The 55,368-nt window shown below is 72.4% G+C and carries 56 protein-coding genes and 2 pseudogenes (1 of these 58 only partly in view); 20 read left to right on the forward strand and 38 right to left on the reverse strand.

What is annotated here, in order from left to right; translation table 11 throughout:
• Positions 1-206: 206 nt before the first annotated feature.
• Positions 207-962, forward strand: a complete 756-nt coding sequence (locus IEY56_RS11620) for a DUF6333 family protein (protein WP_189037084.1) — start codon at positions 207-209, stop codon at positions 960-962.
• Between the two features lie 84 nt (positions 963-1,046).
• Here IEY56_RS11620 and IEY56_RS11625 read toward each other — a convergent pair whose 3' ends face one another.
• Together IEY56_RS11625 and IEY56_RS11630 are read right to left on the reverse strand one after the other, a co-directional pair.
• Positions 1,047-1,427: an MmcQ/YjbR family DNA-binding protein gene (locus IEY56_RS11625; RefSeq protein WP_189037085.1), complete on the reverse strand. Its 381-nt coding sequence runs from the start codon at positions 1,425-1,427 to the stop codon at positions 1,047-1,049.
• Between the two features lie 29 nt (positions 1,428-1,456).
• Complete coding sequence (locus tag IEY56_RS11630; RefSeq protein ID WP_189037086.1) at positions 1,457-1,753, reverse strand: acyltransferase family protein; 297 nt, start codon at positions 1,751-1,753, stop codon at positions 1,457-1,459.
• A gap of 281 nt (positions 1,754-2,034) precedes the next feature.
• Between IEY56_RS11630 and IEY56_RS11635 the strand changes: the two genes are divergently transcribed.
• The gene (locus tag IEY56_RS11635) at positions 2,035-2,280 is read left to right on the forward strand and encodes a hypothetical protein (protein WP_189037087.1); all 246 of its coding nucleotides are present in this window, start codon (positions 2,035-2,037) and stop codon (positions 2,278-2,280) included.
• A 64-nt stretch (positions 2,281-2,344) separates the two neighbouring features.
• Here the strand turns inward: IEY56_RS11635 and IEY56_RS11640 are convergent, their stop codons facing one another.
• From IEY56_RS11640 to IEY56_RS11650, 3 genes are all read right to left on the reverse strand, one after another.
• Positions 2,345-2,821 (reverse strand): nucleoside deaminase, encoded by a 477-nt coding sequence (locus tag IEY56_RS11640; RefSeq protein ID WP_189037088.1) that lies wholly within the window; start codon positions 2,819-2,821, stop codon positions 2,345-2,347.
• Positions 2,822-3,024: 203 nt separating this feature from the next.
• Positions 3,025-3,438 carry a VOC family protein gene (locus IEY56_RS11645; protein ID WP_189037089.1) on the reverse strand — a complete coding sequence of 138 codons (414 nt, stop codon included), beginning with the start codon at positions 3,436-3,438 and terminating at the stop codon, positions 3,025-3,027.
• 148 nt (positions 3,439-3,586) lie between these two features.
• Positions 3,587-4,177: an RICIN domain-containing protein gene (locus IEY56_RS11650; RefSeq protein WP_189037090.1), complete on the reverse strand. Its 591-nt coding sequence runs from the start codon at positions 4,175-4,177 to the stop codon at positions 3,587-3,589.
• Positions 4,178-4,534: 357 nt separating this feature from the next.
• Between IEY56_RS11650 and IEY56_RS11655 the strand changes: the two genes are divergently transcribed.
• Positions 4,535-5,335 (forward strand): hypothetical protein, encoded by an 801-nt coding sequence (locus IEY56_RS11655; protein ID WP_189037091.1) that lies wholly within the window; start codon positions 4,535-4,537, stop codon positions 5,333-5,335.
• Positions 5,332-6,090 (forward strand): hypothetical protein, encoded by a 759-nt coding sequence (locus IEY56_RS11660; protein ID WP_189037092.1) that lies wholly within the window; start codon positions 5,332-5,334, stop codon positions 6,088-6,090. Before IEY56_RS11655 ends, IEY56_RS11660 begins: the two co-directional genes overlap by 4 nt.
• A gap of 65 nt (positions 6,091-6,155) precedes the next feature.
• Here the strand turns inward: IEY56_RS11660 and IEY56_RS11665 are convergent, their stop codons facing one another.
• From IEY56_RS11665 to IEY56_RS11680, 4 genes are all read right to left on the reverse strand, one after another.
• Entirely contained in the window at positions 6,156-6,575 is a 420-nt protein-coding gene (locus IEY56_RS11665) for a hypothetical protein (protein WP_189037093.1), read from the reverse strand.
• Between the two features lie 132 nt (positions 6,576-6,707).
• On the reverse strand, positions 6,708-7,190 hold the full coding sequence (locus tag IEY56_RS11670) for an MSMEG_6728 family protein (protein WP_189037094.1): 483 nt from the start codon (positions 7,188-7,190) through the stop codon (positions 6,708-6,710).
• 108 nt (positions 7,191-7,298) lie between these two features.
• Positions 7,299-7,790 carry a hypothetical protein gene (locus IEY56_RS11675; RefSeq protein ID WP_189037095.1) on the reverse strand — a complete coding sequence of 164 codons (492 nt, stop codon included), beginning with the start codon at positions 7,788-7,790 and terminating at the stop codon, positions 7,299-7,301.
• Between the two features lie 192 nt (positions 7,791-7,982).
• Positions 7,983-8,951: an AraC family transcriptional regulator gene (locus IEY56_RS11680; protein ID WP_189037096.1), complete on the reverse strand. Its 969-nt coding sequence runs from the start codon at positions 8,949-8,951 to the stop codon at positions 7,983-7,985.
• A 252-nt stretch (positions 8,952-9,203) separates the two neighbouring features.
• Between IEY56_RS11680 and IEY56_RS11685 the strand changes: the two genes are divergently transcribed.
• Positions 9,204-9,470 carry a hypothetical protein gene (locus tag IEY56_RS11685; RefSeq protein WP_189037097.1) on the forward strand — a complete coding sequence of 89 codons (267 nt, stop codon included), beginning with the start codon at positions 9,204-9,206 and terminating at the stop codon, positions 9,468-9,470.
• A gap of 46 nt (positions 9,471-9,516) precedes the next feature.
• On the opposite strand, the gene IEY56_RS11690 is transcribed toward IEY56_RS11685, so the two are convergent.
• Positions 9,517-10,815: a hydroxyacid-oxoacid transhydrogenase gene (locus IEY56_RS11690; RefSeq protein WP_189037098.1), complete on the reverse strand. Its 1,299-nt coding sequence runs from the start codon at positions 10,813-10,815 to the stop codon at positions 9,517-9,519.
• Between the two features lie 368 nt (positions 10,816-11,183).
• Between IEY56_RS11690 and IEY56_RS11695 the strand changes: the two genes are divergently transcribed.
• Both IEY56_RS11695 and IEY56_RS11700 read left to right on the forward strand, forming a co-directional pair.
• Positions 11,184-11,549: a PH domain-containing protein gene (locus IEY56_RS11695; protein WP_189037099.1), complete on the forward strand. Its 366-nt coding sequence runs from the start codon at positions 11,184-11,186 to the stop codon at positions 11,547-11,549.
• Positions 11,550-11,669: 120 nt separating this feature from the next.
• Positions 11,670-12,140, forward strand: a complete 471-nt coding sequence (locus IEY56_RS11700; RefSeq protein ID WP_189037100.1) for a pyridoxamine 5'-phosphate oxidase family protein — start codon at positions 11,670-11,672, stop codon at positions 12,138-12,140.
• 73 nt (positions 12,141-12,213) lie between these two features.
• Here IEY56_RS11700 and IEY56_RS11705 read toward each other — a convergent pair whose 3' ends face one another.
• The 12 genes and pseudogenes from IEY56_RS11705 to IEY56_RS11760 form a co-directional block, all read right to left on the reverse strand.
• On the reverse strand, positions 12,214-13,206 hold the full coding sequence (locus IEY56_RS11705; RefSeq protein ID WP_229711813.1) for a DUF3048 domain-containing protein: 993 nt from the start codon (positions 13,204-13,206) through the stop codon (positions 12,214-12,216).
• Between the two features lie 53 nt (positions 13,207-13,259).
• Positions 13,260-13,790 (reverse strand): annotated as a pseudogene (locus IEY56_RS11710) (ABC-2 membrane transporter-related protein); the annotation flags it as partial.
• Positions 13,791-13,866: 76 nt separating this feature from the next.
• Complete coding sequence (locus IEY56_RS11715; protein WP_189037102.1) at positions 13,867-14,985, reverse strand: ABC-2 membrane transporter-related protein; 1,119 nt, start codon at positions 14,983-14,985, stop codon at positions 13,867-13,869.
• Positions 14,982-15,893 (reverse strand): ABC transporter ATP-binding protein, encoded by a 912-nt coding sequence (locus tag IEY56_RS11720; protein WP_189037103.1) that lies wholly within the window; start codon positions 15,891-15,893, stop codon positions 14,982-14,984. Before IEY56_RS11720 ends, IEY56_RS11715 begins: the two co-directional genes overlap by 4 nt.
• Positions 15,890-16,291: a GntR family transcriptional regulator gene (locus tag IEY56_RS11725; RefSeq protein WP_189037104.1), complete on the reverse strand. Its 402-nt coding sequence runs from the start codon at positions 16,289-16,291 to the stop codon at positions 15,890-15,892. The genes IEY56_RS11720 and IEY56_RS11725 overlap by 4 nt, the downstream gene beginning before the upstream one ends.
• A 241-nt stretch (positions 16,292-16,532) precedes the next feature.
• Positions 16,533-17,981 carry a flotillin family protein gene (locus tag IEY56_RS11730; protein WP_189037105.1) on the reverse strand — a complete coding sequence of 483 codons (1,449 nt, stop codon included), beginning with the start codon at positions 17,979-17,981 and terminating at the stop codon, positions 16,533-16,535.
• Positions 17,982-18,126: 145 nt separating this feature from the next.
• Positions 18,127-18,630: an NfeD C-terminal domain-containing protein gene (locus IEY56_RS11735; protein ID WP_189037315.1), complete on the reverse strand. Its 504-nt coding sequence runs from the start codon at positions 18,628-18,630 to the stop codon at positions 18,127-18,129.
• 258 nt (positions 18,631-18,888) lie between these two features.
• Positions 18,889-20,244, reverse strand: a complete 1,356-nt coding sequence (locus tag IEY56_RS11740; protein WP_189037106.1) for an MFS transporter — start codon at positions 20,242-20,244, stop codon at positions 18,889-18,891.
• Between the two features lie 192 nt (positions 20,245-20,436).
• Positions 20,437-21,204, reverse strand: a complete 768-nt coding sequence (locus IEY56_RS11745; RefSeq protein ID WP_189037107.1) for an SDR family NAD(P)-dependent oxidoreductase — start codon at positions 21,202-21,204, stop codon at positions 20,437-20,439.
• A 256-nt stretch (positions 21,205-21,460) separates the two neighbouring features.
• On the reverse strand, positions 21,461-22,417 hold the full coding sequence (locus tag IEY56_RS11750) for a cation diffusion facilitator family transporter (protein WP_189037108.1): 957 nt from the start codon (positions 22,415-22,417) through the stop codon (positions 21,461-21,463).
• A 403-nt stretch (positions 22,418-22,820) separates the two neighbouring features.
• The gene (locus IEY56_RS11755) at positions 22,821-23,303 is read right to left on the reverse strand and encodes a VOC family protein (RefSeq protein WP_189037109.1); all 483 of its coding nucleotides are present in this window, start codon (positions 23,301-23,303) and stop codon (positions 22,821-22,823) included.
• 241 nt (positions 23,304-23,544) lie between these two features.
• Positions 23,545-24,705, reverse strand: a complete 1,161-nt coding sequence (locus tag IEY56_RS11760; protein ID WP_229711814.1) for a fibronectin type III domain-containing protein — start codon at positions 24,703-24,705, stop codon at positions 23,545-23,547.
• A gap of 521 nt (positions 24,706-25,226) precedes the next feature.
• Here IEY56_RS11760 and IEY56_RS11765 point away from each other — a divergent pair.
• A complete protein-coding gene (locus IEY56_RS11765) occupies positions 25,227-25,853 on the forward strand; it encodes a GntR family transcriptional regulator (protein WP_189037111.1) in 627 nt (208 codons plus the stop codon).
• 82 nt (positions 25,854-25,935) lie between these two features.
• On the opposite strand, the gene IEY56_RS11770 is transcribed toward IEY56_RS11765, so the two are convergent.
• A complete protein-coding gene (locus tag IEY56_RS11770) occupies positions 25,936-26,730 on the reverse strand; it encodes a carbon-nitrogen hydrolase family protein (RefSeq protein ID WP_189037316.1) in 795 nt (264 codons plus the stop codon).
• Positions 26,731-26,806: 76 nt separating this feature from the next.
• The gene (locus IEY56_RS11775) at positions 26,807-28,132 is read right to left on the reverse strand and encodes an MFS transporter (RefSeq protein ID WP_189037317.1); all 1,326 of its coding nucleotides are present in this window, start codon (positions 28,130-28,132) and stop codon (positions 26,807-26,809) included.
• Positions 28,133-28,380: 248 nt separating this feature from the next.
• Here IEY56_RS11775 and IEY56_RS11780 point away from each other — a divergent pair, with 248 nt between their 5' ends.
• The 8 genes from IEY56_RS11780 (at position 28,381) to IEY56_RS11815 (ending at position 33,885) form a co-directional block, all read left to right on the forward strand.
• Entirely contained in the window at positions 28,381-29,070 is a 690-nt protein-coding gene (locus IEY56_RS11780) for a DUF2848 domain-containing protein (RefSeq protein WP_189037112.1), read from the forward strand.
• 324 nt (positions 29,071-29,394) lie between these two features.
• Positions 29,395-30,750, forward strand: a complete 1,356-nt coding sequence (locus IEY56_RS11785; protein ID WP_189037113.1) for an MFS transporter — start codon at positions 29,395-29,397, stop codon at positions 30,748-30,750.
• Between the two features lie 177 nt (positions 30,751-30,927).
• A complete protein-coding gene (locus tag IEY56_RS11790) occupies positions 30,928-31,761 on the forward strand; it encodes a putative hydro-lyase (protein ID WP_189037114.1) in 834 nt (277 codons plus the stop codon).
• Between the two features lie 59 nt (positions 31,762-31,820).
• A complete protein-coding gene (locus IEY56_RS11795) occupies positions 31,821-32,099 on the forward strand; it encodes a type II toxin-antitoxin system Phd/YefM family antitoxin (RefSeq protein ID WP_189037115.1) in 279 nt (92 codons plus the stop codon).
• Positions 32,092-32,499: a PIN domain-containing protein gene (locus IEY56_RS11800; RefSeq protein ID WP_229711815.1), complete on the forward strand. Its 408-nt coding sequence runs from the start codon at positions 32,092-32,094 to the stop codon at positions 32,497-32,499. The genes IEY56_RS11795 and IEY56_RS11800 overlap by 8 nt, the downstream gene beginning before the upstream one ends.
• 152 nt (positions 32,500-32,651) lie before the next feature.
• A complete protein-coding gene (locus tag IEY56_RS11805) occupies positions 32,652-32,900 on the forward strand; it encodes a type II toxin-antitoxin system CcdA family antitoxin (RefSeq protein ID WP_045863741.1) in 249 nt (82 codons plus the stop codon).
• Entirely contained in the window at positions 32,897-33,298 is a 402-nt protein-coding gene (locus tag IEY56_RS11810) for a DNA-binding protein (protein ID WP_189037116.1), read from the forward strand. Before IEY56_RS11805 ends, IEY56_RS11810 begins: the two co-directional genes overlap by 4 nt.
• A gap of 128 nt (positions 33,299-33,426) precedes the next feature.
• Positions 33,427-33,885, forward strand: coding sequence for a nuclear transport factor 2 family protein (locus IEY56_RS11815; protein WP_189037117.1), 459 nt, complete (start codon positions 33,427-33,429; stop codon positions 33,883-33,885).
• 94 nt (positions 33,886-33,979) lie between these two features.
• Here the strand turns inward: IEY56_RS11815 and IEY56_RS11820 are convergent, their stop codons facing one another.
• The 3 genes from IEY56_RS11820 to IEY56_RS11830 form a co-directional block, all read right to left on the reverse strand.
• A complete protein-coding gene (locus IEY56_RS11820) occupies positions 33,980-34,999 on the reverse strand; it encodes a DUF3048 domain-containing protein (RefSeq protein WP_189037118.1) in 1,020 nt (339 codons plus the stop codon).
• Positions 35,000-35,129: 130 nt separating this feature from the next.
• Positions 35,130-36,593 (reverse strand): radical SAM protein, encoded by a 1,464-nt coding sequence (locus IEY56_RS11825; protein ID WP_189037119.1) that lies wholly within the window; start codon positions 36,591-36,593, stop codon positions 35,130-35,132.
• On the reverse strand, positions 36,593-39,214 hold the full coding sequence (locus IEY56_RS11830) for a glycosyltransferase (RefSeq protein WP_189037120.1): 2,622 nt from the start codon (positions 39,212-39,214) through the stop codon (positions 36,593-36,595). Before IEY56_RS11830 ends, IEY56_RS11825 begins: the two co-directional genes overlap by 1 nt.
• Positions 39,215-39,416: 202 nt before the next feature.
• Here IEY56_RS11830 and IEY56_RS11835 point away from each other — a divergent pair, with 202 nt between their 5' ends.
• A complete protein-coding gene (locus IEY56_RS11835) occupies positions 39,417-40,601 on the forward strand; it encodes an MFS transporter (protein ID WP_229711816.1) in 1,185 nt (394 codons plus the stop codon).
• Between the two features lie 66 nt (positions 40,602-40,667).
• Here IEY56_RS11835 and IEY56_RS11840 read toward each other — a convergent pair whose 3' ends face one another.
• The 4 genes from IEY56_RS11840 to IEY56_RS11855 form a co-directional block, all read right to left on the reverse strand.
• Positions 40,668-41,441, reverse strand: a complete 774-nt coding sequence (locus IEY56_RS11840; RefSeq protein WP_189037122.1) for an SDR family NAD(P)-dependent oxidoreductase — start codon at positions 41,439-41,441, stop codon at positions 40,668-40,670.
• Positions 41,442-41,443: 2 nt separating this feature from the next.
• Positions 41,444-42,904, reverse strand: coding sequence for an amidohydrolase (locus IEY56_RS11845; protein WP_189037123.1), 1,461 nt, complete (start codon positions 42,902-42,904; stop codon positions 41,444-41,446).
• On the reverse strand, positions 42,901-44,262 hold the full coding sequence (locus tag IEY56_RS11850; protein WP_229711817.1) for an MFS transporter: 1,362 nt from the start codon (positions 44,260-44,262) through the stop codon (positions 42,901-42,903). The genes IEY56_RS11845 and IEY56_RS11850 overlap by 4 nt, the downstream gene beginning before the upstream one ends.
• 115 nt (positions 44,263-44,377) lie before the next feature.
• Entirely contained in the window at positions 44,378-46,225 is a 1,848-nt protein-coding gene (locus tag IEY56_RS11855) for a PucR family transcriptional regulator (protein WP_189037125.1), read from the reverse strand.
• 125 nt (positions 46,226-46,350) lie between these two features.
• Here IEY56_RS11855 and IEY56_RS11860 point away from each other — a divergent pair, with 125 nt between their 5' ends.
• Positions 46,351-47,559 carry a M20 family metallopeptidase gene (locus IEY56_RS11860; RefSeq protein ID WP_229711818.1) on the forward strand — a complete coding sequence of 403 codons (1,209 nt, stop codon included), beginning with the start codon at positions 46,351-46,353 and terminating at the stop codon, positions 47,557-47,559.
• Between the two features lie 113 nt (positions 47,560-47,672).
• Here the strand turns inward: IEY56_RS11860 and IEY56_RS11865 are convergent, their stop codons facing one another.
• The 4 genes and pseudogenes from IEY56_RS11865 to IEY56_RS11880 form a co-directional block, all read right to left on the reverse strand.
• Positions 47,673-48,479, reverse strand: a complete 807-nt coding sequence (locus IEY56_RS11865; protein WP_189037126.1) for a class I SAM-dependent methyltransferase — start codon at positions 48,477-48,479, stop codon at positions 47,673-47,675.
• A gap of 324 nt (positions 48,480-48,803) precedes the next feature.
• A pseudogene (locus tag IEY56_RS11870) lies at positions 48,804-49,426 on the reverse strand (response regulator); the annotation flags it as partial.
• Between the two features lie 37 nt (positions 49,427-49,463).
• Positions 49,464-49,838: an ATP-binding protein gene (locus IEY56_RS29065; protein WP_373292069.1), complete on the reverse strand. Its 375-nt coding sequence runs from the start codon at positions 49,836-49,838 to the stop codon at positions 49,464-49,466.
• A 359-nt stretch (positions 49,839-50,197) separates the two neighbouring features.
• Entirely contained in the window at positions 50,198-50,401 is a 204-nt protein-coding gene (locus IEY56_RS11880) for a hypothetical protein (protein ID WP_189037128.1), read from the reverse strand.
• Between the two features lie 596 nt (positions 50,402-50,997).
• On the opposite strand from IEY56_RS11880, the gene IEY56_RS11885 reads away from it, so the two are divergent.
• Both IEY56_RS11885 and IEY56_RS11890 read left to right on the forward strand, forming a co-directional pair.
• Entirely contained in the window at positions 50,998-51,942 is a 945-nt protein-coding gene (locus tag IEY56_RS11885; protein ID WP_189037129.1) for a D-2-hydroxyacid dehydrogenase family protein, read from the forward strand.
• Positions 51,943-52,081: 139 nt separating this feature from the next.
• Entirely contained in the window at positions 52,082-53,026 is a 945-nt protein-coding gene (locus tag IEY56_RS11890; protein ID WP_189037130.1) for a quinone oxidoreductase family protein, read from the forward strand.
• A gap of 44 nt (positions 53,027-53,070) precedes the next feature.
• On the opposite strand, the gene IEY56_RS11895 is transcribed toward IEY56_RS11890, so the two are convergent.
• The 3 genes from IEY56_RS11895 to IEY56_RS11905 all read right to left on the reverse strand — a co-directional run.
• Positions 53,071-53,775: a dienelactone hydrolase family protein gene (locus tag IEY56_RS11895; protein WP_373292074.1), complete on the reverse strand. Its 705-nt coding sequence runs from the start codon at positions 53,773-53,775 to the stop codon at positions 53,071-53,073.
• A 135-nt stretch (positions 53,776-53,910) separates the two neighbouring features.
• Entirely contained in the window at positions 53,911-54,231 is a 321-nt protein-coding gene (locus tag IEY56_RS11900; protein ID WP_229711820.1) for a DMT family transporter, read from the reverse strand.
• Between the two features lie 604 nt (positions 54,232-54,835).
• Positions 54,836-55,368, reverse strand: partial view of a class I SAM-dependent methyltransferase gene (locus tag IEY56_RS11905; RefSeq protein WP_189037131.1) — the 3' portion only. Its footprint extends 208 nt past the window's final position; 533 of the gene's 741 nt are visible here — the last part of the coding sequence; its start codon lies beyond the right edge, outside the window; it ends in the stop codon at positions 54,836-54,838.

Below are 55,368 nucleotides of genomic sequence, written 5' to 3' on the forward strand. Positions count from 1 at the left end.
TCGCCATGCTCAGAGACGGCACCTTCTACGAACCACGCACCCCAACCACCGCTTGACGAAACACATAGAGGCACCCCTCTGCGCAACCCTGTGGTCGGCTCCGTCGCCGAGCAGTTCGAAGAGGCCGCCAACTCCCGTGCTGCACACAGTCGTTGCCGGTTTCTCCCGGCGTCTCGCTGTCAGACCGGCCCGCCATACTCACCGCCATGAGCTTAGGAACCGCTCCCGTTCCGCCCGGCACGCCGGTGGACCTCCGGCACAGCGGAGAGGCGCACCTGGTGATCGTCCACCCGCCGTTCGCCGCCCCGCTCCGGCCGGGCGAGAGACCGGCGGTCACAGCGCACGATCCCGATGCGGCGCGAGCGGCGGTGCTGTCCCTGTCGATGGTCGCGGCGGTGCGTCGCGAAAAGGCCCCTGCCCGGCTCGCGCTTCCGGGAAGCCCGTCCGTGCGGGAGGACCTGGACGAGGTGAGTGCGGCCGTGTGGGGTTCCACGGTGAAGATCACCGATCCGGCGCTCATGGAGGAGGGGCTGGGGTTCGGCGCTCTGGAGGACGAGTTCGAGGCGCAGCGGATGCGGTTTCCCGACGCGAGGATCGTCGCCGTCTGCGAACGCGACTTCGGTGCCTCGTACTCGAAGGTGCTCGTGGCGGTGCCGGGCGTCCCGGAGCTGCTGATCGAAGAGATCGACGGCCTGCGGATCACCGGCGACCCCAGAGCCACACTTGCCGCCATCGGCGTCGCACTCGACGAGGACGGCTCCGCGTACCTCGAGGAGGACTCCAGCGAAGACGATGAAGAGGGCCCAGGCGGCGTCGGGATCGCGGACTACCACGAACTCCTTCACGTGGTCAGCGACGGCGCCCTGAGCGTCTATGCGGACGAGCAGCGCCACCAGTCGACGTTTCTGGTGGAGCGGACCGAGCGGGGCGAAAGCGAGATCGGCGCGGTCTGGTTCCCGTAGGACGACGGCGCGGAGACCTGGGGCACCCGGCCCGTCGGCCGCTCCCTGTGCCGCTCCCGTCTCCCGTCGCCGCTCCCGCTCCCGTCAACCGTCGCCGTCGCCGGTACCGGAGTCCGGGAGGAGGCCGGAGCTCTCGAAGGACTCCAGCAGACGGGCCGGAGCGGCCTGCTTCCAGGAGTCGACGAGGATGTCGCGCAGTTCGTCGCCGTCGTCGAGCGCGGCGAGACGCACGCGTACCCACGCGCTGCCCGCCTCGTGCGGCGGCACCCAGAACTTCTCCGGCTCCGCCGCGATCAGCTCCGTCCGCTCGTGCCTGGGGCAGCGCACGGCGAACGACGTCTCGTCGTCGGGAACGGTGACGAACATCTTCCCGGCGACGCGGAAAGTGGGCATCTCCCACGCCACCTTCTCCACCGTCTCCGGAAGTGACAGCGCGATGCGGCGGACGTCCTCTGAATCGGGCATGGCACCAACCTAGAACGCCCCGGCCGGACTCACCCGCGGGACGGCGGCCGCCCCGCCCTGTCCGCGAGTCTCCGCCCCCACGCCTGCGCGGACGCCTCGATGCAGCGGTGGGTCAGCACACACAGCGGAAGCAGTACCGCGAGGAAGCCGGACGCCATCAGCGGGCCACCGTGTCGGGGCGAGCCCCAAGCCGCGCCCGCGGCGGCCAGCGGCACCGGATGCAGCAGGCAGACCGAGTAGCTGATCGTCCCCAGCCCGGTCAGCGGACGCGGAAGGCGGCGACGGCGCAGGGCGCGCCCGGCCCAGAAGGTGAGCGCGGCGACCACGAGACCGTCGTGGACGGCGTCCGCGCCGCTACTACCGGCTGACCGACGCGGGCGCCAGCCGGCTCGAGATCGAAGTCGAGCGGATGCGAGCCGACGTCACGATCGCCGCCACGAGGCTCCGTCTCCGGCACGGTCTCGCGGGAGGGACGGCATGAGCACCCTGGAACACCGCTACCGGCGGCGGCTGCGCCTCTACCCGCGTCCCCACCGCCGCGTGCACGGCGAGGAGATGCCGGCCGTCCTGCTGGAGTGCGCCCAAGAACACGAGCAGGTAGTCGCAGATGCGGTTCGCGGCCCTGACGGTGCCTCACGTGGCGGGCGCGGCGACTTTCTTCCCAGGGATAGGGACAGGGCTGTCCACCACGGTCGGGCACGGGGCCATCCTGTACGACGAGGCCTACTACTCGGCCTACGCGGTGTCCGTCCTGTGCCTGCTGATCCTGCTGAAGCGGGTATGTGCCGCCGGCGCGGCCGCTCGCGACACGGGCGGTCCGCAGGAGGACGAGGACACCCTCGCCCCGTGCTGATGGCGGAGGGCGGTCCTGCCCCGGCAGGGCCGCCCTCCGCGCTCGACCGCGAACTACCGTCCGGTCAGGGCGCGTTGTGGAAACGGCGGTGCAGCTCTCGTACCTGCTCCGCGAGTTCGGGAGCCGGGCCCTCGACCGCGACGCCGGGAGCGACCTCCCGGACCGGAAGCGGCCGCACAGGAGGTGCCGGCACCCCCAGCTCCGCCAGCCAGCCGGTCAGTTGCGCGGACGAGCTCACGTAGACGATGCGTCCCAGCCCGACCCAGCCGTGCGCCGCGGCGCACATCGGGCAGTGCTCACCTGAGGTGTAGACCGTCGCGCCCGCACGCTGCGCGGGAGTCATGTTCGCCGCGGCCCAGCGGGCCAGTTCGAACTCCGGATGCCTGGTCCTGTCGCCCCCGGCCACCCGGTTGCGGTCCTCGCGGAGCGCCGTCCCGTCCGCGTCGGCGAGCACGGAGCCGAACGGCTCGTCACCCGCGTCGAGGGCCTCGCCCGCCAGTTCCACGCAACGGCGCAGATGCCGCGACTCGATGTCGTCCAACGCACAGCCTCCAGTCGGGATTTCGAGCGGATGCTAGACCGGGCCGTACCGGCGCGCCCGCATTTCCCCTGTACCGGCGCTGCGAACGCCCCCGGAAACGCGTGCGGAGACGCACGGAGGCCCGGATCGCGGACGATCCGGGCCACGCCGTGAGGACGCTCAGCACCGCCGTGCCGTCGGGCACCGGCGGGTGACCTCTGCGGTCAGCCCTTCCGCTCCACGACGTTGATCATCCAGGGGGTGCCGAAGCTGTCCGTGCACATGCCGAACACGTCCCCCCACATCTGCTTCTCGAAGGGCACCGCCACCGAGCCCTGGGCTGACAACTTCTCCCAGTAACCCCGTAGTTCGGCGTCGTCGTCGCCGCTGACACTCACCGAGAGGTTGTTGCCCGCGGTGTGCTCGGTGCCCGGCGGGGAGTCGGCACCCATCAGGACGAAGCCGCTGGGCGTCTCCAGCATGGCGTGCATGACCTTGTCGGCGTGCGGGGTGCCGCTCTGGCCGTACTCGCCGAACGTGTGCAGGACCAGCGAGCCGCCGAACACCTCTTTGTAGAACTCCATCGCCTGGCGGGCGTCGCCGCCGAAGCTGAGGTACGGGTTGAGCCGCGAGGCCATGGGAACCTCCTGCAAAGCGGGCATAACCGGATTACTCACACTAACCGGAACCGCCTCGGGGAGCACCATCCCTGGAGCGCGCATGGGCACCGTGGCCGGCGGCCCCGGACCAGGGCCGCCGGCCGCGCGGTCATCCGTGTGCCGCCGGCTACGAGCTCGCCGTGCGGCCGTCGATGTGCCAGTAGGCGAGCGCCGGGGGGTGCTGCCGGTCCCAGTTGCGCTTGAGGTGGACCCTGGGGTTGGTACGGGCGTCGACCGGGGCCAGCGAGTGGTGGCGGTGGTCGGCGGGCACGATCCGGAACTCCCCCGTGGGCGGCGCGTCGTACGCCTGCGGCTTGGCGACGATCCTCCAATCCTGCGAGGAGTCCTGGGAGTTGCAGGTGCGGACCCTCGCGTTGCCGGAGGTCGGCCTGTTCTCGTTCGCGGAGAGGCAGACCGGGACGGCCTTGCGGACCGGCGCCGTCTGGATGCGGTAGTGGCCGCCGGACGTGCGCTTGATCCTCCAGACGGCTCCCGACCCGTCGTGGGCCATCGGGTCCCTGTCCCAGACCTCGACGTCCTGGTTCGGGTTCTCGTTCTGGCCGTCCGTGCTCAGGTAGTTGCCGCTCACGGCGTTGCTGATGACGACGTTCTCGTCGACCGGGAACGTCCCCGGAGCCGCCGAGGCGGGAGTCTGGACCGCCGCCAGCGGCACGGTCGCGAACACTGCGGTCAGGACGGCGGACTTGATGCGGCGCATGCGTCTCCTCGCTTGCTGCTTCCTGGACGAGGCAGCCTGCTCACCCGGCCGCCGTTCATCCGGCCCGTCACCCGGTCGGCCGACACGCTCCACACCAACGAAGGGAAAGGTGCCGGATCCGCCCGCGGGGCCGCCCGCCGCGGTATGGGCGCAACGGGGCGCGTCCCCTCCCGGCCGGACCTCCGGGGCCCGCGGAACCGAGCCCGCGCGGGCCATCGCACGCGGTGCTGTACTGGCCGGGTGAAGCGAGAGCACACACCGGCTTCGGCCGCGCGGAGCAGGCGGAGGCGCAAGACACGTTCCGCCGGCGGGCGGGCGCGGCAGGCAGCCGAGGAGCAGCGCCGCAGGGTCCGGCTCATGATCGAGATCACGGCCCGGGCCGGGGCCTACCGGAAGGGGCTGCTGTCGGCGGTCGGCCGCCTCAGCGCCGAGGAGGCCGCGATCCTCGCCGACCTGGAACGGAACGGGCTGCAGGTGCCGCAGCTGCACGACGTGCTGTGCGGCGGGCACGTCCTCGTGGACGATCCGGAGCTGTACGAGGCGTGGCGGTCGGCGAGGGGAAGCCGCGAGCGTCTCTCCAGCCACCACCGGGACATCGACAAGAGCCGCTACCCCGACATCGGGATGCGCGGGCAGGTCGTGAGGGAGAAGCTGCACGGGCGCACCGCGCAGGGAACCTGGGTGCAGCTGGAGAAGACCCCGGCCGCCTTCGGCAAGCGGAAACTGCCCACGCTGAACGACCTGAGGCACCTCGCGGACTACGTGGTGTACCGGATCACCAGCAGCAACGTCGGCCCGTGGGGCCTGTCCCGGATGACCGAGCGGCGTCCCATGTACCTCTCGCCGGCCCTGGCGGTGCCCACCTCCCTGACGCCTCCGGTCGCGCGGTCGCTGACCCGGGCGCTGCGGCGGATCGAGGAGGACGACGACGCGACCGCCGTCTCCCAGGACCTGGCCCCGCGCTTCCCCCCGCCGGACCGGCAGGACCTGACCGGGGAACTCGGCAGCGCCCTGACCGGGAGGGCGGGCCGGGGGCTGTTCGGCAACTCCGAGGTGTGGGTCACGGAGACGCCTTCGCGTATCGCCGCGTCGATCCTGCGGACGCGGCCGGAGCCGCCCCCCGAGGCGGACGAGTGGCTGGGGAGAGGAGCGGCATGAGCGGTGACCGGAACGGTTCCTCGCCCGCTGCGGGCGAGACCGGGGACGCGTCCGTACCGGAGGGGCTGGTGTCGGCCGTGGTGAACCTGGTCGGCACCGGGCCGGTGCTGCTCGGCGCCTACACGGTCGCCGAACTCACCGCCGTCGACGCGATCGTGGACTTCCTCGAGGCCCGGCCGCCGGACGACGTACTCGCCGAGGCCGTCCGCTCCCTGGCGGCGCGCCAGTTGCTGCTTGCGGGGTCGAGCGCCGAACAGGTCGAGGTACGCGGGGACCTGGGCATCGTGGTCGCGTTCCAGCGCAGGGCGCGGAAGGTGCTCGACGCCCGGACGACCGGTACCGGCGCGGGGGAGCCGTGGCGCATCCTGCTGCTCCCGCAGCCGGAGCGGATCTGCCTCATGGTCCGCATCGACGCGCTCGGCGTCCACGAGGTGGGCCTGTACAAGCTCGACGACGCGCTCGGCATGCTCGTCGACTGGCTGCCCCGGGGCCGTCCGTCCGGCGCTGACTCCCCCGCGGACATCGAGGGGGTCCTCGACGGCTCCGAGCGGTCGGCGCTGGTCACCGTCACCCACTACACCGCTCAGGGGTCCGCGGAGGTCGCCGAGGGCAGCACCGACCTCGTACTGGCCCGCAACCACGGGCGCCTGCACGTGCTGTCCCGGGACACCCGCGAGCAGCGGGATCTGACGCCGAGCCGGGCGGACGGCAAGGACGACGTCCACGACAGGCTCGCCGAACTGCTCACGGCCTGACGACGACCGGCCCTGACGAGGGCTCGGGGACGCGGCGGGTCAGCGGGTCACTAAGTCGCCGCGGATCAGAAGGCGTGGTCCATCTCGCAGGACGCCACCTCGCCGGCCTTCCCGCTCTCGGTCATCGGCATCTCGACGTTCTCCGTGATCTCCTCGTCGTCCGGGGAGTCGGGCTGCGGGGTCAGCTTCAGCGAGGCGGTGTCGACGACCTCGCCGTCCGCGTCGAGGAAGTCGAGACCGATGAAGTAACGCCGGTCCGAGGGCGAGGTGTTGGCGGTGACCTTCACGGTCGCCTCGGGGTTCTTCTCGGTGGCGCACTCGACCACCTCGACCCTGATGTCGTCACGGTCGAAGTCGTCGCCCTTCCCCGGGCGACCGGTCGGCACGCCGTCGCCGCCGCCGCATCCGCCGTACAGGACGCCCGCAAGCGCCGTCAGCGCGACGATCCCGACTGCCCGCTGATTTCTCTTCCGCCGCTGAGACACGGTTCCCGCCCACCCGTTCGACTCCTGAGAAGCGCGAGCAGTATCGCAGCCGCCCGTTCGCCCGCCGCCGCGGGACGGTCCGGTCCGCCCGGCGAGGGGTGCCCGGTCCTGCGCGGACGTCGCCCTCGGCCGTCAGCCGCCGGGAAGCGAACCGGGCCTGTCCGACGCGGGCCAGACGTACGGCAGGTCGTCGGGGACGCCCGGGAAGAGCGGGGCGTACGTGTCCGGGTCCTTGCGGATCAGCGCGGACCGGTGGCTGCGGTGGAAGGCCTCGTCGCCCAGCCAGGGCGGAAGTTCACCGGCGTCCCGCAGCTCCGGCTGCCGGCGTACGGGCGTGCCGGGACGCAGTCCGGCGAGCCCGGCGACGAGCGAGGCGGCGCAGCTGTCCTGATGGCCCTGGTCGCGCCACACCCGGCAGACGTCAAGCCCGTAGCGGACGAGCGCCTCCTCGTACCCGGCCCACATCCGCACGGCCGGATGCCTGCGCCAGCCGTACCCCGGCACGGTCAGGCCCCGGAGGACCTGCAGCGCCTCTACGCGCTGCTTGCCGAGCCGGCGGCGGTCCAGGACCAGTGCCGCCTCGACGAAATCGGGACAGGGCAGGAAGGTCTGCATGCGCTCGTCCCTACCAGGACGGGGAGAAGGCGCGAAGGACCGCTGCCGGGCGCCGCCGGGATCCGCGCCGCGGCCCGCTGCCGCGCCGCGTCCGTGTCGCGCGGACGCTCAGGCGCCGGAGCCCGCCGGGCTTCCCGGTGTGAGTCCGCCGCCGAGGCCGCCGCCCCTGGGGCGTGCCAGCCAGATCCCGCGGCCCACGGCCCACAGGACCAGTCCGGCGATCACGGGCGTGCCGAGGACCAGGAACATACCGGCGCCGATGTTGGCTCCGATCACCCCGGCGGTCACCACCTGCCAGCCGGCTCCCGCCAGCACCCCGGCCGCCACGAGCGGCGCCAGCACCTGCCACCAGCGGCGGTCGAACGAACCGCTGCGTGAGGCGCGTACGAGCAGTGCGGCGCTGAGCGCCGCCAGCAGGAGGGCGCCCAGTCCGAGCGCGGTCTCCACACCCGCCGGGACGTCCGGTGGCTGGACGGCGCGGTCGAGCTGCCGGGGCGGTACGCCCGGCTCGTCCTGCCGTCCCACGAGTCCCCAGGTGGCCACGGGTGCCGCGATGGTCAGAACGCCGGCGGCCAGCTGGTGCATCCCCTGTATTCGCATGCGGGTCATCGTGGCACGGCGTGCCAGGGCCGCCATGAGTACGAGTACTCACCCGGCTCTGCGCGGAGCGCGGCACGGGAAGTCCCGGAAGTTACCGCCCAGTTCACGGCGCCGCGGCGCCCGGCCCGCCCCCGTGATGTGGCCTTCCTCACGAGCCACCGGCGAGCGGGCGGACGGACCGTGCGTCCGCTGTCAGGACCGGAGCGTGCTCGCGGGGTGCTGCCCGAAGCGCTCGTAGTAGGAGGCGAAGAACTTGCCGCGGTTCAGGAACCCCCAGCGGGTGGCGACGGAGGCGACGGTCACCCCCGAGCGCGGGTCGGCGGCCTGCAGGTCGCGGCGGACCCGCTCCAGCCTGACGCGGTGCAGGTAGTCCAGCGGGCTCGTGCCGTACTGCCGGAGGAAGCCGTCGTGCAGCGCGCGAGGCGTGACGGACGTGGAACGGGCGATGTCCGTCAGGGTCAGGGGCAGAGCGGCATTGCCGTCGATGAACTCGACCGCGCGGCGGAGCACCGCCGGTGTGACGGTGCCCGGGCCCGGCTGGTAGTCGGCGGTCATGGTGGTGTTGGGAAACGTCTTCACGGCCGCCGCGCCGAGCAGATTGAGCGCCTGGACGTATACGAGCGGCTCGGCGAGAGGGCTTTCCGGCGTCTCCAGCTGGTGGGCGACGAAGCCGACCGTGGAGCGCCAGAACCTGTCCATGGCGGCGGAGACGGGGGTCGTCCCGACGAAGCTCACCCCGTCTCCGGCGCCGGTCTCCGCCGCGGCCTGCTCGGCGGCGCGCAGCGGCACCGAGATGACCTCCTTGCCGAGGCGTTCCCAGCTCATCGAGAGGGGGACGCCTGCGGGGAGGACCGCCGTGTCGCCGATGCGCAGCCGCGTCTCCAGGTCGCCCGCCGTGACGTTCAGCGTCCCGCCCGTCACGAAGACGAACATCAGATAGTCGAGGGGGGCGACGTCGATGCTCATGCTCGAATGCACGAGGTGGTCCAGGCTCATGCTGCCGGCGGTCGTGCGGCGCCCGTCGAACGTGAAGCCGTCCGTGGGGCCGTAACGCGGCTTGAAGGCGCCGTACATCTCGGCGCTCATCACCTCCGCCGCGTTGGGGTCCGACGTGGCGAACTCCGACCGCAGGACCGGTACCCGTTCGACATCCACCGACATGGCCGCCTCCCGGCTCCGAAGCGGGGCTGCGCCTGCGCTGCGGCAGGGCCTTCTCCCTCGACCGTACTCCTCACCGCACCGTGCTGGGCCCGGCCGGCCGCACAGTCCCGAAACACCTCTTGAACTGCACTTACGCCGTCGGCGCGCGGCCCGCCCGGCCGGGCGGGAGGTGCCCGGGGCGGCAGAGACCGCCGTGCGGGCCGTCGTCGTCCGGCGGGCCCTGGTTCGGTCGGGGCCGGGGCGTGCTCCGGGGTGCCCGGGCTCCGCCACGAGGTGCGGCTCTCCGGCGCGGAGACGGAGCGCTGGGGAGCGGTGCTGCTGTGGGAGTCCGACGAGGCAGCGCGGCAGCCGCCGCCCGGCAGAGCGCTCGAACTCACCCGCAGGCGCCCGGCGTTGCGGCGCACTTCCGACGTGGAGGCCACCGTCGAAGGGGAGTCCGGCACGGCCCCCTCCGGCTGCCGCTCCGCGATCCGATCTCCGACGGCGGCGGTGGCGGTGGCGGTGGCGGCTCAACCCTGAGACGGGCAAGCGCGTCCCGCCGACGGCCCGTTCACACGAGCCCGCGTCACCAGTTCTGCACGGAGTTCAGCAGGATCCGCTCGATGTCCTCCTCGTCCACCGGCCGGGGGCACGTCGTCAGCAGCCGCTGCTGCTTCATCGTGCCCGGCACCAGCGCGGGGACGTCGCTCTCGCCGTAGCCGACGGCGCCGATGCCGTTGGGGATGCCGATGTCGCGCATCAGGTCGACGAGGACCTGCGGCAACTGCTCGGCGGGATCGTCGAGTTGCTCCTTGTCAGGGGCCAGGAGCCCGGCCGCGCGGAGGTGCCGCTCCGGGGCCGCCGCGAAGCTGAACCGGAACGCCTCGGGCGCCGTCAGCGAGACGGCCTGGCCGTGCGGCACCATCGGTTCGTCCTGCGGGTATCCGCGCGGCCGGTAGTCGCCGACCATGCCGGCGATGGGGTAGCCGTTGGCGTGCGGAATGTGCACGCCGGCGTTGCCGAAGCCCATGCCCGCGAACGTCGCCGCCATGATCATGTCCGTACGGGCCTCGACGTCCGTCGCTCCGTCGTACACCGCGCGGCGGAAGGACTTCGCGATGAGGCCCATCGCCTTCTCGCACCACAGGTCGGAGACGGGGTTCGCGCCGCAGTAGGTGACCCGCTCCTCGGGGGCGCGCCTGCCGAAGCCGCCGTACCACCGGGCGGTGTACGACTCCACGGCGTGGCACACGATGTCCATGCCGGACGAGGCGGTCACCTCCGGCGGGAGGCTCATCGTCAGCAGCGGGTCGACGACGGCCAGCGACGGGCGCAGCCGCCAGTGGCTGATGCCGGTCTTGACCTTCATCGACAGCACGTCGAGGACGCACATCGCGGTGCTCTCCGCGCCCGTGCCCGCGGTGGTGGGCACCGCGACGAGCGGCTTCAGCGGGCGGTCGGGGGCCTTGCCGCGCCCGACCGGCGCGTTGACGTAGTCGATCAGCTCGCCGGTGCACGAGGTGAGCAGGTTGACGGCCTTCGCGGTGTCGATGGCCGAACCTCCGCCGACGGCCACGAACCCGTCCCAGGGGCCGTGGGACTCCGCGTGCTCGACGGCGGCGGCGAAGCTGGCGTCGGACGGTTCGACGTGCACCCCGTCGAAGACCTCCGCCGCGACACCGTACCGGTGCAGGCTGTCGGCCACCCGGTCCGGGATGCCGAGTTCGCGCACGCCCGGGTCGGTGACGACCAGGACGCGCCCGGCCCCGTACTGCGCCAGTTCGTAGCCGATCTCGTCGCATGCGCCGGCGCCGAACTTCAAGGGCGGCGCGCCCCAGGTGAAGATCGTCTCCTCGGCCGGCTCTCCTGCTTCGTCGCCGCTCATCAGGGTGTGCCTCCGCTTGCTCTCGACGGCGGATTCAGGGGGGCGGCCGGGCCGGTACCCAGCCGGGCGGCCCGCACACTGCCGGCATGGGCCCCTGCGGGCAGTATGACCGCGTTCGCACCGCGCACGCATGGCAGCCGGCCTCGTACGGACTCCGCACCGAAGCCACAAAAACTCCCCGCCCTCAGAGGCGGCCGGGGGCGCACCGGGCACGGGGCGGAGGCGGCCGCGCCCCCGTGCCGCGTCCCCGCGCCCCCGCGCCTCCCTGTCCGCGTCCGTTCCTGCGCCCGACTTCCGCGTCCCACCGGTGGGTTACGGTTCGAAGGGCGGACGTGTGACGCGTCCGCACTCACCGACTGGGGGCTGGCATGGCACTGTTCGGCAACGCGCACACCGTCGACCCGGCGTCCGCGCAGCAGGAGTACGCGCGGCTGATGGGGCAGGGCGAGCAGGTGCACGCCGCGTACCTGCTGATCCGCGACACCATCCTCTTCACCGACCGCCGCCTGATCCTCGTCGACAAGCAGGGCATGACCGGCAAGAAGGTGGAGTACCACTCCGTCCCGTACCGCAGCATCACGCACTTCGCCGTGGAGACGGCCGGGACGTTCGACCTGGACGCGGAGCTCAAGATCTGGGTCTCGGGCAGCACGACGCCCCTGCAGAAGACGTTCACCAAGGGCGTCGACATCTACGAAGTCCAGGCGATCCTCACGGCGTTCGTGGCGCGGTAGGCGCCTTCCCGTCCCGCTGGACCGGTGCCTCCGTGGTGCCGGTGCGGGGCGGTCCTCGGCCTCGCGGCCTACGGCCTCCGCCCGATGTGGCGGTGCGTCACCGCGCCGTAGCCTCGCCCCGTGACGGAGACGAACGTCCCCCCGGACGGACCCCGCAGCCAGGAGCGCCGCAAGCGCGAAGCGCTGGAACGGCTCGCGCGGGACAACGACGTGTGGGTGGCCACCGCCGACGCCGCCGGGGAACCGTGTCTGGTTCCGCTCGCGTTCTGGTGGGACGGCGGGACGGTGTGGCTGGCGACCCGCGACACCAATCCGACGGGGCGGAACCTGCGTGCCTCCGGACGCGCTCGGCTCTGCTTCGGCTCCACCCGGGACGTCGTGCTGATGCACGGCACGGCGCGGATGGTGACCCGCGAGGATCTCGCGCCCGAAGTGGGGGACGCGTTCGCCGCCAAGGACGGCTGGGACCCCCGCCGCTCCCACTCCTCCTACGTCTTCTTCCAGGTCCGTCCCGAGGTGCTGCAGGCGTGGGGAACCGTGGCCGAGATGCCCGGGCGGACCCTCATGCGCGACGGTGAGTGGCTGGTCTGAGACGGTTCCCGCCCCGGCGGACGGTCCCGCTCGTCCGGAGACCCGGCGCCGCCCTCCATCCTGGGGCCCGCCGTCACTCCTCGGGCGCCAGGGCCACCCACACCTGACCGCGTGCGAACCGCACCCGCTTCCCCTTCGAGTCGGTGAACGTGGTGCCGCCGCTCGCGGAGGGGCGGCTCCAGCGCGCCTCGTACTCCTTGCCGTCCCGCAGCACCAGCGCGCGGCCCGAGCCGACGGTCTCGGTGTAGGGCGTGACGGCGCCCGAACTGTCACCCAGTTCGGAGTCGCGGACGTCGACGTACTGGACGACGACGGTGGACGCGCCCAGCGTGCCTCCGCCGGTCGTACGGGCCTGCCGTCCGTCCATGCTCACCAGCCAGCGGCGTCTCTCCGCGGACCACGCGAAGTCGAAGCGGGCGGCCTGGTAGCGGACGCTCCGGGCCCGTGTCCTGCGTCCGCCGTCCGGGGCGGCACCGAAGCGGAAGCCGATGTCCTTGGGCGCGCCCGCGTCCTTGGCGACGGGGGCGGACAGGGCACGGCGTGGCCGCAGGTACAGGTTGTGCGGCGCGGGCCTGTCGGAACCCCGCGTGTACGCCTCGGGCAGCCGGCCCGGCGGTAGGGCGACGAGGGGAGCGGAGTCCACCTTGGCCTGCAGCTTGGACTGGACGCCCGAGTACGCGAGAACGGGGTTGTCGAACTGCCGCAGCAGCTCGAGGTCGGACTCCCGGGCGCTGCGCACGGGCCCGAGCGTGGAGGGGATGCGGGAGGCGAAGACGGCCAGCATCCGGGAGAGGCCGGCCTCGACCTCCTCGATGTAGACGATGTCGGCCTGGTCGAGGCCGGTGTGCGGTCGCGCGGCCTCGACGTTGTCGATCTTCACGGCGAGGACCTTCTCGCCGATCGCGCGTCCGCCCGTGAAGGGCGAGCGCTCGACGTCGTCCTCACCGCCGCCGCCTCCGCCTCCCCCGCCGCCTCCGCCTCCGCGGTCCTCCGAGTCGCAGGCCGCCGCCAGCAGCGAAAGCCCCGCCGTCATCAGCACGGTCCGCCGGGATCCCGTCCACGCCATGGCCGCCCGCCTCCCTCTCTCGCATCCAGAACAACGTTCCCCGCGGAGGGGGGCTACCGACGCGTCGTGGCCGAGATGTGCCCGAAGAGCCGCCCGGACGGACCCTGCCCGCCGTCAGGGTGTACGGCGGCGCACCAGCCAGAAGGCGGCCGCACGAGGGCGCCCGCGGCGGCCAGCATGATGCCCGTCTCGACGAGCTGGGTCGGCCAGAAGTGGGACCCCGAGTGGATCTCGGCGAAGAACTCCCTGGCACCGTTCGCGTCCAGGCACCGTTCCAGTTCGGCGCGCAGCTCCGAGCCGAAGCAGGCGGTCTCGTTCACCCGCTCGCCGCTGTTCAGGATCATGCCGATGCCGGACTGGTAGTCGCTCTCGGAAAGGTTCATCGCCTTCATGCCGGTCAGCGTGGTCGTGGGCCACAGATCGAACCCGAACCTGTACGCCTCACCGAGGACGTACACCAGCCACAGCACCCCGGCGGCGGCCCCGATCGCGGGCAGCGTCCGCCTCAGCAGCGCGCCGGCGAACACGCCGGCGGCCAGGCCCAGCAGGGCGAAGGCGACTCCGGCGGGCCCGGTGGCGTAGAAGGAGCCGGGTCGAGGCCGTCCCGGCCGGCCTCACCGGCCGCCTCTGTCCGGCCGGGGGCGCGAGGTGCGGCGGGGCTCATCGGGAGGTCTCCATGTGGGGGACGGTGGCGGCCTCCGTGCCGCTGACGGTGGGCGTGCCGCCGCCCGTGGCGGACTTCGCCGGGCCGGAGGCGGGCAGCAGCCGGAAGGCGACCACGGTGACGACCGCGGCGAGGGCGAGGACGATGCCGGCCTCGGCGAACTGCAGGGGCCAGAAGTGGGACTCGGGGTGCGCCACCGCGAACACGTCTCGGCCGTCGTACTTGGCAAGGCACTTGTCCAGCGATGCCTGAACCGCTTTCCCGTCGCAGAACGACCCGGCCCGCGTACCGCTGTCCGTGATCATGCCGACGTCGAACTTCTCGCCCGCCCGGTCCGACAGGCCGGAGGCATCCGTGCCGGTAAGCCGTACCTTCGGCCACAGCAAGTGCCAGAAGGAGCCGAGAGCGGAGTAGACCGCCGCGAGGGCCGCCACCGAAATACCGGCCGCGGGCAGGGTCCGGCGCGTCAGCACGGCGGCGAGCGCTCCCGTGGCCAGGCCGAGGGCGGTGAACGCGAGCCCGACAGGACCGCCTGCGTGGAAAGCCTGCTGCTCCCACCAGAAACGGACGGGCCCCTGGGCTCCCGACGTCCAGACCCATCGCTGGAGGAGGATCAGGACCGTGGTCCCGGCCCCCGTCAGGAGCCCCGGTACGGCCAGCTTCGTCGCGAGCCACCTCGCGGGGGTGACGGACTGGGTCCAGGCCAGGCCGGCCGTACCCCTCTCGAAGTCCCGCGCGACGAGCGCGCCGCCCACGTACACGGCGACGGCGAACGGCAGGAACGTGATCGAGGTCTGGGCGAGTTCGAGCATCCAGCTGTAGGCGTAGGGCGCGCTGAAACCGTCCCCGTCCGGGCACTCCGGCACCCCGGGTTCGTGGCCGGACATGATGCAGAACGCGGTGTCCAGCTCCTTCGCCCGCTGCCCGACGGAGTACAGCCAGACGAGCGCGCAGGCGGCGACGGCGAAGAAGGACGTCCAGCCCAGCAGGCCGGCGCGGTGCACCCGGGCCGCCGCGAGGGCCGGACCGAGCGGGCCGCTCCCCGGACCGGGATCTCCGGCGCCGTGACTCGCGGAACGCCGCCCGTCACGGGTGAGTCCGGTCGGGGCGGTCATATCGCGGCCTCCCGGGCCGAAGTCGCGGGCGCGACGCTCCCGGTGACCAGCGCCGGTGCGGCGGGGTTGCGCAGATGGGCGAGGAAGATCTCCTCCAGGCTGGGCTGCTCGACGTCCCAGACACCGGTGTCCGGCTTGCCGTCGGGACGTACCAGCGCGGTACGTCCCCGCCCGGAGCCCTGCTCCTCGACGACCTCGTGCGACCCGAAGTCCTCGCCCGTACCGGTGAGACGGCTGTGCGCCTCGACGATCTCGTCGCAGGTGCCCCCGAGTTGGACCCGCCCCGAAGAGAGCAGCAGCAGGTGGTCGCAGCAGCTCTCGAGCTCGGCGACGACGTGCGAGGACATCACGATGGAGGTGCCGTGCTCGGCCGCCTGCGCCATCAGCGCCCCCGTCAGCTGGTGCCGGGCGAGCGGGTCGAGATCGGCCATCGGCTCGTCCAGCAGCATCAGTTCGGGACGCTTCCCGAACGCGAGGGCGAGGGCGACGCGGGTGCGCTGACCGCCGGAGAGCTTGCGGACCGCGGCCTTGGGCTCGGCCCCGCCTCCGTAGGCGATGTTCTCGGCGGCGTCCTGGTCCCAGCGCCCCGGGTTCAGTTCGGCTCCCAGCCGCAGGGTGCCGGCGACGGTGAGCTGCGGGTAGAGCGGCTTGTTCTGCGCGACGAACGCGACGCGCTCGCGGTTCTCACCCGGGACCCCGCCCAGCAGCCGCACGGTTCCCCCCGTGGGCCGCCTCAGACCGGCGGCGATGGCCAGCAGGGTCGACTTGCCCGCGCCGTTGGGGCCGACGAGCGCGCTGATGCTCCCGGCGGGCAGCCGGAAGGAGCAGCCGTCGAGTACGGTCCCGCTTCTGAAGCCGTACCTCATCCTCAGGTCCACCGCCTCGACTGCGGCTGTCTGATCGGTCATCGCTGCTCCACCTCGGGAAACTCCTTGTCCAGTGCGGCGTGGAAGAGGGCCACCGCTCCTTCGCGGTCGAGCCCGTCGGCACGGACCCGCTCCATCCATTGCGACAGCTCCCTGCCGAGCGCGGAGTCCGTGGACGCACCGCTGAGCGACTTGCGCACGAACGTGCCGAGACCGCGCCGGGCCTCGACCAGCCCTTCGCGTTCCAGCTCGCGGTAGGCCTTCAGGACGGTGTTCGGATTCACGGCGGTCGCCTCCACGACTTCACGTGCGGTTGGGAGCTTGTCGTCGGGCTCCAGCAGCCCCAGACGCATGGCCTGCTTGGTCTGCTTGACGATCTGCAGGTACGTCGCGACACCGCTGTGGCGGTCGATGCGGTACTCGATCACCCGTCCCAGCATCCTTTCACTAATCAAGTAGTGAAAGCGTGGTGTATAGGTGCGCGGATGTCAACGTCCCCTGGTCACCGTGGTGTCCGCCCGCGCCGGGAGGCCGGACAGGACCGTGCGGAGGCTTGCCCGCGGCGTGTGAGGGAGCCGGGAGCCGGCACGTCGAGATGCCCGGCGTGCGGGCACGCGAAGGGCCCGGCGCCGATGCGTGCGCATCGACGCCGGGCCCGCCGCCCGCTGTTCGCTCTGCCTGTCAGTCGCCGACCGGGATCCTGCCGTCGGCGGGGGCACCGGTGCCCCCCTGCGCCGGAGCGGACCCGTTGCCGGCCACGCCCGGCTTGGCCGCCAGCCCCTTCAGCAGTCCGGCGAGGTCCACGCCCGTCGTCGAGTTGAGCAGCTCGACGCCCTGAGCGACGTTGTCGGCGACCGTGCGGGAGAGCTGGCTCGCCCCGTCGGTGGAGATGACCGTCATCTTGTCGACGGCGCCGAGGGGTTCGGACGCCTTGGCGACCACCTGCGGCAGCACCTCGACCAGCATCTGCAGCACGGCGGCGTCGCCGTACTGGGCGAACGCGTCGGCCTTCTTCTGCATGGCCTCCGCCTCGGCCCGCCCCTTGGCGCCGATCGCCGCGGCCTCCGACTCACCCTCGATGCGGACGGCGTCGGCGAGCGCGGCACGCTGGGCCTTCATGCCCTCACCCGTCACCCGGGCACGCTCCGCCTCAGCCTCGGCCTCCTTGACCTGCGCGATGCGGCGCGCCTCCGCCTCCTGCTCGGCCTGGTACCTCGCCGCGTCGGCGGGCTTGCGGACCTTCGTGTCCAGCTCGCGGTCGGTCAGTGCCGCCTGGCGCTGAGCGACCTTCTCCTGCTCGCTGAGGACCTCCTGGCGGCGTGCCGCCTCGGCCAGGGGACCCGCGGCGGCGGCACGGGCGGACGCCTCGTCGGTCTCCGCGGTGATCTCCGCCTGCTTCAGCTGGAACGTCCGCTGCGCGACGGCGATCTCCTCCTCGGCCCGCAGCCGCGCCTGCTCCGCGTTGCGCCGCGCCTCGGCCTCGGCGATGTCGGCCTCCTGCTTGGCGCGGGCCGCCTCGGGACGTCCGAGGTCCTCCAGGTAGGAGCCCTCTGAGGTGATGTCCTGGATCTGGAAGGCGTCCAGCACGAGCCCCTGGCCCGACAGGCTCGCCTCGGCCTCCTCGGCGACCTGGCCCGCGAACGCGGCGCGGTCCCGGATGATGTCCTCGACCGACATCCGTCCGACGATCGAGCGGAGCGCGCCGGAGAGCACTTCCTGCGTGAACCCTACGATCCCGTCCTGCTGCTGCAGGAAGCGCTGGGCGGCCGCACGGATCGAGTCCTCGTTGCCGCCCACCTTGACGATGGCGACACCGTCGAGGTTGACCTTCACACCGCGCAGCGTCACCGCTCCGCGCACGGCCACCGGGATGTGCCTGCTGGAGAGCTCCAGCGTGTACTTCTGCTGCACGAACGGCACCACGAAGACGCCGCCGCCGACGACGACCTTCTGCCCGCTGTTGTCGGTGAAGACGCGGCCCGTGTCCGGGTCGGTGGCCTTCTTGCCGCGGCGACCCGTGACGATGAACGCCTCACTCGGGCCCGCGACCTTGTAACGCGTGACGACGGCGAGCGCGAGAATCACCAGAAGTACGGCGATTCCCACCACTGCGAGCACGACTGGACTCATGACGTGTCCCCCTCAGCCGCCCGCGCGGGGCGGCGGTCGATAGTTCTTGCCGGACGGGACCTGCCGCGGGGCAGGCCCGGTCCGCCGGGCCCTCACCGGGAGGCGGAAACGCCCCCAGGTGCCCGGCCGTTGCTTGTGTGGCCCGTCAGCGCTTGACCGGCCGTACGGAGACGGACGTCGGCGACAGCGACGCGTCGACCCAGACCTCCGTGTCGCGCCCCAGCGGCGTGGCACTGCGCGCCGAGAGCTTCACCGGCTGGCCCGCGACGGACAGCAGCACTTCCCCGTACCCGTCGGCGGGCACCGGTGTGACGACGCTCCCCGTGACGCCGACCATGTCGTCACCCCGGGGTACCGCAGCCGAACCGCCGCTCATCAGCGCCCGGCTGAACCGCCAGGTGCCCCAGCCGGCCAGCCCGCCCGCGCACACGCCCACAGCGCTCGCGGCGCCGGCCCCGAGATCCGTGGCGCCCAGTACCAGCGCTCCGCTGAAACCGAGCATCGAGGTGAAGCCGGCGAGCACGGGAAGCGACAGAAGACCTTCCATGGCCCCCACGCCGTCGAAGAGCCCGTCCAGGACCCCGTCGAAGATCAGCGACAGAGCGAGGACGACGACGCCCGTGATGCCGAGAGCTAGAAAACAGAACACCGTCGACATCCCCCTTGCGTGTCGAACTGCCTGGCCAAGGCCACCTTTCCACGGACCGGGAGACGTGCGCATTGCCTGGTTCCGGCAATGTTCGAGGGCTGCTTGATGCCGACGTGGGGCCGAGGCGCCGGACAGCGGACACCGTGGACGGCGCGGCGCCGCGCACCACGAACCGCGGCTTTCCGGTGACGTCCGGCCCGTCGGGACACCGGACCGTCGGGACGCCGGCCCGGGCGCGGGGCGGTCACGTCCGCCCGGTCACGCCCGCTCGTCCTCCGCCGCGCCAGGTCCCGGCCCGACTTCCTTCGCAGGACGGCGAGATGGGCCCCCTGCGGAGTCCGAGCCGCCGCCGGACGATTCGCCGACGCCGGCGGGGGACGGAGCGTCACGGACACCGGGGTGCAGCACGAGGAACGCGGCGAGCAGGCCGAGTACGGCTGCCCCGCACACGAACGGCAGCGTGGCCCCCGCCTGGTAGAGGGCCGTCGCGGCGAGCGGCCCGAGGACGAGGGTGAAGCCGTTCGTCGCGTTGATCAGCCCGGCCGCGCCTCCCTGTTCGTCCGCGCCAACCCTGAGACTCAGCGCGGAGTTGTAGCCCGGGACTGCGAGGCTGTGGCCCACCCCGGAGAGCGTCGTGGCGGCGAAGAAGACGGGCAGGCTGTCGGCGGAGACCATCAGCGCGAACGCCCCGCACGTCAGCGGCACGCCCACCCGCAGCAGACGCAGCGGACGCCATTCGAGGAACGGGATGAGGAGGCCCTGCACGAGGAGCATGGGCAGTCCGCCCGCCAGCAGCACGTACCCGGAGAACTCCGCCGTCTCCGTGGTGCTCAGGCCCAGCCGGTCCTGAAGGAGGAAACCGAGGCTCATCTGCAGCAGGCTGACGGACAGATAGATACCAACGCCCGCCAGCAGGAACGGCCACACCCGCCCGTCGAGGGGACTGAGCTTCGGCGCCCGGCCCTTGCCGGCCTCCGGCCTCGAGTCGCCGGGGAGCAGGGCCCACACCGCGAACGCGGGCAACAGGATGAGCACCGGCGCCAGGTAGAGGGCGGAGACGAGGCCGAAGTCCGCGAGCAGACCGCCCAGTCCGGGGCCGAGGACGAGTGCCAGACCGATCGCCGCCCCCACCCGGGCCAGGCCCTTGACGCGCGTCTGCTCGTCGGGTGTGACGTCCGCGACGTAGGACTGGGCGGCCACCGGCAGCGCGGCGAGCGCACTGCCGAAGAGGACGCCCCGGGTGAAGAGCAGGAGGGCGAAGGTCAGCACCGGGCCGATCAGGCCGCGGAGGCCGAAGTGGGCCGACAGGGCGAACGCGAGGAGACCGGCCGCCGCCCCGAAGAGGGAGACGACCAGCAGCGGTTTGCGCCCGTGGACGTCGCTGCGCCGGCCCCACCACGGGCTGAGCAAGGCGACCGTCGCCGCGGAAGCGCTCATCACCACGCCGAACTGGAACTCGCTCAGGGAGAGTTCGCGGGCCAGCGGCGGCAGGACCGGCGTGAGGATCTGCTGCCCCGTGTAGCCGCCGAACACGGCGAGGTAGATCAGCGGAAAGCCGCGCCGGGACGGTTCCCGTGAGCCCGGTGGAGTGGCGTGCGCAGACGCAGCGGTCATCTCGTCCCCCAGTTCCGTCTCGTCCGGCACCGGCCGGCCGCCGTATACCTGCCCCGGGCTCATACGGTGCCACTCGGGAGACGCCGACCGGTCAAGTGCCTGGCAAAAGACCACAGTTGGTCAAGTTCGGAAGGGGGAAAGGACGTTGCTCAAGCGCCCTGCGGAGCGCTGCCGTTGGTCATGTGCGGTCGGTCAAGTCCCGTACCGGGCACCGCCGTTGACCTGCACGACCTGCCCCGTCACGTGTCCGGCGTCCGGGGAGCACAGCCAGTGCACCGTCGCGGCGACGTCGTCCGGAGTGCCCGCCCGGCCGTTGTCCGTCTCGGCGATGCGCATCCTGCGCCGCTCCTCCGGCATGCCGTCGCGGAAGAACCCGGTGTCCTCGATGTAGCCCGGAGCCACCACGTTCACAATCGCTCCGTGACCGCCCAGCCGTGCGGCCAGCTCGTAGGCGTACGGGTGCAGCGCCGCCTTGGCCGCCGCGTAGGAGCCGCCGCCCGAGCCGCGGTACGCGGCGATCGAGGAGAGCAGCACCACCCGCCGCCCGGGGGCCTGGAGCCTGTCCCGCAGCGCCTCGGTGAGCAGCACGGCGGTGAGCACGTTCGTCCGGAAGTTGCCCGTCCAGCGCCAGGCGACGCCTTCGAGCCCGTCCGGCACGTCGTCGGGCGTCCCGATCTCCACGTTGCCGCCGGCGTTGTTCACCAGCACGTCGACGCGTCCGTAGCGCCCCTCGACCTCCGCGGCCACCCGTTCGGCCTCCTCGGCGACGCCGAGGTCGGCGGCCACGGTCTGGATCTCCCCTTCGACGCCGTCGTCGGCCGAGAGCTCTTCGGCGGCCTGCCGCAGCACCTCCGGACGGCGTCCGACGAGCAGCACCCGGTCGCCGTCTGCCGCGAACCGGCGGGCCACGGCGCGTCCGATTCCCGTGCCTCCACCGCTGACGATCACGACTCGCGACATGTGAGGTCTCCTCTCGCCCTTCTCCGGCCCGCGGCCCGGGCCTCGCCGCCGGCGCGGCTCTCCGCCGGGCCTGCTCACGTGCGCGCGGGGCGGGACGACGGCCGCCGCACGATTGTCCCCTGAAGGCCATGCCGTTCAGCGGCCCTGGACCGCCGTGCCGCACCGGATCACAGCGCCTGACGGCCGGGCCGGGCGGGCTCGACAGCCGCCCGCCGACGCGCCCGGCCCCCGGAGGCCCCGTCGGCCGCGGCGCGGTTCACTCGTCGACTGACATCGCGGGCTCGCCGGCCGACGCCTCCGCCCTCTCCGGTGGCGCCTCGGTGATGTCGAGGAACACCTGGTCCGCCGACGGCAGTTGCTCCATGACGGAGTTCTTGATGCGCTCGGAGATCAACTCGACCTCCTCGCTGTCGAGGCCGGGCGCGAGGTCGACGCGCGCCGCGACGAGCGTCGATTCCATGCCGAGCTTCATGGTCAGCAGCGTCTCGACGTTGTCGATCTCCGGCTGCGCCTCCAGCACGCGCTGTACGCCGCGCCGCAGTTCGGGGTCGGCGGCCTCGCCGATGAGCTGGTCCCGGTTGGTCTTGCCGAGCCAGAACGCGACCAGCACCAGCAGCACCCCGATCGCGAAGGAAGCGGCGGCCTCGTAGACGGCCTGCCCCGTGACCATGTGCAGCGCCATCCCCGCCATGGCGAGCAGGACACCGATCACCGCCGTGCCGTCCTCCGCGACGACGGTCCGGAGCGCGGGATCGCGCACCCCGTCCGTGTCGGGGTCCTTGTGCGCCTGGTGCAGCGCCCTGACGAGGGACGTCCCCTCAGCGGCGAGGGCGACGCCGAGCACGGCGAGCCCGGCCACGTAGCCGCTGTGGGACTCCTGCGACCCGCTGCGCAGCGCCTCGTAGCCCTGGAAGAACGAGAAGCAGCCGCCCATGACGAAGATGCCGACGGCCGCCAGCAGCGACCAGAAGAAGCGCTCCTTGCCGTAGCCGAACGGGTGCTTCCTGTCGGCCGGTTTGCGGCTGCGGCGCAGCGCGGCCAGCAGGAAGATCTCGTTGAAGCTGTCCGCTACCGAGTGCGCCGCCTCCGAGAGAAGCGCCGGCGAACCGGCGAAGAGCCCGCCTACGGCCTTCGCCACGACGATCAGCACGTTCGCGCCGAGCGCCACGAAGACGGTCGTGCGCGTCTTGCGGTCGGCGGTTTCCTGGCTCACGCGATCCCCACCCTTGTATCCATGCGCCCCGGTTACCCGCCGGCCGTGAAGTCAGACCTGTCCGTTTCGCTCGGCTTGCGCGTCAACACCCGTACGGAGGAAGGGCGCAGCCGGGCCGCGGCGGTAGAGGAAACCGGAGTGTCCACAGGGTGGGGACGGATCGCGGCCGACCCCGGAGAAGGGGCCCGGCGGCCGGTGCGCAAGGACCTGGGCTCAAAAACCTGCGCCCGAGAGCTGCTTCCAAAAGCCTCGTCCAAGCCCTGCGCCCAACAGCCTTTGTGGTCAGACCCGTTCAGGATGGTTCAGGGATGGTCCAGCGCGGGACGGGCCGGGGGAACCGCCTCCGCGGAGCGGTGCTCCGGGGAGAAGTCGGGGCTGTGCGGCCGGCCGTCCCGCGTCCCTTCTACGCTCCGGCGTGCGCCTCGCGGATCGCCGCGATGTCGAGTTTCGTCATCGAGTACAACGCTTCGCTGGCGCGCCTGGCCTTCTCCGCATCGGGGTCCGTGATCATCTCGACCAGCCCGTCCGGGACGACCTGCCACGACAGGCCGTACTTGTCCGTGATCCAGCCGCAGTGGCCTTCCTCTCCGCCGTCTTCGACGAACGTGTTCCAGTAGTGGTCGACCTCGTCCTGGTCCGCGCAGTGGATCTGGAAGGAGACCGCCGCGTCGAATGTGAACTGCGGGCCGCCGTTGACGCCGACGAACCGCTGGCCGTTGATCTCGAACTCGACCGTCAGCACCGTACCGGCGGGCCCCGGACCTGCCTCCGTGTAGCGGGCGACCCTCCCGATCCGGCCGTCCTTGAAGATCGAGGTGTAGTAGTGCGCCGCCTCTTCGGCCTGCCCGTCGAACCACAGGCACGTGGTGAATCCTCGCTGGGGCATCGGTACCTCCCGGAGTGTGGGTGTCGCATGTGAGGACCGCCCCGGCGAGGGGGATTCATCGCTTCGACGGGGATGCCGCGGTCCGCGCGGGACACCCCGGACACGCGGGCGGCCCGGCGGAACGCTGCCCCGACGGGCATCGGTCCACCGGGCCGGGCTCGCGGGACCGGCTCGCGGGACGCAACGCGCGGCAAGCGGACGCCCGCCCCGGGAGCCGCCCGCGGCCGTCCGGTGCGTCAGGTCACCGCGTCGGCCGGACGGGGCGGGACGGATCGGAGCGCAGGCTCGTCGCGCCCGCCGCGTTGGTCGCCGTGACGGTGAACGTGTACGCGTCCCCGGCTCGCAGGTTCCTGACGGTGATGGGTGAACTCTTGCTCCGCGCCGAGGAGTTGCGGTGTCCAGGGTGCGTGACGTTCCTGGACGTCGCGGTGTACCCCGTGACCGCGTCGGAAGTGCTGGGCGTGAACGAGACCTTCGCCCTGCCCTTGCCCGCCGCGGCCTTCACACCGGTGGGCGGAGCCGGGGCCGGCGGGACCGCGACGCCGGCAGGGGTGGTGAGCCCGGTGAAGGGCACGGTCCGCTGCGGGCCGCCGCGCGCGGGGACCTTCACCACGCGGTCGTTGCCGAAGTCCGCGATGTAGAGGTTGCCCGCGGGGTCCAGGGCCAGTGCCTGCGGGCTCTTCAGCCCTCTGGTGGGAACGGTGGTCTGGGGGCCGCCGTCCGCCGGCAGCCGTACGACACGGTTGTTCGCCGAGTCGGCGATGTACAGGCGGGCTTCGCCGCGGCCGCCGGCGGGCTCGCGGAGCGCCAGCCCCGTCGGCTGGGAGAGGCCGCTCGTGGGGAGGGTCGTCTGCTGGCCTCCGGAGACGGGCACGCGCACTACACGGTCGTTGACGAAGTCCGCGATGTAGAGGTGCCCGTCGCTGTCGAGCGCCAGCCCCGCCGGGTGGAGGAGCCCGCTGGTCGGGACCGTCACCTGGGGCCCGCCGTCCGCGGGGACCTTCACCACGCGGTCGTTGAAGCTGTCGGCGATGTACAGGTTCCCCGCCTCGTCGAGGGCGAGGCCGAGGGGACGCAAGAGGTCGGTGGTCACCGTCTCCTGCGGGCCGCCGTCTGCGGGCACCTTGACGACGCGGCTGTTGACGGTGTCGGAGACGTACAGGTCGCCCGCCGGGTCGAGGACCATGTACGTCGGGCGGGTCAGGCCGGTCGTGGGCACGGTCTCCTGCGGGCCGCCGTCCGCGGGGCGCTTCAGGATCTCGTTGGACGTGTAGTCGGAGACGTACAGCGGTGCGCTGCCCGGCTTGGGCGCCGGGTGCCCTGTCCCCGGTGCGGCGCCCGGACCGGCGGCCGCGGCGGCGGGCACGAGCCACGCGCAGCACAGCGCGAGGAGCGCCGTCACCGCGGTGAGACGGCGCAGCGACCGGAGCGGCGAGGGCCGGGGCCCTCCTCGTCGCCGGGGGGAACGGGGCACTGCTGAGGAGCGACTCACTGACACACCCACCTGTTCTGACCGCGGCCCGCGCCGTGCGGACCGCTGAGACGGCGAGCGCCCCCGGCATCGCAACCCGAAGGGTGGAGGAGCACCGGGGGCGCCGTTCACGCGACGGGCCGTCCCTTGCGGCCCGGTCCGGCGCACTGGCACCGGGTCGGGCCCGGCCCGTCAGCGGCGACCATAGGGAGCGGTCACGGGCGGCGCGGGCGCACCACGCCACCGCACGCGCGTCATCCACCCCAACGGCAGGAACCGGCCTGCGGTACGCGGCAGCCGTGCGGTCCGGGCGGCCCGCGCCGCGTGCCGGAAGGGCCGCGAAACGGGGTGTTCGCGATGTGGTGATGGCGTGTAATGTGTATACAGCCTGTATGCAATAGCGCGTTGACGTGGGAGGCGGACGTGGAAGACGCCCGTGGGGAGAGCTGCCTGTGATGTCGGGACGCCAGAAGGCGTACACGTATCTCAAGGACACCGTCCTCACCGATCCCGCGATGCAGGGCGAGTTCCTCTCCGAGCAGATGATCGCCGACCGGATCGGCATCTCCCGTACGCCGATCCGCGAGGCGCTGCTGCTGCTCGCCGCGGAGGAGCTCGTCAGCCTGGTCCCCAAGCGGGGCGCGTACATCGCACCGCTCTCCGGCCGAGAGATCGGCGAACTGATGGAGATGCGCGCCCTGCTGGAGCGCTACGCGGCCGAGCGTGCCATCACCCGCAAGGCCGTGCCCGTCGACGAGATGGACCGGATCCTCGACGAACAGGCCAAACTGCGCGGCGACAGCAAGGCGAAGGAGTTCATCGAGGCGGACCACCGCTTCCACGCCACGCTCGTCGCGGCCGCGGGCAACGCCCTGATGGCCAAGCAGTACGAGGGGCTCCGCAGCCGTCAGGTCCGCGCCGGCGTCACCGCGCTCTACAGGGCAGGAGGGCGGCAGGAGGAGGTGTGCGTCGAACACCGGCGCATCCTCGAGGCGTTGGCCGCCGGGCGTGCCGATCTGGCCTGCGCCGCGATCGACGAGCACATCGCCGCGACCCGCCGCATCCTCGCCGAGGGCTGACGCCCCGGGCGGCGCCGGTCCGCGGGAGCGGCCCGGCGGGCCGGGGCCCGCGGAGGCGGACGCACCTCCACGGGCCGCCGCGTCACAGCCGCCGGTTGTCCAGCACCGCGACCGCTCCACGCACCCGCTCGACCTCGTCGGTGTCCACGTCGGCGACGATCAACTCCGGCTCCGTGCCCGCCTGTTCCCGGATCCGGCCGTCGGGGCCGACGAGCACGCTGTGGCCGATCCCGAGGGGCGCCTTCGTGGGCCGCGTGATGTCCGCGTCCGGCCCGGGCGGTGCCTGGCCGACCGCCGCCACCCAGACCGTGGCGTCCAGCGCGCGTGCCCTGCACAGCAGTTCCCAGTGGTCCAGCTTTCCCGACCCCGCTCCCCAGGAGGCGGGCAGCACGGAGAGCACGGCGCCCTGGTCGGCGTGCGCCCGGAAGAGCTCCGGGAAGCGCACGTCGTAACAGGTCGCCAGGCCGACGCGGACACCCGCGACATCGACGGTGACCACCTCCTGCCCGGGCGCCACCGTCCTGGACTCGGAGAAGCCGAAGGCGTCGTACAGGTGGATCTTGTCGTACGCGGCGTCCACGTCTGGACCCGTCGCGATCAGGGTGTTGGCGACCCGCCCGCCGTCGGCGGGCCTGAACATCCCGGCCACGACGGTCAGTCCGTGCCGCCGTGCCGACTCCCGCACGCCCTCCGCCCACGGCCCGTCCAGCGGCTGGGCCACCGGGGCGAGGGGGATGCCGAAACGAGCCATGGACGCCTCGGGGAAGACGGCCAGCTGCGCACCCTGCGCGGCCGCCCGCTCCGCCAGGCCGTCGACGGCGCGCAGGTTCTCCTCCGGGTCGGTGCCTGCGGTGAACTGGCACAGTGCTGTGCGCAGCGTCGTCACTGCGTCTCCTTTCCGCCGTAGCCGTCCGCGACGGGACGGCGCGCCGGGTTCGTCGTCTCGGGTGCCGCTACAGCGTCTTCACGCCGTGTTCCGCCGCCTCCCGGGGACGAGGCGCGTCGCCGAGGTGGCGGGTGTACTCCTCGTCCTCCGCGTGGTCCGCGTCCCGGCCGAGCAGGACGCCGCCCACGGTCAGGACGGCCGTGACCACGATGTACCCCGCCAGCGGCAGCCAGGTGCCGAAGCTCCCGAGCAGCGCCGTGAAGATGAGCGGGGCCACGGCGCCGCCGATGAGACCGGCCAGCGTGTAGGCGAGCGAGGAGCCGGTGTAGCGCAGCCTCGGACTGAACTGCTCGGCGACGAAGGCCGCCTGGGGCCCGTAGAGCATCGAGTGGATCACGAGGGCGCCGATGACGCCCAGCACGATGAGCCCCCAGGAGCGGGTCTCGGCCAGCGGGAAGAACACGAACGGCCACACGCCCGCGGCGACGGCCGCGGTCATGTACAGCCGGCGGCGGTTCCAGCGGTCGGAGAGGGCTCCGGCGAGCGGGATCAGGAAGATCTGCAGTCCCGAGCCGATGAGTACGGCGGTGAGCGCCTCGCCCTGCGGCATGCCGAGCTGCTCCGTCACGTACGTGAGTACGAAGACGGTGAACATCGCGTAGAGCACGTCGGGGGCGACGCGGCAGAGGATCGCCGCGACCAGCGGACGGCGCTGGGTGGCGAACACCTCGCGGATGGGCGCCTCGGGGCGCTCCCCGGTCTCCTCGACGGCCTTGAAGACGGGGGTCTCCTCCAGGTGCGTCCGCACCCACAGCCCGAAGGCGACGAGGACGCCGGAGAGCAGGAACGCGATCCGCCAGCCGAAGGAGAGGAACTGCTCCTCGGTGAGCATCGCGCCGAGCGCCGCCAGGGCGCCGTTCGCCATGAGGTTGCCCGCGGGCGGACCGACCTGGGCCGCGGAGGCCCAGAAGCCGCGCTGCCGCGAACTGCCGAACTCACTCGTGAGCAGGACGGCACCACCCCACTCGCCGCCGACGCCGACGCCCTGCGCGAAGCGCAGCAGGACCAGCAGGGCGGGAGCGACGGGGCCCGCGACGGCGTGCGTCGGAAGGCAGCCGATCAGGAACGTGGCCGCGCCGACGAGGACGAGCGTCGCGACGAGGACGCGTTTGCGTCCGATGACGTCACCCAGGCGCCCGAAGACGAAACCGCCCAGCGGCCGGGAGACATATCCCACTGCGTAGGTGGAGAACGCGAGCAGCGTGCCCGTGAGCGGGTCCCCGGACGGGAAGAAGAGCTTGCCGAACACGAGCGCCGACGCGGCGGAGTAGACGGCGAAGTCGTACCACTCCAGCGACGTGCCGGTGAGGCTGGCGGTGAACGCCTTGAGCAGCGTTCTGCGGTCCTGGGGGCGGGGTGCGTCGGGGCGGCCGGCGGAGGTGGCGCCGGGCTCTCCCGGCCCGTGGCTCGGGGCCGGCTCCTCCGCCGCCGACTGCTTCGGCGAGTTGTGGTCCACGGGGCTTCCTCACGGTCGGGGACCTCTTGGGTACGGGAGCATACTTGCTGTATACAGCTCGTATGCGCAACCCTCGCGGACAGGATTCACTTCCGCGGAACACAGCCCGACCTGGAGGAACCACCATGTCCAGCCTCGCCTTCACGCTGCCCGACGGCACCCGGCGCACCGTCACCGTGACGCGTCTGCTCAACGCCGGCTACGCGGGCCGCAGCCAGGACGACGTGGCCGCGCACGTGGCGGAGCTGGCGGAACTGGGTGTGCCGGCACCCTCAACGACCCCCGCCCTGTACCCGGTCGCGCCCTACCTCGCGCAGCAGACGGGCAGCGTCCCGGCGCAGCACGGCAGGACCTCCGGCGAGGCCGAGTGGGCGCTCGTCGTCGACGACACCGGCGACCTGCTGCTGACGGCGGCCTGCGACCACACGGACCGCGAGCTGGAGGCGTACGGCGTCGCCTGGAGCAAGAACGCCGGGCCCGACGTGCTCGCCGGGCAGGCCTGGCGGCTCGACGACGTCGCCGACCGCGTGGACAGCCTGACCCTGCGGGCCTGGGTCACGGGCGAGGACGGAACCGAGGAGCTCATCCAGGACTCCACCGCGGCAGAGCTGCTCACACCCCACCACTGGGCCGAAGTGCTGCGCGAGCGCGGCGAGTTGGAGCCGGGAACGGTGCTGATCTCGGGGACGGTGCCGATGCGGCACGGCGTGGACCAGTTCGCCGGGCGCTGGCGCGTGCAGCTCGCGGACCCCTCCACGGGCAACGAGATCTCGCTCGGGTACGACGTCGTACGGATGCCCGAGCCCATCGGCTGAGACGGGGTCCGTCCGCACCACGCGCCCCGCCCTCCTCTTGTGTCCCCGACCCGCTGACTCGCTGATTCCGCGTATCCCGCCGGACGTCGTCCGGCCGCTTCCGGGCTGCGCCGGCTCCCCGCCGGCGCAGCCCGTCGTCGTTCATGTGCCTCCGCGCCGGGAGGGCGCCGGTCCGTACGCCCCGCCGCCGACCGCGCACAGTTCCTGCGAACGTACCCCTTGAAGGATCGTTCAACGATCCTCTACCTTAGCCGGGCATCAGCACCGCACCCCCCACGAGCCGGCCCCCTTCTCGGCGGCACCCTCTCCCTCAGCGAGGTGCACATGAACACCGACCCGATATCCAGCGCCCCCAAGACCGGCACCGGCGACGGCGTGGATTCCGGAACCGATCCCGGAACGGGCCCGCCCCCCGGCTCCGGGCAGCCTGACGGGCGGCAACCGGACGGCTCGGGCTGGTTCGGCTGGTTCCGCGAGCTGGGGGCCTCAGGGCGCCGTGCCTTCGCCGGAGCGTTCGGCGGCTACGCCCTGGACTCCTACGACTTCTTCACCCTGCCGCTCGGCATGGTCGCCATCGGCGCCTACTTCAGCCTCGACACGGGCCAGACCGGCCTCCTCACGACCGTCACGCTGGTCCTCTCCGCTCTCGGCGGCGCCCTCGCGGGCATCCTGGCCGACCGCATCGGCCGCGTTCGGACCCTGATCCTCACGGTGATCACGTACGCGACGTTCACCCTGCTGTGCGGCTTCGCCCCCAACTACGAGACCCTGCTGGTCTTCCGCGCCCTCCAGGGCCTCGGCTTCGGCGGGGAGTGGGCGGTGGGCGCGATCCTCGTCGCCGAGTACGCCACCGCGAAGAACCGGGGCCGCACGCTCGGCGTCATCCAGAGCTCGTGGGCCGTGGGATGGGCGCTGGCCGTCGTCGTCTACACCCTCGTCTTCCAGTTCCTCGACGAGGAGATCGCCTGGCGCGTGCTCTTCTGGACCGGCGCGCTGCCTGCGCTGCTGATCCTGTACGTGCGGCGCAACGTCACCGACGCCCCGAAAGCCGCCGAGCAGCGCCGCAGCAGCCGCGACCGGGGCTCGTTCCGGGCGATCTTCACGCGCGACCTGCGGCGTACGACGCTCTTCGGCGTGCTCCTGTCCACCGGCGTCCAGGGCGGGTACTACACGCTCGCCACCTGGGTGCCCAGCTACCTGAAGACGGACCGCGGACTGACCGTCGTCGGCACCGGAGGGTTCCTGACGTTCCTGATCTCCGGCGCCTTCATCGGCTACCTGACGGGCGGCTACCTCACCGACAAGCTCGGCCGGAAGAACAACGTCGCGCTGTTCGCGGTGCTCTCCGCGGTCTGCGTCGTCGCCTACACCAACGTGCCCATCGGCTCGAACACGGTGGTGCTCCTCCTCGGCTTCCCGCTCGGCTTCTGCATGTCGGCCATCTTCAGCGGGTTCGGCTCGTTCCTCAGCGAGCTGTATCCGACCGCGGTGCGCGGCACGGGGCAGGGCTTCGTCTACAACACCGGCCGTGCCGTGGGCGCCTTCTTCCCCACCCTCGTGGGGTTCCTCGCGGGCAGCTGGGGCGTGAGCGGCGCGCTGATCTTCGGCGCCGTCGGGTACGGCGTCGCGCTCGTCGCCCTGCTGGGGCTGCCGGAGACACGGGGACGCGCGCTGCTGTGACGCCTGTACGGGCGGGCGCCGCGTCCGCCCGTACGGACGCCCGGACGGATCGCAGCGAGCGGGCGGCCCGCACCCGCCGGACCGCAGCGCATTCCCGCGTACGTCCCGCCGCAGTTTCCTCCGCCGTACCGCCGTACCCCCGTACCGCCGTGCACCGACCGGAAGGACCGCACCGTCATGTCCCGTACGACACAGGGCGCTCCGGCCGCCGCAGCGCCGCACCCCGGGGGCCCGGGGGACGCACCGGGCCCAGGGGAGGCCCGGGCGGCCTTCCGCGCCGGATCGACGTCCCCCACCAGCGGCTGGGCGCCGGGTTACACGCAGGTCAACCTGATCTCCGTGCCCCGCGACTGGGCCTACGACGTGCTGCTCTTCTGCCAGCGCAACCCGCGGCCCTGCCCCGTGCTCGACGTGACCGACCCCGGAGGGACCTCCACGGTCCTCGCTCCGGACGCGGACCTGCGCACCGACCTGCCCGCGTACCGCGTATGGGAGGACGGCGAACTCGCCGCGGAGCCGGGCGAGGTGACGGACCGCTGGCGGGACGACCTCGTCACCTTCCTCATCGGGTGCAGCTTCACCTTCGAGTGGGCCCTCGCCGACGCCGGCGTACCGCTGCGCCACCTCGAACAGGAGCGGAACGTCTCGATGTACGTGACGGACCGCCAGTGCCGTCCGGCCGGTCAGATGCACGGCCCGATGGTCGTCTCCATGCGGCCCGTCCCGGAGGAGCTGCTCGGGACGGCGGCCCGCGTCACGGGCCGCATGCCCGCCGTGCACGGCGCTCCCGTGCACAGCGGCGACCCCGCACGGATAGGCATCGCGGACCTTGGCGCGCCCGACTTCGGCGACGCCGTGGACCTGCTGCCGGGGGACGTGCCCGTCTTCTGGGCGTGCGGCGTGACGCCGCAGGCCGCGGTCATGGCGTCCAGGCCGCCGTTCGCGATCACGCACGCGCCGGGCCGGATGTTCGTCACGGACGTGCGGGACGAGCAGTACCTGGTCGCGTGAGGCGATGCCCGGTGACGATTCGCGTAGCCACAGGGGACACACGGGGCTACATTTGGCGAATGAAGATCATCACGCAGCGGGAGTTCCGGAACAATTCCGCGTCCGTCATGGACGCCGTCGAGGCCGGCGAGATCTACCACATCACCCGGAACGGCACGGAAGTCGCCGAGCTGCGCCCGATACACCGCAAGCCGCGGCTGAGTGCCGAAGAACTGGTGGCCCGGCATCGCAGGCTCCCCCGTGTCGACCACCACGAGCTGCGCAGGGAAGCGGACGAGCTGTTCGGCTCCGTCGATCGCGCCGGTGACGACGACCCGTGGGAGCGGGACCGTGACTGAGACCCGCCCCCGGTCCGGCGTGCTGGACACCTGTGCGTACATCGACCTGGATCTGCTCGACCCGGCGGATCTGCCCGCGGTTCCCGAGCTGACCGCCGTCACCCTGGCCGAACTCCACCAAGGCGTCGCCATGGCCAGGGACGCGGTGTCGAGAGCGGCACGCATGGAGAAGCTGGGATCCGCCCTCTCCGACTTCGACCCCCTGCCTTTCGACGGTGCGGCGGCGGCCCGCTACGGGTCGCTCGTCGGACTCACCCTGGCCTCCGCCCGGGATCCGAAGCCCCACCGACTGGACCTGATGATCGCCGCGATCGCATCCGTAAGGGGCCTGCCCCTCTTCACGCGCAATCCCGACGACTTCAAGGGGCTGGACAGCGCGGTGGACGTCGTGGCCGTCTGAGTCCCCAGGCGCCCCTCGGGACCCGCAGTGGCAGGGGCAGGTGCCCGCACCGGCCTGATGTTCCTCACGGACGTGCGGGACCTGCGGACCGAGGGATGCGATCCGACCCTCACCCCGGTCCGCCGAGGCGCATACTGGAGTATGCTTGATGCATGTCAGCCACCACCCGCGTCACGGTCACTCTGCCTGCAGAGCAGGTGGCCGCACTGAAGCAACTGACCGACAACGTCTCCGGCTACGTGTCCGAGGCGGTGGCCCGCCGTCTGAGGCACGAACTGGTCGGTGAGGACCTCCAGCGGTATCAGGAGGAGCACGGCGCCTTCACGGACGAGGAACTCGCGGAGGCGTCCGACAAGATCTTCGGGTCTGCTGGTCGCAACCTCCGCAGCGATGTCGCGTGAAGCAGCACATCGCGACCGTGGTCCTGGACTCTGAGGGACTCTCCGCCTGGATCGCCCAGGACCGGAAGGTCATCGCGATGCTGCAGCTGCTCCACGGCTCAGGAGCCGATTTCGTCGTCGGCGTAAACACCGTCGTCGAAGTGATGCATGCCCGCACGCAGGTCGCCCGCCTGAACTGGGTGCTCTCCCGTGTAAAGGTCGAACCTGTCACTGAGCAGGCGGCGAAAGCCTCCGCCGAGCTGCTCAAATCCTGCGGGCTGCACGGTCACAAGTACGCGATCGACGCCACCGTCGCTGAGGCGGCTCTGCGTCAGCCGGGCCCTGTCGCCATGCTGACCTCCGACATCGATGACATGGAAAAGCTGTGCGGTCACCGAGTGCGGCTCGTACCCCTCTGAGGCACCCGAAACCCGATCCCGACGACTTCAAGGGGCTGGACAGCGCGGTGGACGTCGTGGCCGTCTGAGGGGGAGTCCGGGAGCGGCGCCGGCCGCCGCCCGGTGAGATCCGTCCGGAAGGCACCCGCATGAGCACTCGCCCCCCGCTGCCCCCGTTCACCCTGGAGACCGCACGTCAGAAGGTGCAGGCCGCCGAGGACGCGTGGAACACCCGCGACCCGGAGAAGGTCTCCCTCGCGTACACCGAGGACTCGGTCTGGCGGAACCGCGACTCCTTCGTCACCGGCCGCGCGGCGATCCGGGAGCTGCTGACGCGCAAGTGGCGGCGCGAGTTGGACTACGCGCTGCGCAAGGAGCTGTGGGCCTACGAAGGGAACCGCATCGCGGTGCGCTTCCAGTACGAGTGCCATGACGCGGACGGCCAGTGGTGGCGTTCGTACGGCAACGAGCTGTGGGAGTTCGACGAGAACGGGCTGATGGCGCGCCGCGAGGCCAGCATCAACGACGTCCCCATCGACGAGGGCGACCGGCGCATCCACGGGCCGCGTCCCGAGGCGGAGCGCGGCCAGGGCATCCCGCTGCGGTGACGGGCGTGCGGCCCGGGCCGCGACACCGCGCACGCGGAGCGGCCGGCCGCGGGCGCGAGTGCCCGCGGCCGGCCGCCGGTGCCGGCAGTGGTGCTCAGGCCTCCTCGTAGACCACCCAGACCTGGCCGCGGTCGAAGGCCATGCGCTCGCCGTCGGACTTGGTGAAGGTCGTGCCCGACTCCTCGGTGGGCCGCTCCCACTTCGTCTCGTACGCCTTGCCGTCGCGCAGGACCGTCGCGTCGCCGCTGCCGACGGTCTTCTCGTACGGCGTGCCGCCGTCGTCCGGCGGCATCTCCACCTTCTGCACCACGACCGTCGCACCGCCGAGGCGTGCGCCTCCGGTGGTCTTCGCCGGTTCGCCGTCGAAGGACGCCAGCCAGCGGTCCTCCTCCGCCGACCAGTTGAAGGTGGTCTGCGCCGAGCCGTAGTCGACGGTGCGCTCGTCGGTCGCCTCGCCGCCGCCCGGCGCCTCGTCGGCGAAGCGGAAGCCGATGTCCTTGCTCTTGCTGGCGTCCGGCGCCTGCGCGAGGACCTTGTCGGTGTGCGAGTAGAGGTTGTGCGGGGCCTCGTTGTCGCCGCCGCGGAAGTAGCCGTCCGGGTAGTCGTCGTGGGAGACGCCGTAGAGCTTCGACTTCTTGATCAGGTCGACGACGCCCTCACGCGCGCCCGAGTAGGCGAGTACCGGGCGGTCGAACATCCGGAGCTGCTCGACGTTGTACGCGCGGGCGCTGCGTACCGGGCCGATTCCCTCGGGGAACTTGCTGGAGAACACGCCGAGCAGCCGGCTCAGGCCGCCCTCGACCTTCTCCACGAAGACGATGTCGGCGTTCTCCAGCTCGGTGTGGGGCCGGGCGTCCTTGTGGTTGTCGATCTTCACCGCCATCACGGGGGCGGGTTCGGCGGGGAGCCCGGTGAAGGGCGAGGTCTCCTCGTCCGCCTTAGAGGCCGCCCCCGCCTTCGCCGAGCGGTCCGGCGCCTCCTTCGCGGACGACGCGCCGGCGCCCGCCGTGCCGGCGGCGAGCGCCACCACTGCCAGCGCGGCCAGCCATCGCGTGGGCCTGCGTATGCCTCCGGTTTCGCTGCCGGACGGCGAGGGGGTGGGGAAGCCTCGCATGCAACTGCCTTCCGTCGTGGGGGGTTCGGAGACAGCCACCTCATCGCCGCCGCGCCGCGTCGTCAATACCGCTGCCGTGACACTTCCCGCCGGAGGGGGACATGCGGCCGCCTCGTGGCCAACCTGCCCGTCACAGCTCGGAGTTGATGATCGCCTCCACCAGTACCTCGCCGTCCGCCGTCAGGCTGATCCGCTTGCCGCCGTCGTCGACCACGGCCAGGCCGCGTTCCTGGAGCGAGGCGAACCTGCTCCGCCACGGCTCGTCGAAGAGGGAGCGGCCGGGGAAGCGTTCCTGGTGGAGCCGGTCGTCGAGCGGGCGGAGCGTGGAGAGCGCCATCTTGACCGCCCGGGACTCCTGGGCCTCCTCGGAGAAGCGGGTGGCGGAGCCCAGCGGGACGCGGCCGGCCTCGACGGCCTCGCTGTACTTCTTCCAGTTCACGTCGGTGATGGCCTCGGAAGCACGGCAACTGGAGCTGCCGCCCAGGCCGATGGCGACCTCGGCCTCCTGCTTGTCCTGGTCGACCATGATGGCCTTCCACTTCTCCGGGCCGAGGCCGTCCCGCGCGAAGTACATCGTGGGCTGCTCGCTGTATCCGGAGTCGCGCAGTCCCTCGGTGAGGATCTCGCGCATCTGGTACTGCTCGCCGAGGGTGGGCCAGCGGTGCCCCTTCTCGACGAGCCTGGCGCGGTACTCCGGCAGCTGCCACGCCGCCGGTTTCTCCCCCGCCACTCCGGTCCTGGTGTCGCTGTAGTCCGCGAGGTGCAGCTTCGTGCAGACGACGGCGGTCAGTTCGTTCTCGACGACGATGTCGAGGTCCCGCCGGACGCTGTCCACTGTCTGGTCGAGCAGCCCGTACATGAGGTCGACGCTGATCCACTCGAAGCCGAGGGACTGGGCGTTGCGGACGAAGTCCACGCACATCTGCGCGGTGTGCTCCCGTCCGCACTGCTCCAGCACGGGGTCGTCGAAGGACTGCACGCCGCTGCTGAGCTTGGTGCAGCCCAGTTCGGCGAGGAGTTCGAGCTTCCCGGGCGTGAAGGTGCTGGGGTCGCCCTCGAAGCGGATGGCCGTGTCGGCGGTGAAGGCGAAGTTCTCGCGGTAGAAGTCGAGCAGCCGGCGGATGGCGTCCGGAGGCAGCAGGGAGGGCGTACCGCCGAAGACGTTGAACTCCCCGACGGGTGCGGTGGCGAGGCTGGGCACGTCGCGCAGCCACAGCTCGGCCTCGCGGATATTCCAGTCCACCCACTGCGTCGCCTTGCTGTCGACGGCCTCCGGGGAGCCCTTCGCCAGCACCACCGGGTACTGGCAGAAGCGGCAGCGGTAGGCGCAGGTCGGTATGTAGGACCACAGGTGGATGGGTGCGGTGGAGGCGAGCTGGCGGTCCAGGTCCGCCAGGAAGTCCTCCGGGGCGTAGCCGGGGATGTTTCCGGGGAAGACGTGCGCGCCGAACGGGTCCTCGGTGACGTACTCGACGAGGTGCCGGTTGGCCGGGTCGGTCAGCGCCCCCAGCACCGCCGGTTCGGGGTGGGCGGGATCGGTCTGCCGCAGGGAGGCGAGGGACTCCTCGTAGGTCTGCCGTCGGGCGATGTCCATCAGAAGACACCGCCGTTGCCGAAGTAGTTGTGGGCTTCCCCGGATTCGCGGTCCTCGCAGAAGTACCGGACGAACTCGGTGAACCTCTCCGGCGGTACGTCCCGCAGGCACGGTGGCAGCGGCGGCGGGTGGCCGATGTCCTCGCCGACGGTGGCGCGCAGCCTGGCGAATATCTCGTCGGCGAACTCGAAGTACAGCCGGTAGGACGGGGTCTTGTACGAGTGGATGGGGGTGAAGTCGATCATCCTCATCTCGTCCTTGATCTCCGCTATGCGCTGCCCGAGCCGTTCGGCCAGCGAGGGGCCGAAGAAGTCCACGACGGCGTCGTCGTCGAGGAGCGACGGCGTCAGCAGCACCGGCAGGATCGTGTTCTTCGGTGTGAAGTCCTTGACGGAGAACTCCCAGGCCTGCAGGGCCTCTTCCTCGGTCAGGTCGCCCTCGCGGTCGGCCACCGGCTCCGGCACGCGGATGTCGCGCATGACGATGATGCCGTCCGAGCCGTACGCCCTGCCCGTGATCACCTCGTCGATGGCGTGGTTGACGCGCCTCGGGTTGATCTCGACGCGGGAGGCGGGAACGTAGGCGATGTCCTCGCCGGAGCCGCGGACGCGGATGCCGAAGTCCCAGTCGTCGGACAGGTGGTTGACGAAGCGGCCGTTCTGGAGCTGGTAGAAGATCTCGACGCCGCCGACCTTCTCGTACGCCTCGCGCTCCACGGCGAATCCCTTGCCGTCGGGGAACCCGCCGAACAGCGAGAACGTCACGGCGCGGCAGCGCAGCGTCTTCTGGATGGCGTCCCACAGGCGCGGGCGCCGCGTGAAGTGCTCGGGCGCGTAGTAGTAGTCGCACACGCCGATGGCGGCCTTGCCCGACTCCATGGCCGTGAACAGCTCCCACAGCCAGCGCTCGTCCACACGGCAGTCCGCGTCGGCCGACACGAGGTAGAAGCGCTGCTCGGAATCGGTCTGACCGCGCCGTGCGCTGCGCCGGGACGCGAAGTCCATGCCCGTCCGCCGCGCGCAGGCCACCCCCTGCTCGGGTTCCGGGACGACGTGGAGGGCGAGGTCGGGATGGGCCTCCGCGAAGGCGCGGGCGATCCGCACGGTGTCGTCGGTGGAGTTGTTGTCCACAATGACGACTTCGTACAGCGACTTGTCCAACGGGCCTTCCGGGCCGCGCTGTTCGTAGAGGGAACGCAGCACGGCGGGCAGGTTGTCCGCCTCGTTGTAGACGGGCAGCACGACGCTCATGCGGGTCCGCTCGCCCATCGGGGTCAGGAACAGCTCGGCCAGCAGCTCGCCCGCCCGTTCGGCTCCGAAGTGACGCTCCCCGAGCCGGTGGTTGTGGTCCGCCATCTCCTCGCGCTTCCTCTCGTCCATGATCAGCCGGGCCACGTCGTCGACGAAGGCCGGCGTGGGCAGGTCGCCGTCGGTGAGTTCCATGACGGGGGCTCGGAATCCCTTGTCCCCGTAGACGGTGTCGTAGAGCTCGTAGCGGGTGGTCACGTACGGGACGCGGGAGGCAACGGCTTCACCGATCGGGTTGCCGTAGCTCTCGTAGTCGTAGGACGTCAGGAACGAGGCGACCGCGGCCTGAGAGAGCAGGTCCCGTACGGAGAAGCCGTCGCCGCTGGCCGCGCCGATGTCCGCCTCGTGCGGGGCGAGCCGGCCGCCGAAGACCACGCGGTCCGCCACGCCGAGCGACTGCGCGAGCGTGCGGAGCCGTGCGTACTCGTCCGGCGCCTCGGCGGTGTCCCCTGCGACGAACAGGTACGCGCCGGTGCGGTCCGCGAGGCCGGCCAGCAGGTGGATGTCCCGGTCGATGCGCTTCTGCGGGATGATCCTCGTGCAGCGGGCGATGAGCGGCGCGTCCTCGGGGACTCCGTACGCGCGGCGGAACCCGCCGTCTCCTCCTGTGCGGGGGGCGCCGGCGGGCGCGTGCGTGAACGTGTTGGGCAGCACGTCGATGTTCGTAAGGTCCGGCACCCACTCGAGGGTCCGCCGGCGGGCCTCCTCGTGCAGCGCGACGTAGTGGATCCAGGGCGAGTTGCGCGGTGCGACGGTGCCCGGGTACGGGAACTCGCCGTACTTCCTGATGCCCGGCTCGCTCTGCCACATCAGGTCGTGGTCGCGCCACATGACGTACCGGCCCAGCCGGTGGCGCCGCCCGTAGGTCTCGATCGCCGAGTAGAGGGCCCTGGTGTAGGCGACGTTCTCGGGCAGGGTGCCGTTCTCGACCATCACGAACGACACGTCCCTGCGCTCCCACGTCTCGACGATCCGCTCGCTGATCGCCTCCGCCGCGGCCTCGACCAGCGGCAGCAGATGCTCGCCGGCGCCTTCCTGGACGTACTCGCGCAGCACGTCGGAGACGAATCCGGGCCCGTAGCCGGGCACTTCGCCGATCCCCTCGATGCGGTCGAGCCGCACCCAGCCGGGAAGCAGCGCCGCCTCGTCGCGGTAGGGCCGGAAGAACGCGTTCTTGTCCGCCTTCACGTCGTAGCCGAGGTCGAGGTGCACCCGGTAGCCCTGCTCCCGGAACGCCCTCGCGGTCTTGACGAACTCCACCACCACGCCGGATATCGGCGTGGCGTCGAAAGATGCTCCCCACAAAACGGTCATGGACTCCAGATGCTCCTGCCGTCGCCTGCCGGTTCGTCCCTCAAGAGGACGCCGTGAAGGGGAAGTTGACATTCCGGCGCCCCTGTCGAGGAGACCACCGGCAGAGCAGCCTGAGAAGACCGCGCATCGGTTCAATTCACTTCCCTGTGATCTCCATGCCAATAACCTGGCCCCGCACGGGAGTTCACGTGAGAGGAGCCGAGTGGTACCCCAACGCGCCGCTGTCGCCGCGGTATTCGTCGTCAATGGCGGCCTGTACGGCGCCTGGGCCGCCCGGGTCCCGGCGCTCGCCGCCCAGACCGGCGCCGGGCCGGCGGAGCTGGGGCTCGCGCTGCTCGGCCCGAGCATCGCCATGATCGTCACCGCTCCGCTGGCGGCCCGCGCCTGCGCCGCGTGGGGTGCGCGGCTCGTCATCGCCGTGGCGCTCGCCGGCGCGTGCCTGGTGCTGCCGCTGCTGGGACTGGCCGGTTCCGTCCCGCTGCTCGGCGCGGGCCTCGCGGCGCTCGGCGCGCTCATGGGGACCGTCGACGTGGCGATGAACGTCGCCGCCGTCGCCGTCGTACGGGACCTGGACCGTCCACTGATGCCCTTCTTCCACGCCGGATTCAGCTTCGGCGGGCTCCTCGGCTCGCTGGGTGCCGGACTGGCCGCGGCGCTCTCCCTCACGCCGGCGCGGCACTTCTGCTTCGTCGCGGCGGCCGGACTGCTGGCGCTGCTCGTCACCGTGCGCTCGGTGCCCGGGGAGCGGCCCGGCCCGCAGGAGAAGGGCGAGGGTTCGTACCGGGCCGTCGTCTTCCGCAAGCGGCTGTGGCTGCTGGCGGCCGTGGCCCTGTGCGCGGCCGTCGCCGAGGGGACCTGCGCCGAGTGGTCCGCGCTCTTCCTCGTGGAGGAGCGTGCCGTCACCGAGTCGGTCGCGGCGACCGCCTATTCGGTCTTCTCCGTGACGATGGCGCTGACCAGGCTGTTCGGGGAGCGCGTCGAGGCCCGGTTCGGACCGCACCGGGTGCTGGCGGCCAGCGGGCTCGTCGCCGCCGCCGGGCTGGTCCTGACCGCGGCGGTCCCGCTCGGGGCCGTGGCGTACGCGGGTTTCGCCGTGGCGGGGGTCGGTCTGGCGTTCTGCTTCCCGGTGGCCATGGCCCTCGCGGGCGACGCGGGCCGCCGCTCCGACGGCGGCGGCGGCGAACGCGAACTCGGCTTCGTGACGACCGTCGCCTACGCGGGTTTCCTGGGCGGGCCGCCGATGATCGGCGGTGTCGCCGCGCTGACGAGCCTCACCGTCTCGATCGGCGTCGTCGGGCTGCTGGCCGCGCTGATCACCCCGGCCGCCCTCGCGGCACGGGAGCGCGGGGCGTCACCGAAGGGCACCGCTTCCCGCGAACTCGTCTGATACGGGCGGCACTTCGCACGCAGCGACCACACTCCTCGCGGGCCGCGGGAAGGCGCCGGACGCCGCTCAGCTCAGCGGCAGCGCGGCGTTGCCCACTCCGGCGCCGCCGTCCACGCTGAGGGACGCACCCGTGACCCAGCCCGCATCGGGCCCGCAGAGGAAGGCCACGGCCCCCGCGACGTCGTCGGGGGTGCCGGCGCGCGGCCAGGGCTGCCCGCCGCGGATCGAGCGCACGTAGTCGGCTCCGAGCGGATTCACCTCGCTGCCGACCTCGATGAAGCCGGGCGAGACGGCGTTGACGCTGATCTCGTGCTCGGCCATCTCCAGCGCGAAGGCCTTCGTCAGCATGTCCAGGCCCGCTTTCGACACGCAGTAGTGCGCCGCGCCGCGCCGCGCTCTCGTCGAGGCCCCGGAGCTGATGTTGACGATGTGCCCGCCGCGCCCCTGTCCGACGAGCCTGCGCGCGAACGCGCGGGAGAGCGAGAAGACGCCGGAGAGGTTCACGTCGAGGACCCGGTCCCAGGCGGCGTCCGTCATCTCCAGGAGCGGCGCGCTCGGGTACAGCCCGGCCGCGTTGACGAGGACGTCCAGCCCGTCCCACACCTCCCAGGCCTCGTCGACGAAGGCGGGCAGCGCCTCCCTGTCCGTCAGGTCCACGGTCAGGGGGACGACTTCCGCGGAGGTGCCCGACTCGGCCGCCACGGCCTCCAGCCGCTCCCGGCGGAAGTCGGCCAGTACGACACGTGCACCGTCGCGGCGCAGCCTGCGGGCGACGGCCGCGCCGATGCCGCCTGCCGCTCCGGTGATCAGGGCCCGGGGCCCTTCCGGTGATGCCGTCATCGTCACTCCACTCCTTCCGGGCCGCTGCCCGCAATGCCGTTCCCGTCTGCGGAGGCGCGCGAGCACGGCGGGCTCGCCCCGCCGTAGTCGGCACCGTCGAAGGCACTGTCCGCGTCGAAGCCGGCGCGCAACTCCTCGTACGCCGAACGGACTTCAGCGGCGGGGCGGCGCGGCCCGCGCGACGCCAGGACACGGCGCGCCTCTCCGGCTCCGCTTGCGAGCAGGTCGATCACGCACCAGGCGAGCAGCACCGCCGGTTCGACAGCCGCGGCGACGTGGTCCGTCACCCGGTAGTCGCGGCTGTGCGCGTCGCCTACCGCTCCCGAGGTGAACGGGTGCAGTACGGGCATCACTTCACCCAGGTCGCCCATGTCGGTGGAGGCACCGCGGTGCCACCCCTGGGCGACCGCCTCCCGCCCGAACATCGTCTCGGCGTTCGCACGGCACAGCTCGACGAGCACCGGATCCTGGTGGTGGGGCAGGTAGTTGAGCGTCGTCTCGGTCCTGGCCGCGGTCCCCAGTGCGAGAGCTCCGGAGCTCACCGCGCGGTCGACCGAGTCGCACGCGTGGCGCAACGCGTCGACCGTACGGGCACGAATCACGATGTCGAGCTCGGCACGGTCGGGGACCGCAGTGGGAGCCGAACCGCCGTACGGCATGACGGCGTTGACCCTGACCGCGTCCTCGTCACGGAAGGTGTCGCGCTGCGCGTCGATCGCGGCGAGCGTGAGCGTCGCGGACTTGAGGGCGTTGACGCCCCGCCACGGGGACGCACCGGCATGGCTGGCCCGCCCCTCGAACGAGACCCGCTTCACCACCGAGCCGTTGTGGCTGTCGCCCACCGAAAGCCGCGGGGCGTTCTCGCCGGAGGTGTGGCAGAGCATGGCCATGTCGACGTCGTCGAACGCGCCTCGTGCGATGAGGTCGGCCTTGCCGACGAGATGCCGCAGTTCGCCGGAGCGTACGAGCTCCCTCCTCCACTCCAGCTCCGTGCTCTCCTCGGCCGGTACGGCGAAGAAGACCACGTCGCCGTCCAGGTGCTCCCGTACGCAGGCGAGCCCGACAGCCGCCCCCAGCATGGAGGCGATCTGAGCGTGGTGGCCGCACGCGTGCGCCGCGCCCGTCCCCGGGTCGGCGAGCGGGTGACCGGGGAGCAGCAGCGCGTCCAGTTCGCCGAGGACCGCCGCGGTGGGGCCGCTGCCGCGGCCCTTCATACGCGCCTTGACGCCGGTGCGGGCCAGCCCCGTCTCGAAGGGCAGCCCCATGCCGTCGAACCAGTCGGCCACGAGCGCAGCGCCGTGCTCCTCACGGAAACCCGTCTCCGGGTGACGCTGCAGATACACGCTGACCTGCAGCAGACGGTCGCGGCGACGCTCGATGGCCTCCCGTGCCGCTCGCTTCAGCTCTCCGACTCCACCGGCCGGCTCCGCGGCATCGCCGGCGCCCTGCCCGCCGGACTTCAACTCAGCTCCGTGGCAGGCGAGTCGGCAGGTGTGCGCAGGTGGCGTCCGAGTCCCGCGCGGAACGCCGACGCGGTCTGCGGAGTGATCAGCGCACCGAGTACGGCCAGCCCGGCGCCGAACACCAGGAACGAGAAGGCGGCTTCGAAGGAGTAGCGCTCAGCGAGGAAACCCATCACGAATGGCGAGATGGCACCGGCCAGCTGACCTCCGAAGTTGACCATTCCGCCGCCGACGCCCGCGTATTCGGCGGGCAGCATGCGCAGCGGCAGCCCGAAGATCTGCATGTAGGCGAGGTACATCACCAGAGTTCCGCACGTCTCGAAGAGGATGAACTCCCCGGCGGTCTCGGCCCGCACCATGAACACCAGGAGCACGGCCGTCACCAGCATGACGGGGATCACGACCCTGCGGTGGTTCCCGCGCAGCCAGCGGTCGAAGACGTACCCGCCGAGAACCATGCTGACGGCCGCGCCGACCCACGGGATGCCCGCGAGCACGCCCGCGCCGGTCAGCGTGACGCCCTTGCTCTCGCGGAGGAACGTCGGCACCCAGGACACCAGGCCCCAGCCGATGATGTTGAACCCGCAGAACATCAGCGTGAAGCGCCACATCACCGACGAGCGCAGCAGGCACAGTGCGTCGCGTACCGGCACCTGGGCGGGAGCGGTCGCCTCGCCGGCGGTCTCCTCTTTCCCCTCGGTCCCGGCTGCCGGGGCCCCTGCGGGAGCGTCCGTACCGCTGTCCGCCACCTCCGTGGCGGACCGGGTGAGGGCCGGCGGAAGCCCCTTCCACAGCACCAGCACCATGGCCAGGCCCAGCAGGGCCACGGCGAAGAAGGCACCGCGCCAGCCGAAGGCGGCCACCAGCGGAGCGGCGACCATCGGCGCGATCGCCGCACCGAGGGGATTCGAGGCGGACATGACCCCGTTGGCGGTCAGCCGCTGCCTGCGGGTCGTGCGTTCGCTGACCGCCTTGATGCTGGCCGCGGGAAAGATGCCCTGGAGGGCGCCGAACGCCGCACGCAGGGCCAGCATCGACCCGAGGCCGCGAGCCAGCCCGCAGGCGGCCGTGAAGACGCTCCAGCCCGTGGCGGCCACCAGCATGGTGCGTTTCGCGCCCCAGCTGTCCGCCATGATCCCGCCGGGTATCTGGAACAGCGAGTACGTGATGAAGAACGCGGTGAGGACCAGCCCCTGCTCGGTCTCGCCGAGCGAGAACTCCTGGCCGATCTCCGGTAGGGCGAGGGTGATGACCAACCGGTCGATGTAGTCGACCAGCCAGGCAAGGAACAGCACGCCCACGCTCACTTTTGCCACTCGCGCGGCCGCCGGGCTCCGGACTGCCTTCTCCGTCTCCATCGTTCACCTCCACCAGCACACCGGGAGCCACCCGGCGGGAGTCCGGGCGCTTGCAGAGCAGTCTGCAAAGCCGGCGTCGCCGTTTGCTTGTGGAGGGCGACGAGGTTATCGCCGATCACTCATGCGGTGCTCCAAGTTCGTCGCCGGAGACGCCGTGCGCCGCACCGCCCGAAGCCCCCCGGCTCCCCGGGCCCCGGTTCTCGTCCGGGCCCGGGTCACGGCTCTCGTCCAGGCCCGGCGCGCGGCTGCCGGCCCGGCTCCCGTCGCGGCCCGGGTCCAGCGAGAAGAGCTGGACGCCCGCGCTCAGGCGCTCGTGGGGGTCGCCCAGGTCCAGGCCCGTCAGCTCCCGCACCCGCCCCAGCCGGTACCGCAACGTGTTCGGGTGGACGTTCAGCGCACGGGACGCGCTGCCCGTGTCCCCGAACGCGTCGAGGTAGGCGGCGAGGGTGGCGGTGTAGTCCGTGCCGCGCCGGCGGTCATGTGCGCGGAGCCGCGCCACCGGTCCTGCCTGCAGCCGCGAGTCGGCGGCGACCGTCTCGCTCAGCACGATCAGGTTCGCGGTGCCTCTGACGTCGCCGTACTCCGCCCACCTCTCCCCGGCCCTGCCCCGGCGCCTCAACGCCCGCACGACGAGCTCGGCCTCCATGCGGGAGGCCGCAAGTTCACCGAGGTGGGGAACGCTCGGGCCGATGCCGACGCGCAGCGGAACGCCGACCGCCTCGGCCACCGCGGTGGTGAGTCCTGCCGCGGCGCGCCGGACCGCCTCCGGCTCCGAGGCGCCGAGGAGGACGATCAGCACCCGGCCGGGTCCCGTCGTCGCCAGCGCCCGCCGGCGGTATCCGGCCAGCTGGCGCAGCGACTCCTCCCGTACGCGGTGCGCCACGGCGGGAAGGGCGGACGTCCGCCCTTCCCTTCCGCCGCCGGCGCCGTCCCCCTGCACCAGCTCCACCACGAGGACCGAAGCGGGAACGTCAGGCGGAACACCCAGGTGCGCCCCCGCGAGACGGGGATCCACCTCGCCGAGAAGGAGCCGCCCGATCAGCTCCTCGCTCAGCCGGTGCCTGGCCAGCTCTTCCTGGTCGAGTCCGAGCAGCCGGGCGGCGGCCACGGGCGCCGCCTCGGCCAGCAGCTCGGCGGCGTTGTCCGCGAGCAGCGGGCCGCTGCCCTCGGCCACCCAGATCGAACCGAGGTTCTCGCTGCCCGCCCGTACGGCGACGGCGAGCCTGCGCCCGGCGCCCAGTTCGGGTACGGCCGCGACATCGACGACACCGTCGTCCGACCACAGCCTGCGGTAGACGCCGAGCTCCGTCAGCTTGCTCCGGTAGCCGGGCGGGCCGTGCTGCTGCAGCACCGCCGCCCTGCGCATGTCGTCGTCGCCCTCGGTGAGCCGTGAGGCCGCCAGCAGCTCCTGACCCGGCGTGAAGATCATGACGGAGCCGTGCACGAGGTCGGCGAGGGTGTTCGCCAGGCCCGACAGGTCCTGCTGGCGAGCGAGTACGCCGGTCCGGCCGTGGCCGCCGCCGGCCCGCCCGTGCCGCGTGGCCGCCGCGAGTGCGAGCAGCGCCCTCAGCCTGCCGACGGCCTCGGCCCAGTCCAGCTCGGCCGACAGGCCCAGCAGCGCGACGCCGTACGACTCCGCGAGAGCGGCGGCGGAGGGCGGGGCGCCGCAGCGGTTCCTGACCACGACGGCTTTCGCGCCCGCCGTTGCGGCGGAGGCCAGCAGCGTCTCGAGGGCGGCGGCCTCGTCGGGCCCGGCGCCGCCGGAGCCGATGGCGAGCAGGAGGTCCGCGGTCTGCGCGACGGGGCCCCCGTCCGCCTCGCGCACCCCGACGCCCGAAACGGGGACCTCGAGCCCGTCGGGTGCGGCCCACACGTCCAGGCCCTCCGGACCGAGGGATTCGACGACGGCCGCAAGCGTCACCGGCTCGCCGCTCACGGCTTCAGCGGCCTTGTGCTCCGCCATGAGGGATCAGCTCCAAAGCTTGGTCTCCGGCACAGACTTTCGCATGCCGACCGGCGGCGATGCTGAGGGAGCGTCCCCCGGACGCCCACGTACCGCCCCGGCGACCGCGGCAGAGGAGCCTCGCTGTGCCAGACCCCACCGTGCCCGACCCGAAGGTCTACCTCGAAGAGCTGACGTCGCGCGGCCCCGAGATGCTCGACGACCTGGAGTCGCTGGTCAGCGCCGAGTCGCCCTCTTCCGACCCGGCTGCTCTGCGGTCGTGCCGGGACGTCCTGGAGGAGATGGGCACCAGGCTGCTCGGCCGGCGGCCGACGGTCCTGCCGGACTCCGGCGGACCGGACACGGGGGACGGACCGGCCACACCCGGCGGCCTGCTCTGGCGGCTGGGTCCGGCGGACCGCCGTCCCGTACTGCTCGTCGGCCACTTCGACACGGTCTGGCCGCTCGGCACCCTGCGCCGCCGTCCGTTCACGGTCCAGGACTCCCGCGCACTGGGCCCCGGCGTCTTCGACATGAAGGCGGGCCTCGTGCAGGGCCTCCACGCGCTGGCCCGGCTGCGCGCGACGACGGGTGCCGACCCGGCCGTCGCCTTCCTCGTCACCTCCGACGAGGAGGTCGGCTCACCGCTCGGCGGCCCAGTCGTCACGGAGTGGGCGCGTGCGTCGCGCACCGCACTGGTGCTGGAGGGCGCGGCCGGAGACGGCGCGCTCAAGCACGCCCGCAAGGGCTGGTCCTTCTACGACATCTCCGTGCGGGGAAGGGCGGCACACGCGGGACTCGACCCGCTCGAAGGCCGCAACGCGCTGGTCGACCTGGCCAGAGTCGTCGTCGATCTGGAACGGCTGGGTTCCGCCGACGGGGAGACCACCGTGACCCCGACGACGGCTTCCGCCGGGACCACCCAGAACACCGTGCCCGAGCACGCCCGGGTGATGGTCGACGTACGGTCGCCGGACTCGGCGGCGCAGGAGCAGCTCGACGCCGCACTGCGCCGGCTCGTCGCGGACACGGCCCGGCTTCCGTTCGAGATCGGCGGCGGGATCAACAGGCCGCCGCTGGAGCAGGCCCACGCGCGCGAGCCTCTCCGGCTCGCCCGGACCGCCTGTGCGCGGCTCGGCCTGCCGTGGCCGGGCTCGGCGCGCGTGGGCGGAGTGTCCGACGGGAACCTGTGCGCGGCCACCGGGACCCCGACCCTGGACGGGCTGGGCGCCGTCGGCGGCGGTGCGCACGCCGAACACGAGTGGGCCGACGTCACCCGCCTCCCCGAACGCGCCGCGCTGGTGGGCATGATGACCGCGCTGCTCGACGCGGAGGCCCCGCACCCCGGCGTGTGACCGGCCGGCCTCGGACCCCCGCCCGGGCGTACCAAGGCGGGACCCGGGTGGCGAAAGCAGCGAGCGGCGGACGTAGGAGCCGCGGGCACGCGGGGCGCGCCCCGCCCCGGACGTCAGTCGGCCACGGGAGCAGGCGCTTCGGCGCGCGTGACGCGGATCTTGGACTGCCCGTGCGGCAGCTTCTCCCAGTCGTCCATGAAGCGCGCGGTCAGCCCGTGCTTCTCCGCGAGGGCCGTCAGCGTCTCCGTCCTGTAATAGAAGTCCTCGCGCAGCACCTGGTGTTCGGCGCCCTCCGTGCGGTCGAAGGTGAAGTCGAAGAAGCCGCGGGGCGTCAGGATGCGCGCGACGTTCGCGAAGCACTCGTCGATGACCTCGATCGGGGAGTGCGAGAAGACGCTGTGGGCGTGCACGACGTCGAAGTGGCCGTCCGGGAGGAAGTCGAAGGTCAGGTCGTGGGTGAGGGTCAGGTGCGGCAGCTTGTCCTGCAGTTCGTACCGGGCCAGGGTCTTCTTCGCGGCGATGAGGATGTCGGGCGAGATGTCGATGCCGTAGTAGTTGCCCGCGTCCAGGTACTGGATGAACCGCCAGCCCGCGCGGAGGTTGCCGCAGCCGATGTCCAGCATGCGGTGCTCCTTCTGCAGTCCGTGCTCGACGAGGAAGTCGAACTGCATCTGCCCCAGGGCCAGCCACCGGTCGTGGCTGCGGCTGCCGACGGCCGCCTCCGGGTTCGCGGCCGTGTCGGACGCCATCACCGCCCGGTAGTAGTCGACGTGGTCCGGGTACTTGAACCTCAGCCAGCGGTCGCGCAGCGCACGGCGGATGTAGGGGACGACCCGCGCCGGGTTCCGCAGTGCGTAGGCGGCCTTGTGCGACAGCCGTGCGCGGTTCGCCGCGAGAGAGCGCGGGGTCTTCTTGGGCATCAGGACGTACTCCTTCGGTGCTGCGGTCTCCCCGCCGGTGCCCGATGCGGGCCGTTCGGGGTGAGTTGGGACGGGACAAACCGAATGACCCGTCATGTCTGGCATCCGCGGCCGAGCGTAGAGCAGCGCACGGCCGGGCACGGACGCGCGACAAGGGGCCTTTTCTGCGATTCATGCGCGTTCGTGCCGCGCGGGACGCCGCGCCCCCCGCGGCGGAAGGGGCTCCCGGGGCGCCGCGCGGCGGGGCCGGTTCAGGCCGCGGCGCGGGCGTCCGCGGCGCCCGGCCACGGCATCCGCGGTGCCGCCCGCGGAGGCCCGTGCCGCGACGACTCCGCTCTCGTAGGCGAAGACCACGGCCTGCGTGCGGTCCCGCAGCGACAGCTTCATCAGGACGCGGCCGACGTGGGTCTTCACCGTCGACTCGGCCAGGTCGAGGTGGCCGGCGATCTCACCGTTCGACAGGCCCTGCGCCACCAGGGCCTGCACGTGCGTCTCCCTCTCCGTGAGCCCGGCGACCCGCTCCTCGAGCGGTGCGCGCAGGGCGGCGTCCTCGCTGGTGAGCCGGCTGAACTCGGTGATGAGACGGCGGATGACGGGAGGCGCCGGCAGCGCACCGCCGGCGGCGACGGCCCTGACGCCCTCGGCGAGCCGCGCCACGGGGGCGTCCTTGAGCAGGTAACCCCCCGCTCCCGCCTTCAGCGCCTTGTAGACGTACTCGTCGAGGTGGTACGTCGTCAGGATCAGCACCTTGGTGGCGGGGGCACGCGCACGATCTCGCGTGTGGCCTCCAGACCGCTCATGACGGGCATCCGCACGTCGGGCAGGGCGACGTCCGGGCGGAGCGCGAGGACCGCCTCGACGGCCTCCCGCCTGTCGGCCGCCTCACCCGCGACCTCGAAGCCGGGGCGGCTGCCCAGCAGAACGGACAGGCCCTCGCGCACCGTCATCTGGTCGTCGGCTGTCAGCACGCGGATGCTGCCCGCGTCAGCCACCGGGTTCCTCCGTTCCGCAGGCCGGCAGGAAGGCCGCGACCTCGAAGCCGCCCTCGCCGGCGGGTCGTAAGGCCAGCCGCCCGCCCAGCATCGCGACGCGCTCCCGCATGCCCGTGAGTGCGTGTCCCTCACCCGTCTCCCGCGGAGTCCGCTCCGTGGCGGGTTCCGTGGCGGGGCCGTTCACGACGGTGACGCCCAACCCCTCCCGCGCATGGTCGAGTTCCACTCGGACGGGTGACCCGGGAGCGTGCCGCAGGGCGTTGCTCAGCTCCTCCTGGACGGTGCGGTACGCCGACGAGCTCCACTCCGCGCGGCAGTTCGCGCACAGCGCCCCGCACCGTCTCCTCGACGGGCACCCCGGTCGCACGCACCCGCTCCAGCAGCGTCACCAGGTCGGCGGGCCCGGGCTGCGGAGCCTCCGCGGCACCGGCGGTCACGCCGTCCCCGCCGGCGGCCGGCTCGGCCCGTACCGCTCCGAGGACCCGCCGCAGCTCCGCGAGCGCGGCGACCGCGTTCTCCCTGACGGCGGCGATGGACATGTGGTGTACGACGACGTCGTGCAACTCCCGTGCGACGACCGCCCGTTCCTTCAGCAGGATGCGCCCGGAGCGTTCCGCCTCGGTCGCCGCCGCGTGCGCGGCCGCCTCCTCGCGTGCCTGCCGCCGCCCCGTGGCGACGGCGCACACCAGCGGCATGCCGCCGCAGAGCAGGGCCAGCACGACGTCCCTAGCACGTACGGGCCGAAGAGTCCGCCGCCGGCATCAGCACGAGCGCCCACAATCCGAGCGCGGCGCGGAGGCCGAGCCGCAGCCCCAGCACGACCTGGAGCGCCGCGAACGCGAGGATCCCCGCCCACGCCCACGGCCTCACCTCGCTCCCGTACTGGAAGGCGCCTTCGGTGAGTTCGGCGAAGGTGAACGGCGCGGTCACACCGCCGGGACGGGCGAGGCCGAGTCCCAGCAGCGGGCCAGCAGCAGCCAGCCCGACAGCACCGGCAGCACCGGCAGGCAGAGTGCCGCCAGCAGCGCGAGCGGCACCAGGACACTGCCCGCGGCAGCGGCAGCGTCGGGGACGCCGGACCTCCTGCAGCGAGGAGACGAGCGCCGTCAGCGCCACGACAGCGGCGTGCGACGCCCCGCGCGGCGGGCGGGAGCCGTCGTGCCGGAGGCAGCGGGCGGGGGACGGAGGCGTCACGGACCAGGTCGCGGAAGAGGCCGCGCAGGACGCCCGACAGCCACCGGCGGAACAGCGCGGCAGCGGTCCCGGGCTGCGGCACCCGGCCCGCCGGTACGGGTACCGCCGCGGCCACCGCCCGTCCAGAGGGCGGCGGGAGCGCGGTCAGGCGCTCGCTGTGGTCGGTCCGGAATCATGCGGCGACGATACGGAGACCGGCGGGCCCGGCATCCGCCCCAGGTGCCATCACGTGATCTCCCCCTCAGGTACTACACACGAGGGCCGTCCCGGACGCAGGCTGGAAGTCCGCCGCGGAGCCCAGCGCCCGCCCCAACCGGCTGAAAGGAACCACCGTGCGCGTCGCCGTCCTGGACGACTACCAGCGGGCAGCCCACCACTTCGCCGACTGGCAGAGCCTGGACGCCGAAGTCACCTTCTTCCACGAGCACTTGGCGGACACCGACGCTCTCGTCGAAGCGCTCCGCGGTTATGGGGCCGTCGTCGCGATGCGCGAGAGGACCCCGTTCACCGCCGAACGCCTCGCGCGCCTCCCCGACCTGCGCCTGCTGGTGACGACGGGCATGGCGAACGCCTCCATCGATCTGGACGCGGCCCGCGAGCACGGCGTGACGGTCTGCGGCACCCAGAGCCCCGCCACCGCGACGCCCGAACTCACCTGGGGGCTCATCCTCTCCCTCGTGCGGCACATCCCCGCCGAATCCACCGGGATGCGCGAAGGGCAGTGGCAGAACACCATCGGCGGGGACCTGGCCGGACGCACCCTCGGCCTCGTCGGCTTCGGGAGGCTCGGTACGCGCGTCGCCGCCGTCGCCCAGGCGTTCGGCATGCGCGTACTCGCCTGGAGCGCCAACCTCGATCCGGCCACCGCCCGCGAGCACGGCGCGGAACCCGTCGGCAAGCGGACCCTCTTCTCCGAGTCCGACGTGATCAGCCTCCACTACAAGCTCAGCGAGCGCAGCGCCGGAATCGTCGGACGCGAGGAGCTGTCCTGGATGAAGCCGACCGCGTACCTCGTCAACACCTCGCGCGGCCCGCTCATCGACACCGGCGCCCTCATCGACGCCCTGTACGAGGGCCGTATCGCGGGCGCGGGGCTCGACGTGTACGACATGGAGCCGCTGCCCGCCGACGACCTGCTGCGCACCGCGCCCCGTACCGTCCTGACCCCGCACCTCGGCTACGTCACCGAGGAGACGTACCGCGTCTTCTACGGGCAGGCCGCCGAGGACGTGGCCGCCTGGCTCGCGGGCACGCCGCTGCGCACGCTGACGCCCTGAGCCGCCCCGGCCGCCCCCTCGACGGGCTCGCCCCCGGCCGCAGGCGCCCGCCCGCCCATCGGGCCTTCCCGACGGGCGGGCGGCGCCGCCCGGTGAGACAGTGCCTGGTAGTGCCAGGTGAGGCCCGGGAGGTCGCGGTATGGCGAAGCGAGTGGTGGCCGATTCCTACGGCGGACCGGAGGTGCTCTCCCTCGTCGACGTGGAGGTGCCGCCTCCGGGCCGGGGTGAGGTGACCGTCCAGGTGAAGGCCGCGGGCGTCAACCCGGTGGACTACAAGCTGTACGGCGGAGCCTTCGGGTCGGACCCCTCGTCGCTGCCGATGCCGGTGGGGCAGGAGCTCGCCGGGGTCGTGACCGCCGTCGGGGAGGACGCCGAGGGGCCGGGCGGGCGGCTGTCCGTCGGTGACGAGGTGATCGCCTTCCAGATCTCCGGCGCGTACGCCACCGACGTGACCGTCCCCGCCTCCCAGGTCGTGCCCAAGCCCCCCGAGCTGAGCTGGGAGAAGGCGGCGGGACTGCTGCTGACGGGAGCCACCGCCGTCCACGCCCTCGCCGTCGTGGGGGTGTCGCAGGGCGACACGATCCTCGTGCACGGGGCGTCAGGAGGCGTGGGGCTCATGGCCGTGCAGCTCGCCGTCGCGGTCGGGGCGAAAGTGGTCGGGACGGCCGGCGAGGAGCGCCAGGAGCTCGTCCGGCGCTACGGCGCCACGCCCGTGGTCTACGGCGCTGGGCTGGAGGAGCGGGTGCGTGCCGCCGCGCCGGAGGGCGTGCACGCGGCGGTCGACACCGCCGGGACGGCGGAGGCGGTGGACGTCTCCCTCGCCCTGGTCCCGGATCCCTCCCGGATCGTGTCCGTCATCGCCTTCGACCGTGCCGACACGGGGATCAAGCTCATCGGCAACGGCCCCGGCGCGGACCCCGGAACCAAGATCCGGAGCGACGCCTGGCGCGACCTGGTGCCCCTGGCGCGCGGCGGCATGGTCGACGTCGTCGTCGCCCGCACCTACCCGCTGAGCGAGGCGGCGGAGGCCCACCGCTTCCTCGCGGAGGGCCACCCCGGCGGCAAGGTCGTCCTGCTGCCCTGAGCGGAAGAGCCTTACCGCTGCCGGGACGGGCGGGGCCCGGCGTCCTACAGCCGGGCCTTGAGGAACTCCAGGGTCCGCTCCCACGCGAGCCGCGCCGAGTCCGGGTCGTAGGTGCCCAGATGGTCCTCCTCGTTCGCGAAGGCGTGCCCGGCCGGATAGCGGTGGACCGTCATCAGCGCCCCCGACTCCGCCCGGATGCGCGCGGCGATCTCCTCGGCGCGGGCCGGTGAGGCGTTCTCGTCGAACTCGCCGTAGTGGCCCATGATTTCGGCGCGCATCCCGGAGAAGTCGGCCTCGTCGTCGCCCGTCACGCCGTAGTACGGGACGGCCGCGGCGATCCGCTCCCCGGCGGCCGCGGCCAGCGCCAGGACGAAGCCGCCGCCCATGCAGAAGCCGACGGCTCCGACCGCGTCGCCGCGCACGGCCTCGTGGGCGAGCAACCAGTCGACAGCGCCGGAGAGTTCGCCCACCGCCCTGGCCATCGGCACCTCCGAGGCGAGCCGGGCGGCGTCGTCGCTGTCGTGCGTCGTACGTCCGCCGTACAGGTCGGGGGCCAGGGCGACGTACCCCGCGGCGGCGAGATCGTCGGTCACCGAGGCGATCTGGTCCGTCAGCCCCCACCACTCCTGGATGACGACGACGCCGGGGCCGGTGCCGGCCGGGGGCAGTGCGAGGTAGCCGTAGACGTCGACGCCGTCGGCGGTGAAGCGGAGGTTCTGGCGCAGCGGGGGTGCGGACACGAGGGGCAGCCTTTCGGTCAGCTCGGCGGAGGCGGGGGGCGGTTCGGCGGGGCGGGTAACCCGTCACCGCCGGAGATCACCTCCAGGGGCCCGTCTGCCTCAGCGCATTGCGCCCGGCGCCCGCTCCGGTCGGCGCCCGCCGCGTCAGTGGAGCAGTTCCAGCCCCACCACGCCCGCGACGATGAGCAGCAGGCAGATCAGCCGTGCCGCCGTCACCGGTTCGCCGAGCACCGCCATGCCGTACAGGGCCGTGCCGACCGCGCCGGTGCCCACCCACACCCCGTAGGCGGTGCCGAGCGGAATGTGCGTCACCGCGTAGGAGAGGCCGAGCATGCTGGCGGCCAGAGCGCCGACGAACAGCAGCGACGGCCACAGCCTGTGGAAGTTGCCGGACGCCTGCAGGGCGCCCGCCCACACGGTCTCCAGCACTCCGGAGACGATGAGGACGGCCCAGGCCAGGCCCATGCGTCCACCTCCGCTCACCGCCGGCGGCGCCCACCGCCGCCGGTGCCGCTCCGCTCCCGCTCTCTCCGGCTCAGTCGATCACACGGACGGAGGGAGCGCCCAGCCGGCCCAGGCGGGCAGCGCCCCGGCAGCCGTGTCTGCCCGCGCCGGGGAGGTACGCCGACCGGAGCCCGGCAGCCGGGACCGGCCGCCGGCGCCGGGCGGCGCGGCCTCCTGCCCGCACGGCATCGCCTTCGCCCCGTACCGCGCCCTGCGGCTCACCCGCGGCTCTGGACGGGACGGTAGCGAACCCGGCAGCCGCGACGGGCAGTTCGGCGCCGCCGCGGCGGGACGGCGGCGGCATCGGCGTACGAGGACGCAGAGCGCTGTGCGCCCGGCCCCTGGCGGGAGCAGGGCGCACAGCGTCAGTCACCGCCCGTCCTTACGCGTAGGGGTTCTTGTGCCACTTCCCCTTCGCGCAGGTGTCGCCGGCACCCACCCCACTCGTCGTTCTTGCAGGCCCACACGCGCGAGCACCCCTTCGACAGTCAGCGTCACGACCGCACGGCGGTTGGATCCACAACCTTCGGCATAGGCGGAAGGACACCGCGGAGCCGGTGGCCCGTCAACTCGCCGGGGGCTCCGCCTGCCGGGGAACGTCCTGCACACGGCGGCGCGGCGCCTGCCTGCTCCGCCGCTTCGCCGGGGCGTGCGCCCGCACCATCAGCGTGCCGACGTTGTCCGGCTCGGGCGCCGGGAGGACGTACGCGTCGATGTCGGTGTAACCGCTCTTCGCGAGCAGCTCCGTCCACATGTCGGGGGAGTAGGACCAGCGCAGGACCGGCAGCCTGCGGCCGCTGAGGCCGTTGCCGTACATCGCCTGCGGCCCGTAGAAGCCGTCGATGGGCTCGGCCTGCGAGAGAGCGAGCAGGCCGCGCGGCGCGAGGCGGCGGGCGACCAGCGGCACGAGGACGGCGGGGTCGGTGAACCAGGCGGCGCCCCAGCGCGAGTAGACCGCGTCGTACGTCGTGGCGGTGCTGGCGAGGTACTCGCACGCCTCCGCGTTCACGAACGAGAGACCGGGCGTGCCCTCCCACCACAGGCGGGCGCGCGCGACCTGCGCGGGGGAGAAGTCGACCGCCGTCACCTCCACGCCCC

Origin of the sequence: Streptomyces daqingensis, from assembly GCF_014645895.1 — a bacterium.
Lineage (GTDB): Bacteria > Actinomycetota > Actinomycetes > Streptomycetales > Streptomycetaceae > Streptomyces > Streptomyces daqingensis.

What these genes read in the sequence shown, in the direction of transcription:
- IEY56_RS11785 (WP_189037113.1), top strand. Translation starts at nt 29,395, where the DNA reads ATGAACACCGACCCGATATCCAGCGCCCCCAAGACCGGCACCGGCGAC.
- IEY56_RS11645 (WP_189037089.1), bottom strand. Translation starts at nt 3,438, where the DNA reads ATGGCCTCGCGGCTCAACCCGTACCTCAGCTTCGGCGGCGACGCCCGC.
- IEY56_RS11675 (WP_189037095.1), bottom strand. Translation starts at nt 7,790, where the DNA reads ATGCGAATACAGGGGATGCACCAGCTGGCCGCCGGCGTTCTGACCATC.
- IEY56_RS11715 (WP_189037102.1), bottom strand. Translation starts at nt 14,985, where the DNA reads ATGACCGCCCCGACCGGACTCACCCGTGACGGGCGGCGTTCCGCGAGT.
- IEY56_RS11655 (WP_189037091.1), top strand. Translation starts at nt 4,535, where the DNA reads ATGATCGAGATCACGGCCCGGGCCGGGGCCTACCGGAAGGGGCTGCTG.
- IEY56_RS11805 (WP_045863741.1), top strand. Translation starts at nt 32,652, where the DNA reads ATGTCAGCCACCACCCGCGTCACGGTCACTCTGCCTGCAGAGCAGGTG.
- IEY56_RS11695 (WP_189037099.1), top strand. Translation starts at nt 11,184, where the DNA reads ATGGCACTGTTCGGCAACGCGCACACCGTCGACCCGGCGTCCGCGCAG.
- IEY56_RS11780 (WP_189037112.1), top strand. Translation starts at nt 28,381, where the DNA reads ATGTCCAGCCTCGCCTTCACGCTGCCCGACGGCACCCGGCGCACCGTC.
- IEY56_RS11755 (WP_189037109.1), bottom strand. Translation starts at nt 23,303, where the DNA reads ATGCCCCAGCGAGGATTCACCACGTGCCTGTGGTTCGACGGGCAGGCC.
- IEY56_RS11840 (WP_189037122.1), bottom strand. Translation starts at nt 41,441, where the DNA reads ATGACGGCATCACCGGAAGGGCCCCGGGCCCTGATCACCGGAGCGGCA.
- IEY56_RS11625 (WP_189037085.1), bottom strand. Translation starts at nt 1,427, where the DNA reads ATGCCCGATTCAGAGGACGTCCGCCGCATCGCGCTGTCACTTCCGGAG.
- IEY56_RS11790 (WP_189037114.1), top strand. Translation starts at nt 30,928, where the DNA reads ATGTCCCGTACGACACAGGGCGCTCCGGCCGCCGCAGCGCCGCACCCC.
- IEY56_RS11635 (WP_189037087.1), top strand. Translation starts at nt 2,035, where the DNA reads ATGCGGTTCGCGGCCCTGACGGTGCCTCACGTGGCGGGCGCGGCGACT.
- IEY56_RS11825 (WP_189037119.1), bottom strand. Translation starts at nt 36,593, where the DNA reads ATGGACATCGCCCGACGGCAGACCTACGAGGAGTCCCTCGCCTCCCTG.
- IEY56_RS11680 (WP_189037096.1), bottom strand. Translation starts at nt 8,951, where the DNA reads ATGTCGGTGGATGTCGAACGGGTACCGGTCCTGCGGTCGGAGTTCGCC.
- IEY56_RS11815 (WP_189037117.1), top strand. Translation starts at nt 33,427, where the DNA reads ATGAGCACTCGCCCCCCGCTGCCCCCGTTCACCCTGGAGACCGCACGT.
- IEY56_RS11730 (WP_189037105.1), bottom strand. Translation starts at nt 17,981, where the DNA reads ATGAGTCCAGTCGTGCTCGCAGTGGTGGGAATCGCCGTACTTCTGGTG.
- IEY56_RS11745 (WP_189037107.1), bottom strand. Translation starts at nt 21,204, where the DNA reads ATGTCGCGAGTCGTGATCGTCAGCGGTGGAGGCACGGGAATCGGACGC.
- IEY56_RS11650 (WP_189037090.1), bottom strand. Translation starts at nt 4,177, where the DNA reads ATGCGCCGCATCAAGTCCGCCGTCCTGACCGCAGTGTTCGCGACCGTG.
- IEY56_RS11820 (WP_189037118.1), bottom strand. Translation starts at nt 34,999, where the DNA reads ATGCGAGGCTTCCCCACCCCCTCGCCGTCCGGCAGCGAAACCGGAGGC.
- IEY56_RS11900 (WP_229711820.1), bottom strand. Translation starts at nt 54,231, where the DNA reads ATGGGCCTGGCCTGGGCCGTCCTCATCGTCTCCGGAGTGCTGGAGACC.
- IEY56_RS11740 (WP_189037106.1), bottom strand. Translation starts at nt 20,244, where the DNA reads ATGACCGCTGCGTCTGCGCACGCCACTCCACCGGGCTCACGGGAACCG.
- IEY56_RS11620 (WP_189037084.1), top strand. Translation starts at nt 207, where the DNA reads ATGAGCTTAGGAACCGCTCCCGTTCCGCCCGGCACGCCGGTGGACCTC.
- IEY56_RS11890 (WP_189037130.1), top strand. Translation starts at nt 52,082, where the DNA reads ATGGCGAAGCGAGTGGTGGCCGATTCCTACGGCGGACCGGAGGTGCTC.
- IEY56_RS11795 (WP_189037115.1), top strand. Translation starts at nt 31,821, where the DNA reads ATGAAGATCATCACGCAGCGGGAGTTCCGGAACAATTCCGCGTCCGTC.
- IEY56_RS11850 (WP_229711817.1), bottom strand. Translation starts at nt 44,262, where the DNA reads ATGGAGACGGAGAAGGCAGTCCGGAGCCCGGCGGCCGCGCGAGTGGCA.
- IEY56_RS11865 (WP_189037126.1), bottom strand. Translation starts at nt 48,479, where the DNA reads ATGCCCAAGAAGACCCCGCGCTCTCTCGCGGCGAACCGCGCACGGCTG.
- IEY56_RS11855 (WP_189037125.1), bottom strand. Translation starts at nt 46,225, where the DNA reads ATGGCGGAGCACAAGGCCGCTGAAGCCGTGAGCGGCGAGCCGGTGACG.
- IEY56_RS11720 (WP_189037103.1), bottom strand. Translation starts at nt 15,893, where the DNA reads ATGACCGATCAGACAGCCGCAGTCGAGGCGGTGGACCTGAGGATGAGG.
- IEY56_RS11705 (WP_229711813.1), bottom strand. Translation starts at nt 13,206, where the DNA reads ATGGCGTGGACGGGATCCCGGCGGACCGTGCTGATGACGGCGGGGCTT.
- IEY56_RS11660 (WP_189037092.1), top strand. Translation starts at nt 5,332, where the DNA reads ATGAGCGGTGACCGGAACGGTTCCTCGCCCGCTGCGGGCGAGACCGGG.
- IEY56_RS11690 (WP_189037098.1), bottom strand. Translation starts at nt 10,815, where the DNA reads ATGAGCGGCGACGAAGCAGGAGAGCCGGCCGAGGAGACGATCTTCACC.
- IEY56_RS11670 (WP_189037094.1), bottom strand. Translation starts at nt 7,190, where the DNA reads ATGCAGACCTTCCTGCCCTGTCCCGATTTCGTCGAGGCGGCACTGGTC.
- IEY56_RS11830 (WP_189037120.1), bottom strand. Translation starts at nt 39,214, where the DNA reads ATGACCGTTTTGTGGGGAGCATCTTTCGACGCCACGCCGATATCCGGC.
- IEY56_RS11725 (WP_189037104.1), bottom strand. Translation starts at nt 16,291, where the DNA reads ATGCTGGGACGGGTGATCGAGTACCGCATCGACCGCCACAGCGGTGTC.